We start from the raw sequence: 57,671 nt of genomic DNA, 5'->3' as shown, positions 1-57,671 counted from the left end.
ATTCTGCAGATCTGAAATAAGGAGGACAACAGATGTATCGTTCACATGTATTGGTTTGCGGCGGAACAGGCTGTACCTCCTCCGGAAGCCAGCAGATTATGGAAACCTTAAAAGAAGAAATCAAAAAAGCCGGACTGGAATCGGAAGTCTCTGTAGTCCAGACCGGATGCCACGGTCTCTGCGCCCTGGGCCCGATCATGATCGTGTACCCGGACGCAAGCTTCTACTCCATGGTCAAGATAGAAGACATTCCTGAGATTGTTCAGGAGCATTTATTAAAAGGACGTGTCGTTACCAGACTCCTCTATCAGGAGACGGTTACCCCGGCTGGCGTAAAAGCCCTAATCGACACCAACTTCTATAAAAAGCAGCACCGCATTGCCCTGCGCAACTGTGGTATCATCAACCCGGAAGTCATTGAAGAGTACATCGGAACCGGCGGCTACCAGGCTCTGGGCAAGGTTCTCACCGAGATGACCCCAGACGACGTCATCCAGTGCCTGATGGATTCCGGCCTGCGCGGACGCGGCGGCGGCGGATTCCCCACCGGTCTCAAATGGAAGCTGGCCAAGCAGAACGACGCGGACCAGAAATACGTCTGCTGTAACGCCGACGAGGGTGATCCGGGCGCATTCATGGACCGCTCCGTCTTGGAGGGCGATCCCCACGCAGTCCTGGAGGCTATGGCCATTGCCGGTTACGCCATCGGCGCAAACCAGGGCTACATCTATGTGCGCGCGGAGTATCCGATTGCGGTAGAGCGTCTGAAAATTGCCATTAACCAGGCCCGCGAGATGGAGCTTTTAGGAAAAGACATCTTCGGCAGCGGCTTTGATTTCGATATCGACCTGCGTCTGGGCGCAGGAGCCTTCGTCTGCGGCGAGGAAACCGCCCTCATGACCTCCATCGAGGGCAACCGCGGTGAGCCAAGACCGCGTCCTCCGTTCCCGGCACAGAAAGGCTTATTTGGCAAACCGACCATTTTAAATAACGTAGAGACCTACGCGAACATCCCGCAGATCATCTTAAACGGTCCGGAGTGGTTCGCATCCATGGGTACCGAGAAATCCAAAGGCACCAAGGTATTCGCACTGGGCGGCAAGATCCATAACACCGGCCTGGTGGAGATTCCGATGGGTACCACCCTCCGCGAAGTCATTGAGGAGATCGGCGGCGGCATCCCGAACGGCAAGAAGTTTAAGGCAGCCCAGACCGGCGGCCCGTCCGGCGGATGTATCCCGGCAGAGCATTTCGATATCCCGATCGACTACGACAACCTCATCTCCATCGGTTCCATGATGGGCTCCGGCGGCCTCATTGTTATGGATGAGACCGACTGTATGGTAGACATTGCGAAATTCTTCCTGGAATTCACCGTGGAAGAATCCTGCGGTAAGTGTACCCCGTGCCGCATCGGCACCAAGCGCATGTTGGAGATCCTTACCAAGATCACCAAGGGCACCGCTACCATGGAAGACCTCGATAAGCTGGAAGAGCTCTGCTACTACGTGAAAGAGAACTCTGCCTGCGGCCTTGGCCAGACGGCTCCGAACCCGGTTCTCTCCACCCTCCGCTACTTCCGCGATGAGTACGAGGCCCACATCAAAGAGAAACGCTGCCCGGCAGGTGTCTGCAAGGCACTGCTCTCCTACCACATCGATGCAGACAAGTGTAAGGGCTGTACCCTGTGCGCAAGAAACTGCCCGGTTGGCGCCATCATCGGCTCCGTCAAGAATCCACACATCATCGACACCGACAAGTGTGTTAAGTGCGGCGCCTGCATGGAGAAATGTAAATTCGGCGCGATCTACAAACAGTAATGGAGGAGAATGGCTATGGAGAATATCACAATTAAAATCAACGGCATGGAAGTCAGTGCCCCGAAAGGCTCCACCATTCTGGAGGCAGCCCGCCTGGCACACATTGAAATCCCGACCCTCTGCTTCTTAAAAGACATCAACGAGATCGGCGCCTGCCGCATCTGTGTTGTGGAAGTAAAAGGCGCAAGAAGCCTGGTGGTTTCCTGCGTATACCCGATCAACGATGGCATGGAAGTCTGGACCAACACCCCGAAGGTGCTGGAATCCCGCAGAAAAACCCTGCAGCTTCTGCTTTCCAACCATGACCGCAAGTGCTTATCCTGCGTCCGCAGCGGAAACTGCGAACTGCAGCAGCTCTGTAAAGAACTCGGTGTTACCGATGAAGGCTATTACGATGGTGAGCGCACTCCGTCCATCATCGACGACAGCGCCGTTCACATGATCCGCGACAACAGCAAGTGTATCCTGTGCCGCCGCTGCTCCGCAGTCTGCGAGAAGGTACAGGGCATCGGCGTCATCGGCGCCAACATGCGCGGCTTTGCCACCTTTATCGGCTCCGCCTTCGATATGGGCCTGGGCGAGACCTCCTGTGTCTCCTGCGGCCAGTGTATCGCAGTCTGCCCGACCGGCGCCCTGCAGGAGAAATCCCAGGTGGACGAGGTTCTGGCAGCCATTGCAGATCCGGACAAACACGTTATCGTGCAGACCGCTCCGGCTGTCCGCGCCGCCTTGGGTGAGGAATTCGGCTACCCGATCGGCACCAACGTACAGGGCAAGATGGCGGCAGCCCTGCGCCGCATCGGCTTTGACAAAGTATTCGACACCAACTTCAGTGCCGACTTAACCATCATGGAAGAGGCTCATGAATTCTTAGACCGCGTGCAGAACGGCGGCGTGCTTCCGCTCATCACCTCCTGCTCCCCGGGCTGGATCAAATACTGTGAGCACTACTTCCCGGATATGACCGAGAACTTATCCAGCTGCAAATCCCCGCAGCAGATGTTCGGCGCCATCGCAAAGTCCTACTACGCAGAGAAGATGCACCTGGATCCGAAGGATATCGTTTCCGTTTCCATCATGCCGTGTACCGCAAAGAAATTTGAGATCCAGAGACCGGATGAAGCTGCAAACGGTGTCCCGGATGTAGACTACTCCTTAACCACCAGGGAACTGGCCCGCATGATCCGCAAGGTCGGCCTGAAATTCAACACCTTACCGGATGAAGAGTATGACGCACCTCTGGGCCTTGGAACCGGCGCAGCCGTGATCTTCGGCGCCACCGGCGGCGTTATGGAGGCAGCACTCCGCACCGCAGTAGAAACCCTGACCGGCGAGGAATTACAGAATCTGGACTTCACCGATGTCCGCGGCATGGAAGGCATCAAGGAAGCTACCTACCTGGTGGCAGGCCTGGAAGTCAAGGTTGCCATCGCCTCCGGCCTTGGAAACGCAAAGAAGCTGCTTGAGAAGGTCAAATCCGGTGAAGCAGACTATCACTTCATCGAGATCATGGGCTGCCCGGGCGGCTGCATCAACGGCGGCGGCCAGCCGCAGCAGCCTGGCTACGTGCGCAACACCGTAGATATCCGCGGCCTGCGCGCCAAAGTCCTCTACGACTCCGACAAGAACAACCCGATCCGCAAATCCCATGAGAATCCGGCCATCAAGGAGCTGTACGCAACCTTCCTCGGAGAACCAGGAAGCCAGAAAGCACATCATCTGTTACATACCACTTATGTGAAGAGAAAAGTGAACGAGATTTAATCTTTCCTATAGCAGGGCGTTTTTTTATCATAATAAAATGCAGCTTCCGGTACCAAACATACTCCGGAAGCTGCATTTTTCAACTCAATTTCTATCTTACTTCGGCCAGCACTTCGGCAATCTCGGATTCTCCACGCGCACCGGTTCCGGGTAACTCTCCCCGAACAGTTCCAGCTCCACATGATCCAGGATCTCCGGCTCTACCGGGCGGTTTACTTCTACGTCAGGAATCGGGAAATCGACCGGAACGGTTGGAACCTTTGCGATCCGCAGAATTTCTTCCATGCCGGAAATAACTTTTCCGAACACTGGATAAATGCCTTTGTGGTCCGGGCAGTCACGCAGCGGGAAGAAGAACTCGCAGCTTGCCAGTCCCGCGTCGCCGTAACCGCCCATGCAGACGCAACCCGGATGGGAATCGAGCGGTGTCACGTCCGGGTTTAAGGCAAACTCGTTCGGGATCAGGTACTGCATTTCCTTATGGCCAAACGCCGTGTAACTCATATCGACCCAGTTGCCCGGCACAATGCGCTCAATGGCATGATGGTCCAGATAGCCGTGGGATGCCGCATAGAGAAAGCTGTTCACGGTATTTGGCGCGGACTCCGGCAGCAGCTCGATCACGATGTCGGCTCCATTTGCCATATGCAGGGTTGCGATTGGATGTTTCATGCTCAAAAGCCCTCCTTACTCAATGATCTGCAGGGTCTTCGGATAGTGGTTCAGCACTTCCACGCCATCCTCAGTTACCAGTACCAGATCCTCCACGCGCACGCCGGTGTCTCCGATTAAGTAAATGCCAGGCTCAATGGAGAAGATCATGCCAGGCTTGGTCTCCCAGGTGTTTGCGGAAGAAACATCGCCAAACTCATGGCAGGACATGCCGATAAAGTGTCCCAGACGGTGGGTAAAGTTTGGGCCCCAGCCTGCATCGGTGATGAGGTCGCGCGCTGCCTTGTCCAGATTGCGGATCTCCACGCCCGGATGAATCTTGCTGATGGCAGTCTCGTTTGCTGCCTTTGCGGTCTCGTAAACCTTGCGGTGCTCGTCGCTGACCGTCTTAAAGTAGAAGGTACGGGTCATATCGGAGCAGTAGCCGTCCTTGATGCAGCCTACATCGAACAGCACGCAGTCACCCGGTTTTACTACGGTGTTATCCGGGGAATGATGCGGGTCTGCCGCATTTGCGCCGAACGCAACCAGCGGTGGGAAGGAATAGCCCTCAGCGCCCAGGCTCAGGTAGATGTCTAACATCTGGTCTGCTACTTCCTGCTCGGTCACGCCCTCATGGATCAGTGCCTTGAACTGTGCCATGGCCTTATCGTTGATGTCGGATGCCACACGCATCTTCTCCTGCTCTTCTGCGTCTTTCACGCCGCGGGTCACATCCACAGCCGGGGAACCATTCACAAAACCTGCAGCCGCCTTCATCTCCATGAGCGGCAGCAAAAAGCGTGCCTTTAAGTCTTTGTCCACGCCGAGAACTGCGTCCTTGTCCAGGTATTTTGCCACGATCTCAGCAACCGGATCGGTGTCGGAGTACCACACCTTCTCCACGCCAACCTCCTGCGGCACATGGAACAGATGATTTAAAAAGTAGACATGATGGCCGTCTGCTTTCAATAATAATGCGTAAAAACGCTCGATCGGCATCATGGAAACACCAGTCAGATAACAGATGGACATTGGGTCCGTGATCAGCATCTGGCTGACTCCCTGCTTCTGCAATTCATCCAGAATGCGTTTTGCTCTTGCTTCGTTCATAGTAAAAACCTCCTCATGTATTATTTACTTTTTCTCAATAAACCGCTACTTGCCAAAAGGGGCGCCTCAGACCGGACAGGTCCTCGACGCCACTTCCATCATACTGTTTCTTTTTGTTTCTGTAAACCAAATTTTAGAACTGGGTGCGTAGCTTCGGATCCAGCAGGTCGCGCAGGCCATCGCCGATGAAGTTCGCGCCCACCGCCATGGTAAAGATCGCAAGGCCCGGGAAACCGGATACCCAGAATTTGTTAAAGTAATCCACACCGTCGGACACCATCATGCCCCACTCCGGAGTAGGCGGCGCGGAACCAAGCCCTAAGAAGCTTAAGGTGGAGAACATCAGGATCTTGTTTCCGATGTCCGTTGTCGCCATAATCAGCACGGAGCTGACGCTGTTTGGGATGATCTCTTTCATCAGAATGCGCATGCGGGACGCTCCAAGCGCCTCTGCCGCATTGACGTACTCATTCTCCTTAACGCTTAAGACCACGCTTCGCATAAGTCTTGCATAAGTCGGCCAGGATACAATGACCAGCGCGAACATGGTATTGAACAGGTTGGAACCCATCACAGCGTTGATGATCATCGCCAGGATCAGGGACGGGAACGACAGGATCATCTCGGAAAAACGCATCATAACGTTGTCGAGCCAGCCGCCAACATAACCTGCCAGCGCGCCGTAAAACGTGCCGATGACACCGGCAATCGTCACGGAGAGGCATCCGGCAAGCAGGGAATACCGTCCGCCGTAGATGACGCGGCTGAAAATGTCGCGTCCAAAGTTATCGGTTCCAAACAGATGCTGGGCCGACGGCGCGTTTAAACGCAGAGTCAGGTCCTGCGCGATCGGATCATACGGCGCAATAACCGGAGCAAAGACAGCCGCAAGGATCCATCCCAGGCAGATCACAATTCCCAGCGTAAACAGGTAATTAGATTTCAGTAATTTTTTCAGGGAATATATCATTAGCTGCACCTCACTCTTGGGTCGATGATTCCGTACAGAATATCTACCACCGTATTAATGATCATGTAATTCAGCGCGATCAGAAGCGCCACGCCGATGATTGCCGGATAATCCGCCGCCATGACGGACTCGTAAGCAAACTGGCCAACACCAGGCCACTTAAAGATCGTCTCAACCAGAACCATGCCGCCGAGCAGGTTTCCAAGACCCAGGCCGATGACGGTCATAACCGGGATCAGCGCATTGCCAAGCGCGTGTCCAATGATGAGCCCCAAGCTGCTCAGGCCCTTCGCTTTTGCAGTACGGATGTAATCAGTTGAGAGCGCATCGAGCAGGTTGGAACGTGTCGTACGGGTAATAAGGCCCATGGTGAATGCCGCCAGCACGATGCTCGGCAGAATCAGATGCCGCACTGCGTCCATCGCCTTTGCGGTGTTGCCCTCTAACAGGCTGTCCAGCACATACATGCCGGTCACGGTCTGGGGCGCGGAAAAGCTGTTGCTTAAGCGTCCCGGTCCCGGGAAAATCTTCAGTTTATAGTAGAAGAAATACAGCATTAACAGGGCAAACCAGAATGCCGGGATGCTAACACCGGTTACGGAGATAGCACGCACAAACTGGTCGATCACGCTGTTTCGGCGAATGGCAGAAATAATACCAAACAGGATGCCGAACAGGGACGCGATTACGATGGAGAACAGAGCAAGCTCCAGCGTTGCCGGATAGCACCGCGCCAGGTCGTCGAGGACCGGCCGGTTCGTGCGGATGGATGTTCCCAGATCAAAATGCAGCAGATCCCGGATATAATAGAAATACTGCACGATCAGGGGCTTATCCAGTCCGTGTCTTGCCCGGTAGGCCGCTACGATCTCCGGGTCATTTAAGGCTCTCTGGCTTAAGTTCGCCACCACCGGGTCGCCCGGGATCATCTTGGTTAAGATGAACACCAGCGTAGCGACACCAAGCAGCATGACGATCAGATAAACCACGCGTTTTCCAATAAATTTCAACTCTCCCATTTGGTATCTTTCCTTTGTTATTTTACATTGATTTCAGTCAGGTCGATGGTGTAGGCATCGAAGATGTCCACGCCTGCCAGACGACTGCTGTGCGCGATGTGCGCCGGAGCCTGTGCAATGACGATGAACGGGCCATCCTCATACATCTCGTCCTGGATCTTTCCAAGTACGTCTGCACGCTCGGTATCGTCGGTTGCTGCCATTGCGTCCTCATAGAGGGCTGCCAGATCCTGATTCATGTCTGCGGTCCAGCCTGCGCGCTTTCCGACTACGCCGCCCGGTAAGAACTCAAGCTGTACGTTCGGATCGCTGTAGTCTACGCCCCAGTACATCACAGTGAAGCCCAGGGTGCCGTTGCGGTACTCATCGCCGTAGCCTGCTGCCCATGCCTCGGTCTTAATGTTCACGTTGATGCCGATCTGGGATAAGTCATCTTTTACTTTCTGAGCCAGGTCAGTTAAGAGGATACCCTCCATATCCAGGTCAGAAACGGTCATATCCACGTCAAATCCATCCGGGTAGCCTGCATCTGCCAGAAGCTGTTTTGCCTCGTCTAAGTTGGTGTAGTCGTCCGGGCGCTCGCCCTTGCTTCCCATAAAGCCATCCTGAATGATGGAGTAAGGAGTCAGGGTTCCCTCTCCGCAGATCATGCGGATGCCGGAGTAATCCAGTGCCTTGCGGATTGCTTTCTGTACATCCGGGTTGGAAACCGGGCCGCCGTACTGCTCATCCATGTTCATCATCACGAAACCGATCATCTTGGTGGTTCCGCCCACGATCTCCACGTTGTCTGCGGATTTCAGCTCATCCATGGTGTCATCGGTCAGGTTCAGTGCCACATCAATATCGCCGGTGGACAGGGTCATCATTTGGGTGTTCGCATCCGGCTGGATCTTTAAGATGTATTTGTCTACGTTGGTTGCCTCACCCCAGTAGTTCGGGTTCTTCTCCAGAACCACTTCCTCATCCGGAGTGTAGCTGGTCAGCACATACATGCCGCTTCCTGCGCTTGCGCTGTCGAGGAAGCTCTGAGCGGCATCGGTGGAAGAAGCATCCTCCGCGTCGGTTCCGCCGTTCTCTTTTACGACTGCGCTGTCAAGAACAGCCATGGAGCTGTAGGTCAGCTTGGAAAGAATTGCGCTGTCCGGCTGATTTAAGTGGAATACCACGGTCTTGTCATCCGGAGTCTCAATGCTCTCGATGGTATCGCAGATAAAGGACGGGTTGCCCTTTAAGTTCTTGGTACGGTTGATGCTGAATGCCACATCCGCGGAAGTAATATCATTGCCGCTGGCAAATTTCAGGCCATCTTTTAAGGTAACGGTTAAGGTCAGGCCATCCTCGGAAAACTCATAGGAGTCAGCAAGGCACGGCTGCGGGGTTCCGTTGTTCTCATAAAATTTAAAGAGGTTCTCATAGCAGGCATTGACAATGAGCTGCGGGTACTTCTCGTACACATAACCCGGATCCAGGGTGGAGAATCCAGAACCCATGGCAATGATGACGGTGCTTCCATTTCCATCGGTGCTGCTTCCGGTCTCAGCGCTTCCGCTGGTTCCTGCTGCTGTGGTGCCATCTGCACTCTGTCCGCCGCCGCATGCCATAAGACCTGCTGCTACAGCCATGGAGAGGGCGAGGACTGCGATTTTTTTCTTTTTCATAATGTTTTCCTCCTCTTTAATGCATTTCTATCTGAACGGTCCTTCCAGAAAAGACCAGCTCATTCATTATTCATATTCAGTCATATAACAGGCAGGCCACATAATGTCCCGGCTCTACCTCTTTTAACTCCGGCACTTCCTTTGCGCACCGGTCGCACGCTTTCGGGCAGCGGATGTGGAACCGGCAGCCGGAAGGCGGATTGGACGGGCTTGGAACCTCGCCGGTCAGGTGAATGCGCTCCTGGCGGTCCACCGCGTCAACCTGCGGGATTGCGGAGAGCAGTGCCTCCGTGTACGGATGGTACCGCTTCGCGTACAGCTGGTCGTAGGCGGCGATCTCAACCATCTTGCCAAGATACATCACGCCAACGCGGTCGCTGACCTGATACACAACATTTAAGTTGTGCGAGATAAAGAAATACGTCAGTCCAAGACGCTCCTTTAACTCCTGCAGCAGGTTTAACACCTGCGCCTGCACCGATACATCCAGCGCGGAAACCGCCTCATCGCAGATGATGAGTTCCGGTTCCAGTGCCAGCGCGCGGGCAATGCCGATACGCTGTTTCTGTCCGCCGGAAAGCTCATGCGGATAACGGCTCAGATGGTAGGTGTCCAGTCCGACCAGATGCAAAAGCTCCTCAATGCGGGCATCCACATCCATCTTCCCGGTCATATGATGAATCTCGAACGGCTCCATCATGATCTGGCGCACCGTGCGCCTCGGGTTTAAGCAGGCGGACGGATCCTGGAAAATAATCTGGGCTTTCTTTCGCATCTGCTTTAAGGCGCTGGCCTTTAAACCGGAAATATCTTCCCCGTCCAGGTAAATATGGCCATCCGTTGCCGGGATCAGTTTGATGAGAGTGCGGCCCAGCGTGCTCTTTCCGCAGCCAGACTCACCAACCACGCCAAATGTCTCGCCCTTCATAATGTCGAAAGACACATCATCGACCGCCCGGACTGCTCCGGATTTTTTATCTTTTCCTTTAAAATATACCTTTACATGATCGGCATGGACCAGCACGTTCTTGTTAGTTTCCATTGCCGTCACCTCCTGTTGTCTCATTTGGATCGCAGAGCCAGCAGCGTACCTGCCGTGAGTCGCTCACCTCAAATACCGGCGGCTCCTGCTTTTTGCACTGCTCAGTTGCCTTCGGGCATCTCGGCCAGAAACGGCAGCCCTCAATGCGCTCCGTCGGGTTCGGTACCATGCCCTCAATCGTGGAGAGCGGCGCGCGCTCTTTGGTAATGCGCGGGATCGCATTTAAAAGTCCCTGCGTATACGGATGAAGCGGAGATTCAAAAATCTCCTGTGCCGGTGCTTTCTCCACCATACGGCCGTTGTACATAACCATAACGGTGTCGCACAGCTCGCTCACCACACCAAGATCATGGGTGATAAAAACGACCGATGTGTTCATGGTCTGGTTTAAGTCACGAATCAGGTCCAGGATCTGTGCCTGGATCGTCACATCCAGCGCCGTGGTCGGCTCATCCGCAATGAGGATCTGCGGCTGGCAGGCAAGCGCCATCGCAATCATGACACGCTGGCGCATACCGCCCGACATCTGGTGCGGATACTCGTAAGCACGCATGGACGGATTTGCAATGCCGACCGCCTCCATCATGCGGATGGCTTCCTCCATGGCCTCTTTCTTCTTCATGCCGCGGTGCAGCTTCAGCGATTCCGCGATCTGCTTGCCGCAGCGGATAATCGGGTTCAAGGAAGTCATTGGTTCCTGGAAGATCATGGAAATCTCGTTGCCGCGGATTTTCTGCATCTCGCGCTCTGAAAGCTGTGCCAGGTCTTTTCCGTTATAAAGGATCTGACCCCCAGTCACTTTTCCCGGAGGATTCGGAATGAGCTGCATCATAGCCAGGGAAGAAACGCTCTTTCCGCTTCCGCTCTCGCCCACAATGCCAAGCTTTTCCCCTTTGCGGAGGCTGTAGCTTAAATGATCCACCGCCCGCACGGTTCCCGCCATGGTCTTAAATTCCACACAAAGATCTTTGATTTCCAGTAATTTTTCCGCTTGATTCATATATACTCTCTCGTTTCTGTCGGTTTAAAGCGTCAAAGCGCCAATGCAAAAAAAATAAGGCGCGACGTACTGTTACAATATGAAAGTGAGAATACCATATTTTAGGGAAAAATTCAAGTATTACGGCGGGATCTTTTGCGGAACTAAACACCAAAAACGGAGTTGGCCTACTCTACCAGCTCCGCAATCACTAACCACCAGCCCTGCTGGTGGTTTGATGTTGGCTCTACGGAGCCAATGTTGCTTTTCCGCCTAAAGGCGGCCTAGCAAACCATTAATATGTTACTGGTGGCCGCTTGAAAGCGTGATTATGGCTACATATCTTTTACGTTTTTGGCAAGCCAATACATGCCAGCAGCTATTGCTTTTTTTGCAGCGGAGTCAATAAAGCAGGGCGTGCGGAAAATTGAATTCTGGAATTTTCCACACGCCCGGACTCTTGATTAGTTTTGCTTCAATATTGCTTTTTAGTGTCTGTGCATTGCCACCTGATCTACGCCCAGGTTCTTTAAGTTTGCATGCACTTCGCGGTCATCTGCCTGGCCGATCAGCAGATCTCTTGCCTTCTTGGCCTCCAGCTCGGTCTTGTGCTTGCTCGGGCCGCCTACACAGCCGCCTGCGCAGACCATACCCTCTACAAAGTCTGCCGGAAGCTTGCCAACCTTCATGAGCAGCAGTGCTTTCTTACACTCAGCAGCGCCGTTGCACTTCATGACATTCGGAGCGATATCCTCGTTCATCTCCTTGAAGCACTCTACCACGGCTGCGGTTACACCACCGGAGTTACCGAAGCGCTTACCAAATACGGAACCTTCCTGATAGGTGTTCTCCTCCGGCTCCAGCTCTACATCCTTCGCACGCATCATGGCACGGATCTCACCGAAGGTCATCGCATAGTCGGCGTTGTCCTTGATATTTAAGTCCAGAGTCTCACTCTTTTTTGCGATACACGGTCCGATAAATACAGTAATGGTCTCCGGGTCTTTTTCTTTGAGCATTCTGGAGACTGCGCACATCGGGGAAACGGTGGTGGACATGTTATCCAGAAGCTGCGGGAAGTGCTGCTTGATCATGTTTACGAATGCCGGACAGCAGGAGGTGGTCATCTTCTTGCCCTCTTTGTAAGCCTCTGCCCACTCAGCAGCCTCTGCTGCTGCAGTCATATCTCCGCCTAACGCAACCTCTACCATGTCTGCGAAGCCAACCTTCTTTAACGCCGTCTTCCAGCTTGCCATGGTGATATCCGGTCCGAACTGGCCCTCGGTTGCCGGCGCCACCATTGCTACGACCTTCTTGCCTGCGTTGATCATGTTGATGACATCTACCATGAAGGTCTTGGAGCCGACTGCTCCGAACGGACAGCTGTGGATGCAGGCGCCGCACTGGATGCACTTGTTCTCATCGATCTCGCATACGCCGTACTCATCATATGTAATAGCGTCTACCGGACATGCCTTCTTACACGGACGCTCCAGATGCGCGATGGCGTTGTACGGGCAGGCATTTGCGCACTTGCCGCACTCTTTACACTTGTTCGGATCAATGTGGGCACGGGTGTCTCCCATGCTGATAGCACCGAAATTACAGGAGTTCTGGCAGGCTTTACCCATACATTTTCTGCAGTTATCGGTTACGGTGTAGGATGCGATCGGACACTCCTCGCAGGCTGCGCCGATGACCTGAACCACGTTTCTTGAATCCTTGCCGCTGGTCGGGCATTTGCCCTCTGCCAGGCGGACACGCTGACGGATGATCTCGCGCTCTTTATAGATACAGCAGCGGAACTGCGCCTGCGGTCCCGGGATGATGGTGTACGGAACCTGGTTCTTATGCTCCTCATCCAGCTCACCAGCCCATGCCAGCTTTGCTACCTCGTACAGTACGTCGTGTTTGATGCGTAAGATTGTTGCGTCATTTGTTACCATGATTTTCCTCCTCATTTCCGGAGACCCACTCCGCAAAGATTCCTGATGGAAGCCGCGCATTGCGCAGACCGCATCAGAACGGATCTCCTGCTCAACTCTTATTTTCTTTGTATTTGTATAAAAAAACTAATAATAGGTTACGGTTACCTGTTTTCCCATCTCTTCCACCACAGTCTTTAACTGCTCCACCAGATTCTGGCGGATGCCAAGATCAAAGGGCAGGCCCGGGTTCTGATAAGCACTGTTGATGGCTTTTCCTACATATAAGTGCAGCTCGGTGCAATCCTCGATCAGCATCTTGGCTACCATGGAAGCGCCGTTTGGCTTATCCAGTTCCAGGAAGAAATTCTCCGAAACGGTCTCATTCTTCATATAGCGCCGCAGAAGCTGTACCACACGGTTTAAGGTCAGCACACCTTCTGTTACAAGCTCAATGCCATCCATATAGGCAATGGGCGGGATATCCGGATCCACATAATTCATGGACACGTCCAGCTTCTTCTTTAGGACTCTGGACACGATGGTGGCGCTGGTTCCGCCGCAGACGATCCGCTTAGTGGAATCGTCCCCCGACATAAAGCTTCGTACCATCTCCTCATCCATGGAAGGATCCTGGGCCGGGCCGGTCATCAGGTGTACCGGCTTCGCGTTGATGATGCGCATGCAGGCCACCGTGGTATCATCCCCGGGGCGGTACTGGTAAAGCTCGTCACAGGCCTGGCAGATGGATGCCGCAAGGCGCATGGCCGATATAGTCAGGGCATACTGCTTCACTGCATATTTGGCGATGTCTTCCCAGAGCCAGCCGAAATTCAGAAGCTGCCCTACGCCAGCATGGACGGTTCCATCGCTCATCAGGATCAGCGCATCACCCCGCTGGACCTTAAAACGGTACTCATTGATCTTTTTCCCCTGCACTTCCCGGATGTTCTGGGGGATCGGCACAAGCTGGCCGTTCCGGATAAAAATGCAGCTGGGATTGTCAAATTCCACCAGATAGGCATCTCCGCTGTGAAACACCTGAAGGATACTGAAGGTGGAGTAGGCTACCTGCCGCACCTTGCAGATGGGCAGCGTCTCCACAATGGTCTCCACACATTCTTCCAGCGTAGCGCCGTTTAAAAACATGGTTCCCAGGATCTTGGAGGTCAGGGTGGCAAGGATGTTGGCCTTTACGCCGCTTCCCATGCCATCTGCCAGGATCATGATGTTGGAATCTTCAGTTTTCAGCAGCTCCACCTTGTCTCCGCAGAGAACCTCGGTAAATTTATTCAGGCTCTTATAAGCAACATCTACGGTAATTGCCATACTACTTACCTCCGTTGTCGCTTCCGTCCTCCAGAAGGGATCTGCAAAGCTTCGTCAGCGTCGTCTTGGTCTCTGCCGTTGTCTCGCCGAGAAGGCCCGCGATCTCCTGGGCTACCATCATCTGCTTGTGGATGACCTTCTGCGCCAGGTCGATGGTGTCTAACTTGCGCTCATACTCCAGGCGTGCCTGCTCCTCTTCCTTTGTAATATCAATGAAGGTGGCCAGCACCACATTCTGCTCCGGTATGTATACAATATTCTGTAAGGTGTCCAGCTTGAACTCCGGATAATGGACCTTTTTGCCGTGAATGTTCTGGTGTGTATCAAATACCCACTGGAAATCCGCCGGATCAATGAATTCGTACAGATACATCTGCAGCGCCTCCGCCCGGGTCTTGCCGAAATACTTCTCACCCACCGCGGAATACTCCAGAAGCTTCATATCCTGATCCACGATCATGACCACATTCGGCGATGTCTCCATAACCAGGTTCGCGAAGGACTTGGATTTCTCGTACATGAACGGAATGCACATATCAAGCTCGGCCTTTTTCTGATACACCGCAATGGCTTTCTCGCGGCAGGTCGGATAACCGCAGGCGCCGCAGTTTAATTCATCGTCCGGGCGCATCTTTCCGGTCTTTGCAAGAATCTGGCGGATCTCCTCCTCAGAGGGAACCGGATCATGCGGGGTACGGTCGAAAAATACCTTATTCAGCGATACCGCCTCAAGCACCGGAGCTGTCTCTTCCTCCGGCACCGGATCGTGGCTGATCCGTTCTTCCATATCCAGCTTCACCTTAAACCGGGAAATGGAACGGTCATTAACAGTTGGCCCCTTAATGCAGCCGCCGGAGCACATGTTCATCTCAATGAAGCAGCCCGTGATCTCGCCGCGTACCATGCTCTGGCACAGATCAATGCAGTTGCTCTCACCATGTACATAAAACTTCCGGTAATTATCCTGTCCGGACTGTGTAGCCACCACCGAATTGATCACGCCGCTGGTCACCGGATAGAGGCGGTTTACCCGCGGGTTCATCCGCTCAAACGGGGTATCCTCGCAATCCTCGATGACGATATCCTCTTCATTCAGCCAGCGGTTGATGTCATTGAAGTTTAACACCGCGTCGATGCAGTCCGCATGGCGCGGATCCAGTGCCTCCTGCTTTTTCGCAATGCAGGGGCCAAGGAAAACGACTTTGGTGTCCGCTCCCATCTGCTGTTTGATCATCCGTCCGTGGGCGATCATCGGAGAAACCACCGGAGCCAGATACGGAATCAGCTGCGGGTAATATTTCTCAATCAGCGCGTTCACACTGGGACAGCAGGTGCTGATGATATTTTTCATGGCTCCTTCCGAAAGAAGCTTCGCGTACTCCGCAGTTACCAGAGCGGCTCCCTCCGCAGTTTCCCGTACATCGGCAAACCCTAAGCGCATCAGCGCACAGCGTACCTGCCCGATGGTGTGGTATTTTAAGAGTCCCATATAAGACGGCGCAATGGAAACCACAACCTTCTCTCCGGCCTCAACCATGCCTTTTACCAGGCTCAGGTCACTGACCAGCGTTTTGGCCGACTGGGGGCAGATCTGCAGGCAGCGCCCGCAGAGAATACAGTTCTCCGGCATGATCTCCGCACGCCCGTCTTTTACCATGATGGCCTTGACTTCGCAGTTACGCACACATTTGTAACAATGACGGCATTTCGTTGCTTTAAAGTCAATAATTGCCATACTTACAGTCTCCCTAAAATTTCCTTTGCAAAGAAGTCATCGGTAGTTTCCGGCTTCAAGGAGAACAGCTCTCCGTCTACCGTCACGCAGACACCGTTGACACAGTTTCCGGTACAGAACGCTCCGTTTAAATCTACCTTATCAGAAACTCCGTGTTCCTTTACCAGCTCCTGCAGGCGCTGGATGATTTCTCTTGATCCTTTTAAATGACATGCACTTCCGATACAGATCGTAACTCTCATAACCCAATCCTCCAAAATTTAACTGTTGTTGACAGATAATGACCCAAATGCGCACAGTGCGCATACTATAGATTCATTTTCTCATATTGACACATTTTTATCAATAAGCAAATTGCATAAAACGGCGCAAAACCTTGTTTTTTCTTGTATACACGGCATTCTTCCACCGGTTCTCCATCGCAGAATCCGACCGCAAAAAACTTTTTTCAATTTTTTCAAAAAAGTGCTTGCATTATTTCCCGAATGATGCTATATTATTGGAGTCGCTTCGAGGCGTGGCTCAGTTTGGTAGAGCGCTGCGTTCGGGACGCAGAGGTCGCAAGTTCGAATCTTGTCGCCTCGATTCTGGCCTCATGGTCAAGCGGTTAAGACGACGCCCTCTCACGGCGTAAACTCGGGTTCGATTCCCGATGAGGTCATAGAATCAAGAATCAAAGCGAAGAAACACCAGAGCGTTTGCTCTGGTGTTTTTTGTTATACAGACACAGATCTATTGAAAAAGAGCACGACATCCTTCATAACGAAAAATGTCCTGCTCTTTTTTTCAGCTGGGCCAGCGGGATTCGAACCCTCGAGTGCAGCAGTCAAAGTGCTGTGCCTTACCGCTTGGCGATGGCCCAATGGTTTATAGAAATATAAACGCCTGTCTATTATATCTGATTCCCGCCAAAAAAGCAATAGCTTTGCTTTCCAAATCAGCAAAATCCCCAGCCCGAAACCTTCGATTTGGTTGACGCGTCCCATCGAAGATATTATAATAGAAGAATCAGCGGCAGCGCCGCACAAAGAACAAAGGAGTCCTATCATATATGAAACAGATTATTCTGACCGGCGACCGTCCTACCGGCCGTCTTCATGTTGGCCACTATGTTGGCTCATTAAAAGAGCGTGTCAGACTGCAGAATTCCGGCAAATACGATGAGATCTACATCATGATCGCCGATGCGCAGGCTTTAACTGACAACGCAGAACACCCGGAAAAGGTACGCGACAACATCATCCAGGTTGCTCTGGATTACCTTTCCTGCGGCCTCGACCCGGAGAAGTCCACTATCTTCATCCAGTCCATGGTTCCGGAGCTGACTGAGCTCAGCTTCTACTATATGAATCTGGTTACCGTTTCCCGCCTTCAGAGAAACCCAACCGTAAAATCTGAGATCCAGATGCGCAACTTTGAGGCAAGCATTCCTGTTGGCTTCTTCTGCTACCCGATCAGCCAGGCAGCCGACATCACTGCATTCAAGGCTACCACCGTTCCGGTTGGTGAGGACCAGATGCCGATGATCGAGCAGTGCCGCGAGATCGTACACAAATTCAATTCCGTATACGGTGAGACCCTGGTTGAGCCGCAGATCCTCCTCCCGCAGAACCAGGCATGCTTAAGACTGCCGGGTATCGACGGCAAGGCAAAAATGAGTAAATCTCTGGGGAACTGCATCTACTTATCCGATGAGCCAGAGGATATCCGCAAGAAGATCATGTCCATGTTCACCGATCCGAACCACCTTCGTGTGGAAGATCCGGGTAAGGTTGAGGGCAACCCGGTATTTATCTACCTCGATGCTTTCAGCCGTCCGGAGCACTTCGCAGAGTTCCTGCCGGATTACAACAACCTGGACGAGTTAAAAGACCACTACCGCCGCGGCGGCCTGGGCGATGTCAAAGTCAAGAAGTTCTTAAACAACGTCATCCAGTCCGAGCTGGCACCAATCCGCGAGCGCAGAAAAGAATGGGAACAGCGTCTTCCGGATGTTTACGATATCCTTGAAGAGGGCAGCAAGCGTGCAAAGGAAACTGCAGCAAAGACCCTGGCAGATGTACGTCATTCCATGAAGATCGACTACTTCGACAATGGTACCTTAACCAAATAAAAACGGCATTCATACAATGGCCGTCAGCACAAAAAACCCCGGTGAAACCAATCACCGGGGTTTTTCAGTGCGGGCAACAGGACTTGAACCTGCACATCAGAGATACCAGAACCTAAATCTGGCGCGTCTGCCAATTCCGCCATGCCCGCGGATACGAATTTTTCATTCAGCGTCAGCTGACGCCGTATGTGAATATACAGATTGTAAAAAATCCCTACGCATATCTGCATAAGGATCCAACAATCAGGGTGGATAGAGGGATTCGAACCCTCGGCCTCCAGAGCCACAATCTGGCGCGCTAACCAGCTGCGCTATACCCACCATTATGAAATTTCTCTTTCACTTTTGTGAAAGAAACGAGCCTGAAGGGATTCGAACCCCCGACCCACGGCTTAGAAGGCCGTTGCTCTATCCAGCTGAGCTACAGACTCACTTTTGAAAAGATGAACTTTTCAAGAGCGGGTGATGGGAATCGAACCCACGTATCCAGCTTGGAAGGCTGGTGTTCTACCATTGAACTACACCCGCATATTCAATTAAATCGGGGTGACAGGATTCGAACCTGCGACCCCCTGGTCCCAAACCAGGTGCTCTAGCCAAGCTGAGCCACACCCCGGATCACTGAAAACCTGTATGTTCATCAGCTCTCACAGAGCATTACTGAACAACGCGAGAGTAATTATATAATACAGGTCTTCATTTGTCAACAGTTTTTGCAAACTTTTTTTGCAACTTTTTCATACTGTTTTTCGGACCGGTTCCGGCGGCGCAGAGCGCCTCTTTTCAGACCGGCTTAATCGCCTAAAAACATCATGTGATATTTCGTGGTTCCATCCTCCTCCAGATCCATGATCATGTAGGATGGCATTCTGCCCTCCTGGCGCGGATAAGAAAGACTGCCCGGATTTAAGAGGGTAATGCCCTCCCGCTCCTCCAGATATGGACGGTGGGTGTGGCCAAACATGGCAATATCGCATCCGCGGTCCTTTGCTTCCTCCCACAGGCGGTCCACATCCAGAGATACGTTATAGTAATGGCCGTGAGTCAGAAAAGCGCGGTGAGGCCCCAGATCCAGCTCGATTTCCCGGTCCAGGGAGGAAAAGAAATCATTGTTGCCCTGGACCATGACCAGCTCGCAGTCTTCGTTGATCCAGTCCGCAATCACGTTTTCGCTTCCTTCTGCGTCTCCCAGGTGGATCAGCATATCAAGCGGCTTCTCCTTCTCAATCACATCGTACAGGTTTCCGTCTTTTCTGTGGGTATCACTCACGATCAGTATCTTCATCGGGATTCCTCCTCAAAGTAATGCTCTAATTCCTTCTTCATGGCCTCCAGCGCCTTTCCGCGGTGGCTGATCGCATTCTTCTGCTCCATGGTAATTTCCGCGGAAGTCATGCCAAACTCCGGGAGATACAGGATCGGGTCGTAGCCAAAACCGCCGCATCCAGCCGGTTCCATGGCAATCTGCCCCTCCATGGCTGCCTCCGTGTGAAGCACACGTCCATCCGGAAGCACTGCCGCAATGTTGCAGACAAAGCGGGCACTGCGCTCCTCTCCTTTTGCGTCTGCCAGACGGTCAATGATATTCCGGTTCTTGATCTCGTAGGATGTATCCTCCCCCATGTAACGGGCCGAATAAATGCCCGGCTCACCGCCGATGTAATCCACCACCAGGCCGGAATCATCGGCCAGCACGATATCACCAGTGCAGTTCCAGACTGCCCGGGCCTTGATCTCCGCGTTCTCCGCAAAGGAAGTGCCGTTTTCCACGATTTCCGGGTCTGCTCCGGCTTCCTTCATGGATACCACCTCACAGCCCAGATCTGCCATGATCAGGCGGATCTCCTTCATTTTTCCGGCATTGCCGGTTGCAAATACGATTCTGTGTTTTTTCATATTCTCTCCTCCGGCATGCCTGGATGCCGTCCTTTGTTTTCCTGCATATAGGAAAGGCCCATGCCTTCCCCTCCTCTTTTTACCTCATAACCGTGTACGCCTTCAGGCAGAGGTTGCACTCCTGCTCTGTCTCTGCCCGCTCCCAGACATCCCCGTCCGCGCTTAAATAGCCTTCGCCGTCCGTGATATCCACCAGGCAGCGTCCGTCCCCGGAATCGTACTCAATCGCCATAGGATGAACCGCCCCCGGCGTGCGAAGCTCCAAAATTATGGCAAAGCGCTCCCCCGCCTGTACGGTTACCGGTTCCGGAAAGGGGATCGTGTAATATCCCGCATACGAAAGCTTCCCGGATACCATTTGGGACTTCCTGCGCTTTAAGCGGAGCCAGTCTGCATCCGTCGGATTCTGAGGCACGTCCGTGACCACGCTGATCTCATATTCTGTATCTGCGTCCACTGCGTAGAATCCAGCCGCCTGAATCTGCTGTGCGCCCTCAGAAGCCGTATAAACATTGGCCCCCCATACATTCTCACTGCCGTAACCGATCTGTCCCAGCCAGCCACACAGGTCGCTCTGGTAGATCTGCTCGTAATTGTCCGCCGGCTCCACACCGGAATAAACCAGATTGGTACTGCCAAGATTGGTATCGTAATAGGAAACATAGAAAAATCCGGCCTTTCCGAACTCCGTTCCCCAGCTGTTCTCACAAAGAAAAGCCCCGTTATCCGGTGGAAGTTCTGAAAAGTTTTCCGCCGGATAATCATCATCCCAGCCCACAATAACCACATCGTGGTTGGGCGGGAGCGTCCCGGAATAGTAATAGGCACCGTTTTCTTCCTTATAGTAGCGGCTGTCCTGCTGCCCCTGCAGGGTCGTATAAAGCGCGCTCTGCACCCCGCCCGTGCGGTAAACTGCTGTTTTGATGGCATCCCGGTCATACTCCGGTAAAATCTGGATTTCCTGCACATGTTTTACCGCGGTCAGTCCCTCCGGTGAGATCCCATCCCCATAAGGATCCTCCTCTTCCAGAACCGGTCCCCGCCAGGAAAGCAGATACGCCATGGACATGATGTAGTCACCGCCGCTCTTCTGATCCAACAGAAAATTCGGGTCATGGGACATGTGGTCCTCGGAAAAATCATAAGATTCCTCCGGAAGAAGACTGCTTTCCAGCGCCAGAAGCGAAGCAAAGGCCCAGCAGGTGCCAAGATCCCCCTGATTCTTTACCGGTGCCGTACGACCATCCGTCCGGGCGTCATAACGGGAGGGAAGCTCTGATCCGCCCGCCGGAATTTCCACAGCAGACGGCTCCGTTTCCTTAGCAGAAACCGTGCTTTCCGTTTCCCGGGAGATTTCCGGCTCCAGACGTGACGTTTCCTTTTCCCGGGACTGTTTTGACTCCAGATGTCCTTCCGGCCCCGGAGCAGCCACCGCCGAACATCCGCCTGTAAAGAGTACCGACACCACCAGGGCAAGCAGCATGCCTCTCCATGAAAACTTCCTGTTCAATTCAGACTCTCCCTGCCAGTTCGTTTTGTTCCATGAGGATTTACTGCTCACGATCCTGATTTTTCGGCGCGGCCTCCGGTTTTCTTCTCGGCGGCTTCGGCCCCAGGAACTGATAGAAATAGGTCTTCATCATTCCGTTGTAGATTTTACGGTTTTTGTCCGCCTTGCGGCCCATATACTTCTCGACATCTTCATAGGAAGTAATGATGAACGCGGACCAGCTGTCCAGCGCCTTAAAGCGGTCACCGATCTGGGTGTACAGTGCCGGAAGATTCTTTTTATCCTCAATACGCTCGCCGTATGGCGGGTTGGTGATCAGGAAACCATATTTTTTCGGATGGCTCAGCTCCGCCACCGGCCGCTGCTGGAAATGGATCATATGGGCCACACCGGCCAGCTCTGCATTGGCTCTGGCTGCCTTGATGACCTCCGGATCCAGATCGTAGCCCTGAATGTCCACGCTGACGGTATCATCCACCATCTCGTGGGCCTCATCCATGGCCTCATACCAGCACTTGCGCGGAATGATCTGTTTCCAGTTTTCTGACAGGAAGGAGCGGTTCATGCCCGGCGCCATATTGGCTGCCATCATAGCTGCCTCAATCGGGAAGGTTCCGCTTCCGCAGAACGGATCCACCAGAATGCGGTCCTTGTTCCACGGAGTCAGCATGATGAGGGCTGCCGCCAGAGTCTCCTCAATGGGTGCCTTGCTGGTCATCTTGCGGTAGCCGCGCTTGTGAAGGGACTCACCGGTGGTATCCAGCGCAACGGTAACGATATCCTTATACAGCGATACGCGCACCGGGTAGTCCGCACCGGTCTCCGGGATCACAGACACCCCATAGCCCTGCTTCATGCGGTCTACCATAGCCTTTTTCATGATGGACTGGATATCGGACGGACTGAAGAGCTTACTCTTGATGGAATTGGCCTTCTTGACCCAGAAACGGCCGTCCTGCGGGATGTACTCCTCCCACGGCAGTGACTTGGTTCCCTGAAACAGCTCCTCGAAGGTTGTTGCCTTAAAGCTTCCTACCTTTAACAGAATGCGCTCTGTCGTTCTCAGAAAAATATTCGCGCGGCAGATGGCCTCCGCGTCCCCAAGAAAGGTTACTTTTCCATCTTCCACCTGGGAAATCTCGTATCCAAGATCCAGAATTTCTTTTTTCAGGACTGCCTCCAGGCCAAAATGACAGGGTGCAATCAGTTCATATACTTTTGTCGCCATACCGTTCCTTTCCTTAACCTAATTTCGCCTCTTTGACCACATTGCCGTCGAAGTCGAAGATCTTAAAATCCTGCTCGTCCAGGATTGCGTACGTTGCCGGATTGCCGCCCTTCGGAATGGAGGTGGAACCCGGATTTAAGATGTAATGTCCGTTCACTTTTTCTGCCTTCAGCAGATGTGTGTGGCCATGCACCAGAATATCTCCTGCCTTTAACGGCGGCATCTGGTCCTGATTGAACAGATGGCCATGGGTTGCGAAGAAGGTCAGGCCGTTCAGCACCAGAATGGCATAATCCGCCATAACCGGGAACTCCAGAACCATCTGGTCTACCTCAGCCTCGCAGTTTCCGCGCACGGCAATGATCTCGTTTTTGTACTCATTTAACATGGCAATGACCTGCTTCGGCGCATACTCCTGCGGAAGGTCATTGCGCGGTCCGTGATACAAAAGATCACCAAGCAAAATCAGGCGTTCAGCGCCGGACTGGCGGTAAGCCTCCAGCATTTTCCGGCAGTAGTGGGCGGAACCGTGAATATCTGATGCAAACATGTATTTCATAGTGTTTTTTCCTCATCTTTCCTTGACATTAATATCATTATTTTATTACCCGCCCATAAAGTTGTCAACGGATTCATACCACTCCAGATACTTTCCGCGGTAATTCTGGATTCCGCCGTACACATCTGCCGTTTCATATCCCAGGGATGCCAGCCACCGCGCCGCCCGCATGCTGTTGGGGCCATGGTAACAGTACAACACGATCAGGCGGTCCCGGGGCAGCTCTCCGATCCGACTTCGCAGTTCCCCCGTCGGAATGTTCACGGCTCCCCGGATATGCGCCCTGCGGTAGGAGCGGGCATCCCGCATATCCACCAGAAACAAATCTGTCTCCTGATCCAGATATTCATCCAGCTGTGCCCCACTGATCAGATCCCACATAAGCATCCGCCTGTCCATCTTTCCTTACTATATCTTATGCAGACAGACACCAAATGGACAATCCGCGGTAACTGTTCAGTAGGTCTACGCATTCACTGCGCTGACCGTATGAAAACCTGGGCTTGCAGGCAAAAATCCCATTGCCGAAGGCAATTTTCAATGGATTTTTGCCCGTAACTGTGAGGGTACTGAACAGTTACAATCCGCGAAAAAAGCAGGGGGAAGCCCCCAAAAAACAGGACTTCCCTCTGCTTTTATAAATTTTACTGAAAGGACTTCAGCGCATAACCGATCAGACGATCCAGTCTTTCTGCCAGCGGAAACACGGTTTCCGGCGCACACAGACACCACTCATACAGGACACCGCGAAACACCACAAACAGATAATCATTGATTTCTTTTACCGAAACATCACCACGGAATTCCCCCGCATCCACTGCCTTTCGAATCAGTCCCTGCATGCCAGCATACAGACTGTCCTTATCACTGCTGTGCTTACGCATCTGAAACACCCGGTAACAGGTAAATTCCCGGCCATCTTCCAGAATCGATCCGGCCAGATTCTCCGCAAAAAACTTCTGAATCCTGTCGCAGTAACCGCCCGGCTCCTGCGCCCACTCATGCAAAAGTTTTCCCATGTCTTCATCATGATTGCGGTAGACTTTATCCAGAATATCATCCTTACCCGTGAAATAATGATAAAAGGTTCCCGTGGTGACTCCGGCTTCCGCCGCGATTTCCCGAACGCCAACATCTGCAATTGCCTTTTCAGCAAACAGTGATTCCGCTGCTGCCAGAAGCGCCTCTCTGGAACGCCAGGCTTTTTCCTGCTGCCTGATTCTGCTCATATCTGTCTCTCCCTGCCGTACAAAATAACTACAATCATTATAGCTTATTTTCCGCGTTTTGGGAAGAAACTCATCACGCGATGATGGTAAAGCCGGATAAGGTTACCATACCGGCAAACAATGCTCATGTGCGGTAAAGTAATAAAAAGATTTAGGTAGCCGCCTTAACTATTCCTAAATAAGATAATATGCACAGTATTTTCTCGTAAATAGAAAATAAATTATTGCATTTTACCAATTATTATGTTAAAATGACAATGTAACAAAGAGCTATGTATTTTTAAGGAAAGGGAGGAACTTATGAATTTAAGAAAATCTATTTTAGCACTTTCAGTAGTAGCTGGAATTGTAGCTGCTCCAATGACTGTATTTGCCGCTCATACTCATAGTTGGGGTTCTCCCCAGTACTATGGAAATGCCTGGTATATATGATGACTGGGATAAATGTGCGACACGTCATGTATATAATTACAAACAATGTTTAATTTGTGGAGAAGTAAGCATTTATGAAGTTGAGACGATTGAAATGTCTCACAAATGGGTGAATGGTGCATGTGTATATTGCAACAAAGGTTACGCGAAAGAGATAAATTAACATAGTATCATTACCGGCAAGTTTATAATCAAAAAATAGAAAGCATTGAGAATATTTCATAATTTCTTGAAAGTACTCTCAGTGCTTTCTTTGATAATATGAAAGGAGAAATAAATGCAAAAAAAACAACTTTCTGTATTAGTACTAATTATTTTATGCTTTTTATTAGGATGTAACAGAGAAACACCAAAAGATGAATCTCAACAAAATTATGAAGATGAATCTAATATTTCTAAAACAAATGGAGAAGAACTTGTAAATATAAACAGTGAATTGTTAGGTTCGACTCCTTTTGATATCCAAATCGATAAAACAGCATTGCAGACTAGAAAAGAAACAGAAACAGAAGTTACAATAAAGACAAATTTAACAGACTGGGGTTATACTGTTTCTTCTGAAAAAGGGAAAATATCTGATATAAATAAAAATTCATTCATATATATAGCACCTAAAGATGAGAGGGATGATACTATAAAAATACAATTATCGGACTATGAAAATGGCATATCATATGAATATACAATTCCACTTATTTTTGCGGGAAACAATGAACATTCTTTAGATAAATTCAAGGAAAATCTTTCAAGATTACCTAATAGTTAGTAAAGAGTCGATAGACTAAAGTACCACCATCCTCTTTTATTTCAACTGAATATCCATCCCGCCGCACCGCAGCGGCACATGAAGCAGTAAATCCGAAAAAGATTTGCTGCTTTTTTTGCGTCCATTTTTGGCAAATTTCCAAAAGTTCCGTATTAGACAGTGAAACCAAAAAAGGCTGCCATTTTTTTCAGACAGCGGGCAAAACGCAGCTTCCGAAACGCCTTATTGTCGGGAAAGACCGAGCCGCCGGAAAAGTTCTTGCCGGAAAGTCCGTCCATTCTGCTCTTTTGTGGTTTGTAGGGAGTAAGGGAAAAACGCCAGCCCGCAGCCTTTTATAAAAAAAGCTGGTTATAGATTTTCTGAAAAAGTGGCAGTAGCAAGTGAACGGCAGGCCGGCAGTTTCTTAGAGCAAGATTCTACCGAGGTGCCAAAATTCGCTTATCGCTCATTTTGCCCCTGCGGGAATCTTGTTGGGGAGTGCCTTCCCCAAACCCTGCTTATGCGGCTTGCGCCGCTGAAAAACCCCTCAAAATATTTTTCGGATTTTTCAAAAACAGTTCCGCTTCACACCCTGTTTTTCTCCTATTAGTGAGAGGACACCACGCACAGAAAGGAGGTCAACCACCTATGAAACGATACAACACGCCGCACCGCAGCCGGGTAGTCAAAACACGCATGACCGAGGAAGAATACGCCGAGTTTGCCCAGCGGCTTTCTGCTTACCACATGAGCCAAGCCGAGTTTATCCGGCAAGCCATAACCGGGGCAGCCATACGCCCCATCATAACCGTTTCCCCCATCAATGACGAGCTGCTTGCCGCTGTCGGGAAGCTGACCGCCGAATACGGGAGGATCGGCGGCAACTTAAACCAGATAGCCCGGACGCTGAACGAGTGGCACAGTCCCTATCCGCAGCTTGCCGGGGAGGTACGGGCGGCGGTTTCCGACCTTGCTGCCCTAAAGTTTGAAGTCTTGCAGAAAGTGGGTGACGCTGTTGGCAACATTCAAACATATCAGCTCTAAAAACGCCGACTATGGCGCAGCGGAAGCCTATCTCACATTTGAGCATGACGAGTTTACCATGAAAGCCACCCTTGATGAAAACGGGCGGCTGATACCGAGGGAGGATTACCGCATTTCTTCCCTCAACTGCGGGGGCGAGGATTTCGCTGTTGCCTGTATGCGAGCCAATCTCCGCTATGAGAAAAACCAAAAACGGGAAGATGTGAAAAGCCACCACTATATCATCAGCTTTGACCCACGGGACGGGACAGACAACGGCTTGACCGTAGACCGGGCGCAGGAGCTGGGCGAGCAGTTCTGCAAGGAGCATTTCCCCGGACACCAAGCCCTAATCTGCACCCACCCGGACGGGCATAACCACAGCGGGAATATCCATGTGCATATCGTCATCAACTCCCTGCGGATTTACGAAGTCCCGCTTCTGCCCTACATGGACAGACCAGCCGACACGCTGGAGGGCTGCAAGCACCGCTGCACCAACGCCGCTATGGAATATTTCAAGAGCGAAGTCATGGAAATGTGCCACCGGGAGGGGCTTTACCAAATCGACCTCTTGAACGGCAGCAAGGAACGGATAACCGAACGGGAATACTGGGCGGCAAAGAAAGGGCAGCTTGCCCTTGACAAAGAGAACGCCGCCAGAGAAGCCGCCGGACAGCCGACCAAGCCCACCAAGTTTGAAACGGACAAGGCGAAGCTGCGCCGGACGATACGGCAGGCACTTTCCCAAGCTGGCAGCTTTGACGAGTTTTCTTCCCTTTTGCTGCGGGAGGGTGTGACCGTCAAGGAGAGCCGGGGGCGGCTTTCCTACCTCACGCCGGACAGGACAAAGCCTATCACAGCCCGAAAGCTGGGGGACGATTTTGACAAGGCTGCTGTCCTTGCCCTGCTCACGCAGAACGCCCACAGAGCTGCCGAACAGACCAAAGCCATACCCGAATACCCTGCCGCAGTTAAAAAGCCGTTACAAGGGGAAAAAGCTGCAAAAACCACCCCGGCAGACAACACCTTGCAGCGCATGGTTGACCGGGAAGCCAAGCGAGCCGAGGGCAAGGGCGTGGGCTATGACCGCTGGGCGGCAAAGCACAACCTAAAGCAAATGGCAGCTACCGTTACCGCCTATCAGCAGTACGGCTTTTCCTCCCCGGAGGAACTGGACGAAGCCTGTTCTGCCGCCTATGCCGCCATGCAGGAAAGCCTTGCGTGGTTGAAGCAGGTGGAAAAGACGCTGAACGGGAAAAAGGAGCTGCAACGGCAGGTGCTTGCCTATTCCAAGACCCGCCCTGTCCGGGACGGGCTGAAACAGCAGAAAAACGCCAAAGCAAAAGCAGCCTACCGTCAGAAGCATGAAAGTGACTTTATCATAGCAGACGCAGCCGCCCGCTATTTCAGGGAGAACGGCATTTCCAAGCTGCCGAGCTATAAATCCCTGCAAGCAGAGATTGAAAGCCTTATCAAAGAGAAAAACAGCGGCTACAACGATTACCGGGCAAAACGGGAGGAGTACCGCCGCTTGCAGACTGTCAAGGGCAATATCGACCAGATTTTACGCCGGAGCGAGCCGCAGCGCAGAAAGGAGCAGAGCCATGAACGGTAATATCCCCCGCATGGACTACCGCCAGTACCGGGCAGCCCGCCGCCTTGTGCATGAGTGCTGCAACTATGACAGCGGGAACTGCCTGCTGTTGGAGGACGGCGAGCCTTGCGTGTGTGTACAGAGTATCAGCTATTCGCTGCTCTGCCGCTGGTTTACCGCCGCTGTCCTGCCCCTTGATGAAGCACTGGAAGCCGCCCTCTTGCGCCGGGGAAGCCGGAAACGCTGCGCTGTCTGCGGGGCGTTCTTCTTCCCAAAATCCAACCGGGGGAAATACTGCCCGGACTGCGCCGGACGCATGAAGCGGATAAACGCCGCCAAACGGAAGCGGAAACAAAGGGAGAAATGTCACGCTTTAGGGCATTTCAAACCCGCATAAATCAAGGCTTTTTTGGAGGGTGTCAAAGGGTGCGTGATACATTTATCCTTTTCCCTTAAAAACGCCCCCTAAAAGCGTAACAGAACCCACAGACAGACACCACAAGGAGGTGAACCCTATCGCTGATTATATGACCGCAGGAACGGAGCTGCCCGCTTACCTGCCTTACCCCCGTTTCCTGCTGGAAACAGACCTATCCCACACCGCAAGAGAGTTATATGCGCTGCTGTTAGACCGTTCCACCCTTTCGCAGAAGAACGGCTGGCAGGACAGCGAGGGACGGACATACATTGTCTACCCCATAGCAGAGATAGCGGAAATGCTGGATAAAGGCTGCACCACCATAAAGGGCGCACTGAACGAACTGGACGCTGCCGGGCTGCTGGAACGCAGACGGACGGGCTTTTCTGCCGCCAACCGTCTGTATGTGAAAGTGCCGCCTATCCCAGTGGTACAGTTTTCCGACCAACTGACGGACGGAAAACCGCCCCTCATAAGGGCGGGAAACCGACCAACTGACAGCCGGAAAACTGACCTTATGACGGTCGGAAAACCGTCCCCTAACCAAACTAATATAAACAACCTAATAGAGAGCCAAACAAAAGGAGCGAGTGAGGGGCAGCCCCCCGCCGCTTATGGCAGATATAAAAATGTATTTCTTTCTGACACAGAACTTTTGGAGCTGGAACAGGACTTCCCCGGCAAGTGGGAGTATTACCTTGACCGCCTTTCCTGCCACATCGCTTCCACCGGGAAGCAGTACCAGAGCCATGCAGCCACCATTTACAAGTGGGCGCAGGAGGACGCTGCCAAAGAGAAGCCAAAGAAAGGCATACCGGACTATTCATTCAAGGAGGGAGAAAGCCTATGACCGATACAATCCACAACACCATACTGCCTATGACCGACACCACAGCCGAGCCGGAGGATTACACCGGGGAGGACGGGCTTTTATACTGCGGCAAATGCCGGAAACCCAAAGAAGCCTATTTCCCGGAGGGCAAGACCTTTTTCGGGCGTGACCGCCACCCGTCAGAGTGCGACTGCCAGCGGGCAGCCCGTAAGGAACGGGAAGCCGCCGAGAAGCGGCGCAGCCACCTTGAAACGGTGGAACGGCTGAAACGGCAGGGCTTTACAGACAAGACCATGCAGGACTGGACATTTGCCAACGATAACGGCAGCTGCCCGCAGATGAAGAACGCCGCCGGATATGTGGCACGCTGGGAACAGATAAAGGACGGGAACTACGGGCTGCTCTTGTGGGGCAGGGTAGGCACTGGGAAAAGCTATTTTGCCGGGTGTATTGCAAACGCCCTCATGGAGCAGGAAGTCCCGGTGTGCATGACAAACTTTGCAGCAATATTAAACGACCTTGCCGCCAGCTTTGCGGGCAGGAACGAATATATTTCCCGCCTTTGCAGCTTCCCCCTGCTCATCATTGACGATTTTGGAATGGAGCGTGGCACAGAATACGGTCTGGAACAGGTCTACAATGTGATTGACAGCCGCTACCGGAGCAGGAAGCCGCTGATTGTGACGACCAACCTCACGCTGGAGGAATTGCAGCACCCGGAGGACACCGCCCACGCCCGGATTTATGACCGCCTGCTTGAAATGTGTTCCCCTCTCTGCTTTACCGGGGAGAATTTGAGGAAAGCCGCCGCACAGGGAAAAATGGAACAGCTGAAACGGCTGCTTGCCGGAAAGGAGATTTGCCTATGACCGACACCCAGAGAAACAAACGCCCTGCCCGCCGCCCGGACTGCGTGACCGAAACGAGGATAGGCAACACAATCCTTGTGGTGTCTGGCTTTTTCAAGGAGGGGGCGACCGACACCGCCGCTGACAAGATGATGAAAGTGCTGGAAGCAGAAGCCGCCGCCGGATATTTGATCTGTGATAAGCCTGATTGAAAAACCGTCATTTTTACCGACCGTAAAGAAGCAGATTTGACGCTTTTGCCGCTATACAGACAGCCGCCCCATGTGGTACAATCAAGGTACGGAATAGTGGGGCTGGCTGTCGGAAACGGAGGAATTTATGTTAAGACAGACCACCCAGCAACTCATTACCGCCCTTTACCCAAGACTGTCCCATGAGGACGAGCTGCAAGGCGAGAGCAATTCCATTTCCAACCAAAAGAGGATTTTGGAAACCTATGCCAAACAGAATGGATTTTCTAATCTGCGCTGGTACACCGACGACGGTTATTCCGGTGCGAACTTTCAAAGACCCGGATTTCAAGCCATGCTTGCAGACATTGAAGCAGGGAAAGTCGGGACAGTTATCGTCAAGGATATGTCGAGGTTAGGGCGAAACTACTTACAGGTGGGAATGTACACAGAAATGATTTTCCCACAGAAAGGTGTCCGCTTCATCGCTATCAATGACGGAGTGGACAGCGCACAGGGGGAAAATGATTTTGCCCCGCTGCGGAACATTTTTAACGAATGGCTGGTGAGAGATACGAGCAAGAAAATCAAGGCAGTAAAACGCTCTAAGGGCATGAGCGGAAAGCCCATCACAAGCAAGCCCGTCTATGGCTACCTCATGGACGAGGACGAAAACTTTATCATTGACGAGGAAGCCGCCCCGGTGGTACGGCAGATTTACAGCCTTTGCCTTGCCGGGAACGGTCCGACCAAGATAGCCCGTATGCTGACCGAGCAGCAAATCCCCACGCCGGGGACGCTGGAATACCGCAGGACGGGCAGCACCCGCCGCTACCACCCCGGCTATGAGTGCAAGTGGGCGACCAATACCGTGGTTCATCTGCTGGAAAACCGGGAATATACGGGCTGTCTGGTAAACTTTAAGACCGAGAAGCCGTCCTACAAGCTGAAACACAGCATAGAAAATCCCCCGGAAAAGCAGGCGGTTTTTGAGAACCACCATGAGCCTATCATTGACCGGGAAACGTGGGAACGGGTGCAGGAGTTACGCAAGCAGCGCAAACGCCCCAACCGTTATGACGAAGTGGGCTTGTTCTCCGGCATACTCTTTTGTGCCGACTGCGGCAGCGTCATGTACCAGCAGCGATACCAGACGGACAAGCGCAAGCAGGACTGTTATATCTGCGGAAGCTACAAGAAACGCACCGCCGACTGCACAGCGCACTTTATCCGCACTGACCTCTTGACCGCTGGCGTACTCTCCAATCTGCGGAAAGTTACCAGCTATGCGGCAAAGCATGAAGCCCGGTTTATGAAGCTTTTAATCGAGCAGAATGAGGACGGGGACAGACGCAGGAACGCCGCCAAGAAAAAGGAGCTGGAAGCCGCCGAGAAACGCATAGCCGAGTTATCTGCTATCTTCAAGCGGCTGTATGAGGACAGCGTAACCGGGCGCATATCGGACGAGCGTTTCACAGAGCTGTCGGCAGACTATGAAGCCGAGCAGAAAGAACTGAAAGAACGTGCCGCCAGACTGCGGGAAGAACTTTCCAAAGCGCAGGAAGCCACCGCAAACGCTGAAAAGTTTATGAATGTGGTACGCAGGCACACTACCATTGAAGAACTTACCCCTACTCTGCTGCGGGAGTTTGTGGAGAAAATCGTTGTCCATGAAAGCGTTGCCCTTGACGGGAAACGCCGGGGCAAGTTACGCAGACAGGAAATCGAAATCTATTATTCTTTTGTCGGCAAGGTAGAACTGCCCGACACCTAACCGCCCGACCTATCCGACATACCTCATGTGCCGGATAGGAACGGCAAAATTTTTTACACTTCTATTACTTCTTTATCACACATAAGCAAATGCCGCCGGGATCACACCTACCCAGATATTGCCAAACTTGCGATACAGATAGGTCACAACGCCGGTAGTACCGCCCATCATATAACAGTAACCAAAGGCAAAATCCAGTGCGCCGCAGCTGGTATTCTTGCCGGTTCCATATACATCAATCTGCGGAATCAGAGTCTGACCGGTGCCAAGCATCATGCTGCCACCGTACTGGATGAGTAGCAGCAAAAACAGCGCAAATGCTGTCATAATGGTGTTCACCGCTACTGCAACCCACATATCTTTCCGCGCATCACCCGTTGACGGCAGCACGCGCTGGTTCATATTGCCGATAAACATAACCGTAAAGATGATCAGTACATACGAAATTGCGCGGACAAGACGCATCGGGCTCATCTTCAAATAGGTAGAAAGGTTCCATACCTGATAGTTGATACCGAGAAATCCTTCCAGCAGGCCCAGCCATACAAAGACAAAGGTTACACAGATCAGGCCCATCAGGAGGCCTTTTGCAGGCTTACTCCAGTCGATCCGGCTTTCTGCGGCTCCGCCCAGGGCATACTCAGACAGATGCATCGGCTTTCCTTCTTTTTTCCGTTTGGATGCGGCAAGAATCATCCGCACAATGCCAATTGCGGCTACTACCAGCAGCCATCCCATGATTCCGTTTAAGTTTGCGGAGGTCAGGAATTTCGACCATGGAGTTCCAGCTCCGGTCCATACCATAACGTAAGCGGATACCGGTACAAACAGGATCATCGGGATCACAACTGCAAATAAAACATCCAGTACCCAGGCCTTTGCGCCTTTTCGCGGTGCTTTAACCGGAACAGGATTTGCCGCAGAGGCAAAGAACGGATTCTGCATCAGCAGATTTACCAGAGCTGCCAGTAAAAACATCATCGTCACACAGGCAATTCCGGAAAATACCTGCTGCGGGAACCATGCGGTATCATTTGCCGGACGGGCCACAGGCTCTTCATTTACCGCAGACTCAAAGGACAGGATGGCCTGAATCGTCTCACCACTGATGTTGCCCGTCTGATGCAGTGTTCCGCCAATCTCCGAATAGCGGAACAGCTTTCCATTCCGGTCATAATCCTGACCAGACACAATTTCCGGCAGGCCGGATGCTTTCGTCACATAATCGGTACATGCCTGTGGATCACCAATAAAGAAGTAGTCATACTGATCCGCGTCAGACTTGATCAGGCAGAAATTGGTGTCTACCTCATCAATGCCGCCCGCCATCTGGATCATGAATGGTCCAAAGACCTCACAGATACTCTTGATCTGATCCGGCATAGCCTTGTAGGTCTGAAGAACCGTCTGGGTTCCTGCGGAATAACCAATCAGATTGATGGCATCCTTTTCTACATAAGACAGACTGTTCGCGTACTCTGCAACAGTCTTTGCCTGAATGCTGCGATCCACTAACGGGTCGGATTCACCGCCGCCCTGCAGATCCGGTGAAAGTACCACATAACCTCTGCGTGCCAGCTCCATGCTCCAGGTGTCGTTGGAATGGGCATGGTTGGAACGGCCATGATAGATCACGGCTACCGGTGCCGGTGTTTCATCCGTTGCGTTTTGCGGTATGTAGATCAGGGAACTTACTGTTGTTCCATCCTGGCTGGTCAGATTCAGCCGCTTGATCGTTACGCTGCCCCATCCGGTCTGGAATCCCCAAATCATGACTGAGCACACGATCAGAATTGCCATACAGGCAGCAAAGAAAGAGACTGCCTTATTCTTTTTTCTTTCCATTATCCTTCTCCTTGTGTGTTTTATGAAACGGATTGCTGCGGACCTTTGTGTCCTCATAAAATATAACGCGTTATGTTTTTATAAAATATAACATGTTATATTTTTAACGTCAATTCCAGTTTTCCCTTTTTCCGGGTGTTTCTTTCACTTTCAGCACTCTTGACAATTTTTAGACAAAAAACTATGCACTTTTGCCATAGCATTTTGATGAAAAAGAAAATCAGCGGGCGCATTTGCAGTACGTCCGCTGATCCTGATTTTCGTGTTCGATTTTTCGTTTCGCTCTGCCGGTCCCGCAGCCTGTTAATTTCTGCTGCTGTTATCCATGTTGTTCCGGCTGGAGTTCTGGGTCTTATTCTGACTGGAATTGCGGCTGGAGTTCTGCGCTTTGTTCCGGCTGGAATTGCGGCTGCTGTTCTGGGTACTGTTCTGGCTGGAGTTACGGCTGGTATTCTGGGTGCTGTTCTTCTCAGAATCCATGGAATTGGATGTGTGGCAGTTTCTGCTGTTATCCATATCACTGTAATGATCTCTCATAATGATTCCCTCCTGTTTGGACTTGTAAATTTGTTACGGGATTAGTATGCGGATTTGAGAATCAAATATACCGGCGCGGTTCTGTCTGTTTTTTCCAGATTTTTTGCAGATTATGTGCCGGCCAGAAACGTGTACAGCCAGCGCGCACGTAAAAAGCCAGACAGGGGAGCTGTCTGGCTTTTCTTAGGGAGTATAAATAATTAATAAGGTTGAAGAATGTGACTTAAGGGGATCAGCATTCTTCCGCTTCATTATACTGGATATCTTTGGAAAAAGCAATGTGATTTAAAACATGCTTATAATCTTTACCGGATTTCGGTAGTTCCATTTGGAAATCTTGATGCCGGTCGCGTAAGTAGAAGCATGCACAATTTTACCATCTCCAATGTACATGGCCACATGGTTGATGCCGGAACCGCCGGAGTAAAACAGCAGGTCGCCAGGCTGCATCTGGCTGGAGCTGACTGCGTGGCCCTGGGTTGCCTGGGAACCAGAGGAACGGTTCATACTGATGCCTGCGCCATGCTGCATGACATAACGCACAAAACCGGAACAGTCAACGCCGGTACGCGGGTCATTGCCGCCTGCGCGGTACGGTCCGCCAACAAACTGAAGGGCATAGTTCACGAGATTCTGGCGGGCATTGGCTGCCTCCTCTGCTGCCTCGGCTGCCGCTGCCTCAGCTGCTGCCAGCTCTTCTTCCAGCTTCTTTGCCGCCTGGATTTCTGGAGCCGGTCCATTATCCTCGTCGGAATCTTCTTCCGCCGCAACTTCCAGTACAGTAGAAACCGGAGCTTCCTGGATAACCTCCGGCTCTGCGTGTGCAACCATAGGTTTCTGCCACATCAAACCGCCTGATACTGCCAGCACTGCTGCTATGTATAATACTGTTTTCTTCATGAACCGCTCTCCAATCGTGAATTATTTATTTCTAAATATTACATAATTGTTAACTATGTTACAAACCGATTATACACGTGTGACACTTCTTAGTCAAGCAATCTGGGCAGAATTTACTTTTTCTTAATAATTTTAAAGAACTTTCTGTGATATCTGCATAGATTTTCCCATAAAATGGTTAAAAAGTCAGGAGAACAGCCCCATGAAGTCTTCTCTCCTGTTTCAGTATGCCCTTTCCCGTTTTCTACGCTTCGTGGCTGCGGCCGAAATTCTGATTCTCGCGGCCCTTTGCCTTTCTATCTTTTCCCAGATGCCCGCCGCCAGCACCATCTTCTCCAGTACGAATCAGGCCACTCCATCCGACTCCACAAAATCCGCAGAAAAACGTTTTATCAAATGGGTCGATTTCACCGTTCCCAACGATGCGCTGCGCCAGGCTCTGCGGCTGGATGTGGACAGTTTTACCTCTGACTGCCACTTAAACTGGATCGAGCTTCTGGCTTATCTGGCTGCCCGCTATGGAGGTGATTTTTCCCGCTACCGCGCCGCGGACATGGACGCGCTGGCAGAGCGCATAAAAGGCGGAGCCTCCATGCAGTCCCTGACGGAAAACATGAAATACTACGCCTATTATCTGGAGGCCTATACCGCGGTTCTGGGCGGCATGGTAGGCACTTATGAGATTCAGGAACCGGCCGAAGACGGCAGCGTGTCCTGGGTTGCCAAATACGGCTTAAAGGCCTTTTCTCCCATTGCAAAAAACTTTCCCTACCAGGATTACGATGATTTCGGAGTTTCCCGCAGCTACGGCTATAAACGGCAGCACCTGGGACATGATATGATGGGACAGGTGGGTACCCCAGTCATTGCCGTAGAATCCGGTTATGTGGAAGCCATTGGATGGAACCAGTATGGCGGCTGGAGACTCGGCATCCGCAGCTTTGACAAAAAACGCTACTATTATTACGCGCATCTGCGGAAAAACTATCCCTACCATAAATCCTTAAAAGAGGGAAGTATCGTCCAGGCCGGCGATGTGATCGGCTATCTGGGCCGCACCGGCTACAGCCGCACGGAAAACACCAACAACATCGACGAGCCGCATCTGCATTTCGGGCTCCAGCTCATCTTCGACGAATCCCAGAAAGAGGGAAACAATGAAATCTGGATCGACTGCTACCAGCTTGTCCAGTTCCTGCAGCTGAACCGTTCCGAGACAAAAAAGAACCCGGAAACAAAAGAATATTCCCGGGTTCTTGAAATGCGTGATCCGGCAGTGCCCTGACAGGATCACGTTTCCATTTTCTGTTGTTTTAGCCGCGCGGACCGCGCACCAGCCACATGACCAGTGCCACAATGCCGATCACCGGCAGCAGCGGAATCAGCAAGGTTAAAATTCCGCCTATGATCGTAAGCACCAGTGTGAAAAATAAAATCACAACCACAACGGCCAGAAGCTTCCAGTACCACTTGTTTAAGTTATAGTAATGGATATTGCCAAATCCACCGTAATTTTCGGACTGGGTCTGCTGCGCGTTCTCCTGCTGGCTGCTTCTGCCGCTGTTTCCGGCAAAACTGCCAAAGGGATGGTACTCCTCGTACTCACCCTCTGCCGCTTCCGGCGTAGTATCCAGAATGGTGCGGGCAATCAGGCGCGGGTCGCCCAGCTCGTCCATAATATCAGTTTCAGACCGTCCCTTCTGACGCTCGGAACGGATATAATCATCGTAATAGCGGAGATTGTCACGCACAACTGCCGGCGGAACATTGCTGGAAAGCGCGTTCTCCAGTCCCCGCAGAAATTCTTCTCTATTCAAATCGGTATGCCTCCTCTCAGGTTGCTTTTTTCCTAGAAGTATAGTACCATAAATACCGTAAATTGCAAAGTTTTTACGTAATGATAAGGAGTATAAAATCCTATGGAAGAGCTTTATGTATTCGGCACCGGCAACGCCAATGCCACCCATTATTACAATACCTGTTTCGCCCTGCGCGACGGCGGCCAGTATTTCATGGTCGATGCCGGCGGCGGCAACGGAATCCTGCGGATCCTGGAAGATATGAAGATTGACTACCCGCAGATTCATCACCTGTTCGTGACCCATGAGCACACCGACCATATTCTCGGTGTCATCTGGCTGGTCCGTTTCATTGCCACCCGCATGAAAAATGGCAAATATGACGGAGATTTCCAGATTTACTGCCATGACGGCCTGGTCTCCACCATTGACACATTCTGCAAGCTGACCCTGCAGGACAAATTCTACCGTCTCATCGGTGACCGCATCCACCTGATTCCGGTACACGATGGCGAGACCCTGCATATTCTGGATTACGATGTCACCTTCTTCGACATCCACTCCACCAAAGCACGCCAGTTTGGCTTCACCACCGTTTTGAAAAATGGCAAAAAACTGACCTGCGCCGGTGATGAGCCCTACAATCCGGCCTGTGAACCTTATGTAAAGGGAAGTGACTGGCTACTCCACGAAGCCTTCTGCCTCTACGACGAGCGCGACCGCTTCAAGCCTTATGAGAAGCACCACAGCACCGTTAAAGACGCCGCTGAGCTGGCAGAGAGCCTCCACATTCCGAATCTGGTGCTCTGGCACACCGAAGACAAATCCGTTGGAAAGAGAAAAGAGCTTTATATGGCAGAAGGGAAAGCTTACTACCATGGAAATCTCTATGTTCCGGAAGACCGGGATATCTTAGCACTTTCCTGATTCAAAACCGATAAAAATGGACAGAGCATCTGCTCCTCAGATATTTGCCTGCAAAAACAGCCCAGTTACTCTAAACCGGGCTGTTTTTATTTCTGATCCTCTATTTTGTTTTAACTCTTATCGCGATCAGTTTCTCTTAATTCTTCCATCATAATCCAGAATGTATCCATCCGGAGTCGTAGTATTTTTCAGCATGGCGCCGGAATTGTCACAGTAATATGCCTCTCCGTTCCAGTCAACCCAGCCGGTTCTCATGTAACCGTTCTCATCGAAGATATACCACTTGCCGTCAATCTCTTCCCAGGCATTCTTCGTGTAGGTTCCGTCACTGTGCTGATACCACCAGCCGGTTGTATCGCTCTTCCACTCTCCGGAAACCGGCAGACCGCCTGCTTCTCCGGCACGGATTGCCTTTACCTGATCCGCGCTATAGGAAACTACATTGGACTCTACCCACTTGCCCTTATTGGAGGTGTTCTCTCCATTGACCGGACGTACCTTTACCTGATAGCTTGCCGCCCTGGTCACTTCATTCTTTATGTTGTAATTCGGCTCCGTGGTTGTACGTGCCGTAACACCTACAGCATTGCCATCGCGGTATACCATGACTTCATAGCTTCCAGCTCCGGCAATCGGGCTCCAGACCGCAAAACCATTATTCGTCAGCTCCACCGTTTCTTCTTCATTGAAATCTGCCACATACTCAGACAGGGACGGCAGTTTTACCACCAGCTTCAGAGTCTCGGAAGAATCCTGCTTGGAAGCCTTCACCAGAGTCGCGCCGTCTATTTTTACGTCGCTCAGCTTGGTAAGGGTAAAGTAATATCCGTCCTCCGCGCGCAGATAGATGGCAAGCTCCGGTACGTCATCCGCCGACCAGCCACGCCCTGTATTGTTCACTTCATAGGTGTCATAATAGTACTTGCTGGAATCTTTTACCTCCACGTCCACATCTTCAGAACCCATACGGGTATCCGGCGTAATGGTTGCCTCAACCTTGATGTTCACGGATTTGATCTTCTTTTTGCTGGCTGCCATAACCGGCATAGCCATAAGTCCTGCCATGAGCGCCGCAATTGTAAACATGCCAATGATTTTCTTTTTACTCATCATCTTCCCCACTCTCTTTTCTATAATTTGCTGCTGTCTTCCCAGCCTTTCGCAACTGTTTTATATTTTTCCAGTCACGCTTTTTCTATCGGATTGGATTATTACAGTTTCACTCTATTACATCTTTTTCCCAATGTCAAGACAACGCTCCGATTCGTAAGTTTTCTCATAAAAATGTAAGAAAAAAGACCGATGCTTTTTCAAACATCAGTCTTTTTTGTTTCTTATTTTGCGTAATCGGTTACGCGGGACTCGCGGATTACGTTGACCTTGATCTGGCCCGGATACTCCAGCTCATTCTCAATGCGCTTGGAAATCTCGCGTGCCATCAGAACCATGTCGTCGTCACTTACCTGCTCCGGGATAACCATGATACGAACCTCACGGCCAGCCTGAATTGCGAAGGACTTGTCAACTCCCTTGAAGGAATTGGTGATCTCTTCAAGCTGTTTTAATCGGTTGGTGTATGTCTCCACAGTTTCTCTTCTTGCGCCAGGTCTTGCTGCGGAAATGGTATCTGCAGCCTGTACCAGGCAAGGGATCAGGCCCTGCGGTTCAACATCGCCATGATGGGACTCTACTGCATTGATAACAGTAGGAGACTCTTTGTACTTTCTGCAAAGGTCTGCACCAAGCTGTACATGAGAGCCCTCCATCTCGTGGTCGATGGATTTTCCAATGTCATGCAGTAAACCAGCACGCTTTGCCAGACGCACATCTGCTCCGACCTCTGCGGCCAGCAGACCTGCAAGCTGTGCAACCTCGATAGAATGCTTTAACGCATTCTGACCGTAACTGGTTCTGAATTTCATCTTACCAAGCAGTTTGATCAGTTCCGGATGGATACCGTGGATGCCAACCTCAAGGGCTGCAGCCTCACCATCCTCACGCATATTTGCTTCAACCTCACGCTGTGCTTTTTCTACCATCTCTTCGATTCTCGCCGGATGGATACGTCCATCCACGATCAGGCGCTCCAGGGCAATTCTTGCCACCTCACGCCGTACCGGATCAAAACCGGATAATACGACTGCCTCAGGCGTATCGTCGATGATGAGCTCCACACCGGTCATAGTCTCAAGGGTACGGATGTTACGTCCCTCACGGCCAATGATACGGCCCTTCATTTCATCGTTCGGAAGCTGTACTACGGATACGGTAGTTTCAGCCACATGGTCTGCAGCACATCTCTGAATTGCAGTAACCACATACTCCTTTGCCTTTTTGTCAGCCTCTTCTTTTGCCTTGTTCTCCAGATCCTTGATCATCTTGGCAGTGTCATGCTTGACATCTGCCTCAACAGATCTGAGCAGATACTCTTTTGCCTGTTCGGAGGTTAAACCGGAAATACGCTCCAGTTCCTGTATCCCTTTTTCGTAAAGGGCCTCAACCTCACTGTTACGCTTGTTTAAGGCTTCCTCACGGGATGCAAGTCCGGCTTCCCGCCGTTCCATGTTCTCTGCTTTTTTGTCTAAGTTCTCTTCTTTGCTCAGCACACGTCGTTCATAGCGCTGAAGTTCAGCTCTTCTTTCCTTTGTCTCTTTATCCAGCTCATTCTTAGTCTTTAAAGACTCTTCCTTCGCCTCCAGGAGAGCTTCTCGCTTCTTTGTCTCTGCCGTCTTTAACGCTTCATCTATTATTTCCCTGGCTTTTTCTTCCGCGGTTCCGATCTTGCTTTCGTAAGCATTCTTCCGGTGCGCGGTAGCAACAGCCCAGCTAATAGGCGCCACAACACACAGTGTAATTACAACTGCTATTATCGTTGACACAGGAGCACCTCCTTATTTAGTTTTCATTGTACACCAATACAACACTACAATTTTAAACTGTTTTGTGCACTATGTCAATAAGATACCTTTCATGGGTAAGAATTTTCTGAACTGAAAATTCCGTATGATTCAGTGGTGGCTGCAGATTTTGCCGATTTGGAATGCGAAGCATCGGCAAAATCGCGTTGCTGTTTACACAACGTGTACGCAGCAACGTCAATAACTCTGTAGAAGTTCATTGCGCATCCCACGTCACGAATCAGAAAAATTCTTCCTGTTCTTCCCGCATGCTTTCCATGACTCTGCGGATGGCTTCCCCGGAAAATCCGCGCCGGCCCAGAATCCCCATAATGCGCCGGTACTCTGTTGCTTCCAAACGCTTTCCGGGCTCATATCCCTTCTTCTGGAGGAGCTTTTTAATCTGGCTGTCCTCGTCCACCTCTTCCTCCTGAAGCTGCAGGTCAATGACTTCCCGGGAGACCCCTTTGCGCTCCAGATCCGCCCGGATCTGGCGGCGGCTTTTTCTTGCGGCGCAGGAGCGGATGTAACGCCCCGCATAGGCCTCATCGTCTAAATAACGGTACTCCTTTAAAAAGAGTACCGTCTCCTCAATCTCCTCGGCGCTGTATTCGCGTTCTTTTAACTTCTGGCGCAGTTCCCGCTCTGTGCGGTCACGAAACTCCAGGAGTGCGAGGGCGCACTCCCGGACTGTTCTGTAATCTTTCATGGCTTACTCTGCATCTTCCAGCTCAGCCGCAGCGAATGCTGCGTCCTGGGCCTCTTCCTCGGCTGCATTTGCAGCAAGGGCTGCTACGGTTTCATCTGCCGGGAGCCCGTGCTTCTCACGGACTTTTGTCTCAACCTCAGCGCAGACTGCCGGATGCTCTCTTAAGTAAGATTTGGCATTCTCACGGCCCTGGCCGATCTTGGCGCCGCCGTAGGCATACCAGGCACCACTCTTCTCCACGATGTCGTCCTTGACTGCCAGATCCAGGATATCTCCCTCTTTGGAAATGCCCTGACCAAACATGATGTCAAACTCTGCCTCCTTGAATGGCGGAGCAATCTTGTTCTTTACAACTTTCACGCGGACATGGTTACCAATGACCTCGCCGCCCTGCTTGATGGATTCGACACGGCGCACATCCATGCGGACGGAAGAGTAGAACTTCAGCGCGCGGCCGCCGGTGGTGGTTTCCGGGTTGCCGAACATAACGCCGACCTTCTCACGCAGCTGGTTGATGAAGATGACACAGCAGTTGGACTTGCTGATGATACCGGTCAGCTTACGCAATGCCTGGGACATAAGACGTGCCTGCAGGCCCACGTGGGAATCACCCATCTCGCCGTCAATCTCAGCCTTCGGAACCAGGGCTGCAACAGAGTCCACAATGACAATGTCTACCGCGCCGGAGCGCACCATGGTCTCGGTGATCTCCAGTGCCTGCTCACCGTTGTCCGGCTGGGAAATGTAAAGGTTGTCAATATCTACGCCAATGTTCTTTGCGTATACCGGGTCAAGGGCGTGCTCCGCGTCGATGAAACCGGCAATACCGCCACGCTTCTGCACCTCAGCTACCATGTGGAGCGCTACGGTGGTCTTACCACTGGACTCCGGTCCGTAGATCTCAATGACACGGCCCTTCGGCACACCGCCAAGGCCCAGCGCGATATCCAGGCTGATGGAACCAGTCGGTACAGTTTCAATATTCATGTTGGCGCCGGAATCACCGAGTTTCATGATGGAACCTTTTCCATAGGACTTCTCAATCTGTGTGATGGCAGCGTCAAGGGCTTTTAATTTATCGTCTTTATTCATATTTTCCTCCAAATGCAGAACCAGCGTAGCTACAATCGCTTTTGCAGCTGCGAACAAATGTTCTTTCCGATGTTCTAATCATAGTATAAACTGATTCAAATGTCAATAAATTACCTTAATTTCTTCCGGGATTCTGGCGAGATGCCGGATAATTCTTTTGAAAATAGACGGAACAGAAGCACCGTCCGGACTGCACTTTCACTATAGCATGCCGCAGGGCACCATGTCAAACCAAAAAACAAAAAGAAACCTGTGCCGTGATGGTTGCACAGGTTTCTTTTTTTACATATTCGTTTCAAAAAAGTTTTAAGGAGTTCAGATGTTTATCTTTTTTCTGACTTTAGTATAACATATGCCTTACGAAAATGTTTGTATAATGTTTAAATAGATTATGAAGATATTCTTAAATATGGAAAGCTCACCACGCGCGCTTCCCTTGAATATCATAACACTAAAACAGCTTCCGAGGCTTCCCATGGGCCAGACTCCCTCTGCACATTTTCCCGGTTCTGGATCCGGCTCTGCCCGCCCTTCCGGGCGCGGCATCGGCGTGGCTGTGCTGGATACCGGCTGCTTTCCTCACGAAGATTACAAAGGCCGGATCGCGGCCTTTTTCGATATGGTAAGGCGGCGCAGGATTCCCTATGACGACAACGGCCACGGCACCCATGTCTGTGGCATCATCGGCGGAGACGGCAGTGCCAGCGGCGGCCGCTTCTGCGGTGTTGCGCCCGGCTGCCACCTGATTCCGGTCAAGGTTCTGGACAAACGGGGCGGCGGCTATGTCTCGGATGTGCTTTCCGGACTTCACACCGTCCTGCAGCAGCGGGACCACTACAATATCCGCATCGTCAACGTCTCCGTCGGTTCCTTCTCCGGCCGGAACATGAGCGAGAATTCCGCTCTGGTACGGGGTGTGGAGGAGATCTGGGACGCCGGCTTTGTGGTCGTGGTCGCCGCCGGAAATATGGGACCCGGAAGCGGGACCATCACCACCCCCGGCATCAGCCGCAAGGTCATTACCGTAGGCTGCTCCGATGACGATAAGGAAGTAAATGTCATGGGGAACCGCATGTCCGACTACTCCGGCCGCGGCCCCACACGCTCCTGCATCTGCAAGCCGGATATTGTCGCTCCGGGAGCCGCCATCACAAGCTGCAGCAACCAGCCCGGCGGCTACGCTGTAAAAAGCGGCACTAGCATGGCTACTCCTTACGTGTCCGGCGCCATTGCCCTGCTTTTAGAGCAGCATCCGGAAATGTCCAACCGGGATGTGAAGCTTTTTCTGCGGGAGCGTGCCGTGGATCTTGGCCTCCCCAGAAACCAGCAAGGCTGGGGACTTCTTGATATCCCCAGCCTTCTGAAATAGTATGTTGCTGCAGCGGCCACAAAACCGCCGCCATATTTTTGAAAATTGGTAACTGTTCAGTACCCTCACAGTTACGAAAATTGCAAAATCAGATGAGTCTGACTCTTAACACGCCCTCAATGGCATTTAACTTCTGCACCATGATGTCATCCGGCGTATGCTCCAGGTCCATCAGGGTGTACGCGAATTTATCGCGGCTCTTGTTGGTCATGTCAGAAATGTTGATCTTTCCGGCTGCCAGCACTCCGGTAATCTGGCCGATCATGTTCGGAATGTTCATATGTAATACCGCTACGCGGCAAGCCGTCTTCTTCACGCCCATATCGCAGGCCGGATAGTTCACGGAATTGCGGATGTTGCCGTTTTCCAGATAATCCATGATCTCCTGAACTGCCATCTTCGCGCAGTTATCCTCGGACTCCTCGGTGGAAGCGCCCAGGTGCGGGATCACGATGGTATGTTCCATGGTCACGGATTTCGGATTTGCAAAGTCTGTCACATATTGCTTCACCTTGCCGGACTTTAAGGCCTCAGCCAGGTCATCCTCATTGACCAGAACATCACGGGCAAAGTTTAAGATTACCACGCCGTCCTTCATCTGGTCGAGCGCTGCCTTGTTGATCATGCCCTTTGTGGAATCCACTGCCGGAACATGCAGGGTGATGTAATCACACTCCTGGCAGATGGTATCCAGGCTGGTGGTATGCTTCACATCGCGGGACAGTCTCCATGCCGCGTTGACGGAAATGTACGGGTCATAGCCGTATACTTCCATGCCAAGGGCAATGGCTGCGTTTGCAACCTCGGCACCGATGGCGCCCAGGCCTACCACGCCAAGCTTCTTGCCTTTGATCTCACATCCGGCAAAGGCTTTCTTGGCCTTCTCCGCGGTTTTTCCGATGTTTGCGTCGTCTTTGTTCTCTTTGCACCATTCGATACCGCCCACGATATCACGGGATGCCAGGAACAGTCCGGCCAGCACCAGCTCTTTTACGCCATTTGCGTTGGCGCCCGGAGTGTTAAACACCACAATACCTTCCTGGGCGCAGGCATCTAACGGAATGTTGTTGACACCGGCTCCGGCACGGGCAATGGCCAGCAGGGAATTGGAAAACTGCATTTCATGAAGGGATGCGCTGCGGACCAGAATACCCTCTGCCTCATTCACCTCATCGGTAAGCTCATAGTCCTCTGTAAACTGGTCTGTACCATATTTGGAAATGGCGTTAATGCAATGGATCTTTCTCATGCCTGATGCGCCTCCTCGAATTTCTTCATGAACTCAACCAGCTTCTCCACGCCTTCCATCGGCATGGCATTGTAAATGCTGGCACGCATGCCGCCTACGGTGCGGTGTCCCTTTAAGTTAACAAATCCTGCAGCGGTTGCCTCTTTGACAAACTCTGCGTCCAGATCCTTGTCTCCGGTCACGAACGGAACGTTCATTAAAGAGCGGTCCTCTTTAGCCACGGTTCCCTTAAACAACTTGCTCTGGTCCAGGAAATCGTAGAGGATCTTCGCCTTCTTTTCGTTGTACTCCTTCATGGCTTCCAGGCCGCCGCGCTTCTTTAACCATTTGAATACCTTGCCGCAGATGTAGATACCATAGCATGGCGGGGTATTGTAAAGAGACTTGGCGTCTGCCTGTACCTTATACTGGCAGATGGTTGGGGTTCCCGGAAGTACATCCTCAGTAATCAGGTCCTCGCGGATGATCACAATGACCACGCCTGCCGGTCCTACATTCTTCTGGGCACCGCCATAAAGCAGGCCATACTTTGTTACATCCACCGGCTCAGAAAGGAAGCAGGAAGAGATGTCAGCCACCAGCGTTTTCCCCTTGGTATTTGGCAGGGTTTTGTATTTGGTGCCGTAGATCGTGTTGTTCTCGCAGATGTATACATAATCCGCGTCGTCGTCGATCGGCAGGTCAGAGCAGTCCGGAATGTAGCTGAAGGTCTTGTCTTCACTTGATGCAACAGCTACTGCCTTTCCGTATTTCTGCGCTTCCTTGAATGCCTTCTTCGCCCACTGACCCGTGATGATGTAATCGGCTACGCCGTTTTTCATCAGATTCTGCGGAATGGCGGAGAACTGCAGATGGGCGCCTCCCTGCAAAAACAGCACTTTGTAATTATCCGGAATGTTCATCAGATCCCGAAGGTCCTGCTCCGCTTCTTCGATGATGGTCTCAAAGGCTTTAGATCGATGGCTCATCTCCATAACTGACATGCCGGTGCCTCTGTAATCAAGCATTTCTTCTGCGGCTTCCTTCAGGACTTCCTCCGGTAATACGGCTGGTCCTGCTGAGAAATTGTAGACTCTTCCCATTGTTTCTTCCTCCTTCTTCATGAATTAGATTTTTCATAATTATATAATAACAATCCGAGACAGAGTACACAAAAACACCTGTCCCGGATCGTTACGGACAAAATTGATCAGATAACCTTTTCTCTGCTCTCTAAGTCATCCTGCTATTTAATTTTCAGATCGGTGTCATCAAAGGCATCCTGGATCGGGGCACCCGGTGATACCATCGGGTATACCTTGTCATCGCAGTTGATCTGGCACTCAATGAGTACCGGCGCCTGTAATGCGATGGCTTCCTCCAGAACCGGCTTTAAGTCTTCCTGTCTGGTCACGCGGTAAGCTTTCGCGCCCATGGCCTCAGCCAGCTTCACGAAATCCACTGCGTCATTTAATACGGTATGTGAATACCGCTTTCCGTAGAACAGGTTCTGCCACTGGCGCACCATGCCGAGCACATGGTTGTTCACTACCACCTGAATGATCGGGATGTTGTAGCGGGTCGCGGTGGCGATTTCATTCATGTTCATACGGAAGCAGCCGTCTCCGGCAATGTTGAACACCGGAGTATCCGGATGTCCCATATCGCCGCAGGCCATCTTGGCTCCGATGGAAGCGCCCAGGCCGTAGCCCATGGTGCCAAGTCCGCCGGAGGTAAGAAGAGTTCTCGGCTTTCTGTATTTGTAGTACTGGGCAGCCCACATCTGATGCTGGCCAACCTCGGTACAGATGACAGCGTCGCCTTTGGTCAGCTCATCAATGGTTTCCATGATGAACGGGCCGGTAAGCTGGGTCTTGTCGTAGCGCAGCGGGTACATGTCCTTCATCCGCTCTACGTGCTGGAGCCACTCCTCATGATTCATCGGATCCAGACGGGCGTTGAGCTTACGCAGAACTACCTTTAAGTCACCGATGATGCTTGCGTGGGTGTGGATGTTCTTGTTGATCTCCGCCGGATCTACATCGATCTGGAGAATCTTCGCGTTCTTCGCGAACTTGGATGCGTTGCCGGTCACACGGTCACTGAAGCGGGCACCTGCCACGATCAGGAGATCACACTCGCTGATGCCGAAGTTGGAAGTTTTGGTTCCATGCATGCCCACCATGCCGGTGTAAAGTTCGTCGGTTCCATCAAACGCGCCCTTGCCCATCAGGGAATCGGCCACCGGTGCCTGAATCTTGTGAGCCAGCACCTTCAGCTCCTCGGATGCGCCGGAAAGTACGGCGCCGCCGCCTACAAAAATGAACGGTTTCTGACTCTTGCGGATCATCTCCAGCGCAGTCTCAATGTCCTCCTCGCGGATGGTATCAGTCTGGCGCTCAATCGGAGCCGGTTCCTGCGGAGTATATTCATACTCAGCCGCAGTCACATCCTTGGTGATATCGATGAGGACCGGGCCCGGTCTGCCGCTCTGGGCAATGGTGAACGCGCGGCGCACGGTATCTGCCAGCTTTTTGATATCTTTTACGATGAAGTTATATTTGGTGATCGGCATGGTCACGCCGGTGATGTCGATCTCCTGGAAGCTGTCACGGCCAAGAAGGCTCACGCCAACGTTGCAGGTGATGGCTACCATCGGGATGGAATCCATGAACGCGGTAGCGATACCGGTTACCAGATTGGTAGCGCCAGGGCCGGATGTAGCCAGGCATACGCCGACTTTTCCGGTGGTTCTCGCGTAACCGTCTGCCGCATGGGACGCGCCCTGCTCGTGGGAGGTCAGGATGTGGGTAATCTCATCCTGATGCTTGTAAAGCGCATCATAGATATTTAAGATGGCTCCTCCCGGATAACCGAACACGGTCTTTACACCCTGTTCTTTTAAACACTCGATCAGGATTTCTGATCCATTCAATACTCTGGTTTCCGCCATGTTAAAACACTCCTTATCTGTCTCTGGTACGGTTTACACTTAGTTTCCTTTTAAGATTGCGCCCTTGTCCGCGCTGGTTACCAGTGCAGCGTAGCGCTTTAAGTATCCGCTGACCTCTTTGGTCTTCGGGGTCCAGTTCGCGCGGCGTCTTGCCAGTTCTTCATCGGATACCTTCATGTTGATGGTATTGGCATTGATATCGATGGCAATGATATCGCCCTCTTCCACCAGGCCGATCGGGCCGCCTGCTGCTGCCTCCGGGCTCACATGGCCAATGGAAGCGCCGCGGGATGCGCCGCTGAAACGACCGTCGGTGATCAGGGCTACGGTAGAGCCAAGGCCCATACCGACGATGGCAGAGGTCGGGTTTAACATCTCTCTCATGCCCGGGCCGCCCTTCGGTCCCTCATAACGGATAACGACCACATCACCTGCTACGATCTTGCCGCCCTTGATGGCTGCGATGGCATCGTCCTCGCTGTCGAAGACGCGGGCCGGTCCTTCGTGTACCAGCATCTCCGGAGCAACTGCGGAACGTTTTACCACACAGGAATCCGGTGCCAGGTTGCCGCGCAGAACTGCGATGCCGCCGGTCTTTGAGTACGGATTGTCGATCGGACGGATAATCTCCGGGTTCTTGTTGACGCAGTCCTTAATGTTCTCGCCAACGGTCCTGCCTGTTACAGTCATGCAGTCCAGATTTAAGAGGCCAAGCTTGCTGATCTCGTTCATGACTGCGTAGATGCCACCTGCCTCGTTTAAGTCTTCCATATAAGTATGTCCGGCCGGTGCCAGGTGGCACAGGTTCGGGGTCTTTGCGCTGATCTCGTTTGCGATATCCACATTCAGCTCCACGCCTGCCTCATGGGCAATAGCCGGAAGATGCAGCATGCTGTTGGTGCTGCAGCCAAGAGCCATATCCATGGTCAGAGCGTTGCGGAATGCTGCCTCGGTCATGATGTCTCTCGGGCGGATGTTCTTCTTTAACATATCCATAACAGCCATACCTGCATGCTTTGCCAGAACCAGACGCTCGGAGTAAACGGCCGGGATGGTACCGTTGCCCCTTAAGCCCATGCCGAGGACCTCGGTCAGGCAGTTCATGCTGTTTGCGGTGTACATACCGGAGCAGGAACCACAGGTCGGGCAGACCTTGCACTCAAACTCTTTAACATCTTCCTCAGACATAAGGCCTGCCGCATAAGAGCCAACTGCCTCAAACATGCTGGAAAGGCTGCGTTTCTCACCTTTTACGTGGCCGGCTAACATCGGGCCGCCGCTGACGAACACGGTAGGGATGTTTAAGCGGGCTGCTGCCATTAAAAGTCCCGGAACGTTTTTGTCACAGTTCGGAACCATAACCAGAGCGTCAAACTGATGTGCCATAGCCATACACTCGGTGGAGTCAGCAATCAGGTCACGGGTTACCAGGGAGTATTTCATTCCCACATGTCCCATGGCAATACCGTCACATACTGCAATGGCCGGGAATACGATCGGGGTACCGCCTGCCATGGCAACACCCTGTTTTACCGCGTCCACGATCTTGTCCAGGTTCATGTGTCCCGGAACAATCTCATTGTAGGAGCTTACAATGCCGACTAACGGGCGCTCCATCTCTTCATCGGTTAATCCTAACGCACGGAACAGGGAACGGGCCGGTGCCTGCTGCATGCCTGCTTTTGCATTATCACTTCTCATATCTGACTCCTCCTCATGTGAATGCCGATGCCCGTAAAAACGGGCACCAGCCTGTAAATTCTATACGTTTTTTAGCGGATGCGTGCTGCGATCAGGTCGCCCATCTCGATAGTTCCGACCTTCTTGCATCCCTCAGAATAAATATCTCCGGTGCGGTAACCGTCGGTCAGTACCTGCTGTACAGCTGCCTCAATGGCATCTGCTTCTTTATCCATATCGAAGGAATAACGAAGCATCATGGCTGCGGAGAGAACGGTTGCGATCGGGTTTGCCAGGTCTTTGCCTGCAATATCCGGCGCGGAACCGTGACTCGGCTCGTACATGCCGAACTTGGTCTCGTTTAAGCTTGCGGAAGACAGCATGCCGATGGAACCGGTGATCATGCTGGCCTCATCAGAAAGGATATCACCAAACATGTTCTCGGTCAGGACGACATCGAACTGACCCGGATTCATGACAAGCTGCATAGCGCAGTTATCAACCAGCATATGCTCCAGTTTTACTTCCGGATAATCCTTTGCCACTTCCTCAACGACCTTTCTCCAGAGTCTGGAGGAATCCAGCACGTTGGCCTTGTCCACGCTGATGACGTGTTTTCTTCTCTTCATGGCAATGTCGAATGCCTTGATGGCAATGCGACGGATCTCGTTCTCGTTATAGGTCAGGGTGTCAGTTGCCTGCAGCACGCCGTCTGCCTCTTCGGTATGACGCTCGCCAAAGTACAGGCCGCCGGTCAGCTCGCGCACGATGATCATGTCGAAGCCGTCACCGATATTTTCTTTCTTTAACGGGCAGGCATCTGCCAGTTCATTGTAAAGGTAAGCCGGGCGAAGGTTCGCAAATAAATTAAGGCCTTTGCGGATTGCCAGCAGCCCCGCCTCAGGTCTTAAGTTCGGTGCCACGTCGTACCATTTTGAATTTCCTACATTACCGCCAACTGCGCCAAGTAAAACCGCGTCACTCTTCTTTGCGGTTTCCAGTGCCTCATCGGTTAACGGAACTCCGTATTCGTCGATGGAGCAGCCGCCCATCAGAATTTTTGTGTACTGAAAGGTATGTCCGTATACCTCTCCTACTTTATCAAGGACCTTGCACGCTTCACGTACAATTTCCGGTCCGATTCCATCTCCGGGGATTGTTACGATATTACAATTCATGGTGTCTTACCTCTTTCTGATCCATCCCGCTCTGACCGAAGGGGATTTTGGTATCTGTCTGTTTGCGCTATGTATGAACAATAACACGTTTCTTCCCATATTAACGCATTTATTTCCATTTTTCAACCAATCGGCCGGAATTTATTCAGAAACATCTATACGAGATTGGAATTAGCTCTATAATTTACAGTTATAAAATGACAAAAAAATATCGCCGCAAGGTATATCCTCACGGCGGTTTTTGATTTTACATTATCGTTTTTATGTCCTGGCGCTGTGTTTTCAGTCCTATTTGCGGCTGTCCCAGGCCCCATCCTTGCCTACATAATAGCTTCCGATCGTTTCTTCCGTAGCCATAGCATGATCTTCCTTGAAATAGTACCACTTCCCGTCTATTTCTTTCCAGCCGGTCACAGCTGCTCCGCTGGCATCCAGATAGTACCAGGTATGGTCCTGTTCGTGCCATTTGGATGTGGCCATAGCACCGTCCTCCTCGATCCAGAACAGCACATCTCCATTCTTGATCCAGGTATTTTTGGCCATCTTGCCATTGGAATAGTAATAATTCCACACACTTCCGCTGCGCTTCCAGCCGTTCTCCGCATAGCTTAAGAATGCAGAAGACAATGTAAGCAGCACCGCCATGCACAACACAGCCGCCCGTTTCATAACTCCCGTCATCTTCATCATAAAACAGCGCAGGATATCCAGACCTCTTAGGTCGTGGGAGGAATGCGCCCGTCGTTAGACGGCTCTCCTTTCTGTTAAATAATACGTTCTCGTTGCAATGAACTTTAATTTTTTACAACTCAAACTACCTTTGTTTACTTTCTCTCCAGATAATGTCCGTATATCAAAAAATCCGCTTTGCCGTCGTCCGAAAACGAAATATCCTTTTCCCTGATATGAGACTTTATCGAATAACCGATAACCTTTTACCAGATATGTGGCTTGATTCTGTTTCCGTATTCCACCCTTCAAAACTGTTAGTTTGTGAATCTGACGGTTATGACAACGGACCTTCTTTTGATAGTAATACTCACCGTTTGAAGATGCCTCCGGATTACCACTGATACATCTTGCGTCAACATAGTGCTCTTTAGGCAAGTTATACGCAATACGAGTATGTTTCGTGATATATCCGTATGTGTTATGCACTGGGGTAGCAACAGGTTCGTACTGTTGCTTTAGTGCTTCGTAGAAAGCCCATCGCATAATTCCCATAAATGCAGCATTCTTAAATCGCATGCCGCGTTTAATGGCCTTTGGCAATTGTACGGTACCTTTGTGGTAACCGGTATGGCAGGTCTCACATAGTGTAATCAGATTGTTCGGGGCATTGCCCCCAGTCTTACGACTCTCAATATGGTGCACATTCAGAATTTTGTCCTTGGACTTACCCTTACAGCACTGACAGGTATGGCCATCACGGAATAAAACATATTCCCTGACGTTCCAGAATTCTAGCTGATCACCTTGCTGATATTCCGCGCCCTGGATAGCCGGGTTCTTGATCTTCTGGATATCAAAGGAAGCTGTCTCAACCATTATCCGGCTTATCGGAAGGATCTTACAAATATTTTCTACAACGGTAAGATGTGTCCCGATCTTTTGTCGGATTGAAGGTGCTAACCAGCCATTTCCACGTCTCCGGTTATTAAATTTTGCCTGACGATACCTGGTTTTCCTGTTACGTCTCCCACGGCGAAGTTCCCGTCTGGACGATAATAAATCTACGATATCGTTTCTCAGTTCTACATCTGCCTCATATAACACTTTGATTTTTGTGGTTGCCGATACTCCGATATGTTTGCTTCCGGCATCAATTCCAAGAGAAATTTCCTGTGTTTGATGTCCGGAATCATAATTCAGTTGTATTGTAAACGGACATCTTTTGATTACTTTGGCCTGACCTGACTGTAACATCAGTCGGACCTTACGATGCCTGTCGGTAGGCATCAGTGGTTGTCCGTTTTTATCTAATACGTATACCATAACAGGCACTCCTTTCTTAAATTGGTGTGTCAATGCTTTAAGCCGGCCACACCTGCCGTAATGATACCTTCGCCAATGTTAATGAGAGGTTTTGCTGCATGCGGCACTGTCTCGTCCCATCAAGACTGTTTAACCACATACCGTAGAGCTGCAAGCTAGGTAAAACACCTGCAGGTACCTATTTACGTAATCTAATGATTACACATTCTCTCCTAACGTAGTGCTCGAAACACTTAAGCTAGTCAATCAGGCTTTTACAAGCCCCCACTTCAAGCCGTTAGGCTAAGTGGTGGGTAATTGACGCATCTGTCCTTTCTTTAGCGGTCACGCTTTCCGTCTGCTCCGACATGTCCGCCGCCCGGAATATTTACATCCGTTGCCATAGTGCCGCTCTTTAAGAAGTAATACTCTGCGTCATCAATGGTCTTCCAGCCGTTTTTAACTGCCTTGCCATTCTCGGCAAAGTAATACCACTTGCCTTCCTCATTCTGGTACCAGTCATTGGTCACCATCTTGCCATCTTTTCCAAGATAGTACATATCTTTGTTCTCGGTGTAAACCTGATCCTTCATGATGAGGCCCTTGCCATCTACACGGTACCAGGCATCTCCGTCTGCTACCCAGCAGCTGGTTGCCATAACACCATTGCCCTGTACCCAGTAGGAAGCCGCAATGGATTTGCCCTCTTCGGTCACAAAGTCTTTGCTGCCGACCTGATAGCTGAGCTCACCGGACTCATCATTGCTGACCAGCGTATTGATCCAGGTGTTTCTTGCAACATTGCCATCCTCCTGATAGTAATACCATTCACTGCCAACCTTGCCCCAGCCTGCCGCAAATGCAGCTGTAGTAGATAACGTAGCCATGGCCAGGCTCAGCGCCATAACCTTAAACATATTTTTTCTCATAACGATCATTCTCCTTTTTCAGTCAGAACACTCTTACTGCTATAGCTTATGATACCTTTTTCCAAGGGCATTTGTCAACGAATTTGCCGGGCGATTATCTGACGATTTTCTTTCGATTCTATATAAATAGCAATATGATAAAGTAACGAAAATGCCGGGTGTATCTGCAGCTATAAAATGGACAAAGAATTAACTGCCGCAACTACAGCCGCATAATCCCCGATCCGCTCTCCTAAAGCCGCCGGTACGATCTCACAGGCCGCCCGGTTCATGGGGAGCGCTTCTTTTTCCAGTTCTTCATACATGGTCTTATCTAAAAGATGGTGACTCCTGGCATAAACAGAACCTACCACGATCTTTTCCGGATTTAAAAGGTCTATAAGGATAGCCAGACCTCTTCCAAAAACAGCTCCGCATCTGGCATACACTGCTAAAGCCCTCTCATCCCCGGCCTCAGCCCGTTCTGCCAGCTCCTTTGCACTCCCTTCTGTGCCAAAATATCCGGCAAGCCTGCTGATACCTCCTCCAGAGCAGAAACCTTCCAGGCTTCCTGCTTTTCCATATCCTTCCGGTCCCTCAGGTTCCATACGTATGTGACCTGCTTCCCCAGCCATGCCGGTACTTCCCCGGTATAACTGTCCATTAAGGATAAGACCGGAACCAAGACCTGTGCCAAAAGTAAGAAAGATCATATTCTGACAGCCTTTTCCGGCCCCGAACTTCCATTCTGCCAAAGCTCCTGCATCTGCATCATTTTCCATTTTCACAGGGATCCCCAGCTTCTCCTCAAGATATTCCACTACAGGCACCTGATCCCAGCCCTGAAGGTTCGGCGGCGATAATATCCACTTCCTGTCCGGACTTAAAGGACCGCCACAGGAAATCCCCCCACAGATAATACAATTCTCACCCTCAGTCCCTGTTGTCAGACCATATTTCTTTGCTATCATCAAAGTATTTTCAGTTAATTCATCAAGGACTTTTTTCCAGTCTCCCAGTGTTTTCATCTCATACCGCTCCAGAAAATCTACCTGGTCTCCTTCCACCTTCGCCAGGATCACTGCACATTTTGTGCCTCCAATATCAAATCCATACAGATACATACAGTCTCTCCCTTCTTCTCAATGAAAATAGCTCCGACAGGCTGACATACCTGCCGGAGCATATTTTTCCTCACTTTGTTTCTTTAAACAGCCTGATTATTTAACTGCATCTAAATTTAAGATAGAAACGCCAGTATCAATATATTCAGGAGCTACTTTTCCATCATTAATAGCGGTGATTGCTGCATACATGCCTTCATAACCCATAACATCAGGATTCTGAGCCATTGTACAGATCAGGGCACCATCTTTGATCAGCTGGATAACCGCATCAGACTTATCCATACCTGCTGCTACGATGTTATTTCCATCTTCTGCAACTGCATTACCAACACCAACGCAGGAGCCTTCATTTGCACCAAACAGTGCTACACAACCCTGGGAAATAAAGTTAGCTGCTGCATCTTTGGATTTTGCAGCATCGCCATCTGCATACTGTGTTTCAAGGATCTCAAAAGCGGTTCCTTCAAATGCGGAACGGAAGCCTTCGTCACGGTCTACAGTAGAAGTAGTTGCTGCGTTTACAGAAACGATACCGATTTTACCTTCTTTAACTCCCTTAGCTTCCAGAGCTGCCAGAACCTGCTCACCAGCAGTCTTTCCTGCTGCACGGTTGTCAGTTCCTAACTTCTGTACACAAGGATAATTTGCGAAAGAGTCAACCTGAACGATCTTAACACCAGCCTGATCTGCTTCTTCCAGAGCTGCTGTAATAGCGTCAGGACCATTTGCAGCTACCAGGATAGCGGTTGCGCCATCAGCTACTGCATTGTTTACGCACTCGATCTGCTTTGCGTCATCTTTTACATCAGGAGCGATCCACTTATAATCACAGCCAAGCTCTTCTGCTGCCTGCTTGCAGCCCTTGTCCATGTTTACCCAGTGCTGATCCATAGAGTCAATGGTAATAAGAACTACCTTCTGTCCTTTTCCATCTCCGGCCTTTGCAATGTCTCCTGTTTCCCCAGACAGCATATCATTGCCAGCAGTCTCTTCTTTCTTCTCTTCTGCTTTGGTTTCCTCAGCTTTACTTTCTTCCTTCTTCTCCTCTGCAGTTGTTTCAGCTGCTGTAGCTGCTGCAGTTGTTTCCTTTGGAGCAGATGAACAGCCTGCTAATAATACAGAACCAAGTGCTGCCGCCAGAATCATTGAAATCGCTTTTTTCCTCATAATACTATACCTTTCCTTTCTTTATTGTGAAAGCATTTTTATGCTTTACCTTCATTTTACTTATTTTTTTAGTTGTTTTTATGTTTTTTACTCTTGCCTCTGCCGCTTCTTACGATTACGTCCATAAGTACCGCAACAACTACGATAATACCGATCACGATATTCCTGATAGCAACCGGTGCTCCTGCAAATTGAAGACCATTCTGTAAAACTCCCCATATACCGGAACCGATCACAGTACCAAGTAAAATACCGGAACCACCTAATGTAGATACGCCGCCGATTACAGAAGCTGCTACTGCATACATTTCATAAGATGTACCCGCATCCATAGTACCTGTACCAGTTGAAGCACAGGTGATCAAACCTGTTATGCAGGCACAGAAAGCAGATACAATGTAAACACAGATAACTGTATTGTCTACATTAACACCGGAAAGTCTTGCTGCATCAATATTACTTCCTGTTGCGTAAATATGACGGCCGGTTCTGGTACAGCTCATTATGTAGTTAAAGATGAACCAGATCACCAGAGCGATCCAGAAAGCACTGAAGATACCTAATATCTTACCACTGTAGAAGAAGGTACGGAAGCCTTTTGCAGCTTCACCAATGGAGTCTGTATTGTAATTTCCATTGACGATCTGTGCAATACCTCTTGCCATTGTCATTGTACCTAATGTTGCGATGAAAGGCGGCAGCTTACATTTTGATACCAGAATGCCATTTACATAACCAACTAACAGGCACACAACCAAGGTGATGACCATTGCAACCCACGGATTCATTCCATGACACATCAGGGTTGCTGAGATCATACAACTCATACCCACTACAGAACCAATAGAAAGATCGATATTTCCTGTAAATAATACATAGGACTGTCCTACGCCGATTAGAAGGAGCCTATGAAACTTTTTCTGTAAAATAACCTAAGTAAGGTCCTTCTATGATACAATAAATATCATTAGGAGGGCC

At 51.1% G+C, this 57,671-nt stretch carries 53 protein-coding genes, 8 tRNA genes and 1 pseudogene (1 of these 62 running past the window's edge); 18 read left to right on the top strand and 44 right to left on the bottom strand.

Going from position 1 to position 57,671, the window contains the following annotated elements; translation table 11 throughout:
• The 3 genes in view from WMO41_RS04595 to WMO41_RS04585 are tightly spaced (at most 15 nt apart) and all read left to right on the top strand, a layout consistent with a single transcriptional unit that may run on beyond the window.
• Positions 1-20, top strand: partial view of a (2Fe-2S) ferredoxin domain-containing protein gene (locus WMO41_RS04595; RefSeq protein WP_349228748.1) — the 3' portion only. 358 nt of this gene lie to the left of the window's left edge; only the last 20 of its 378 coding nucleotides appear in the window; its start codon lies beyond the left edge, outside the window; the stop codon is at positions 18-20.
• Positions 21-32: 12 nt separating this feature from the next.
• Positions 33-1,820 (top strand): NADH-quinone oxidoreductase subunit NuoF, encoded by a 1,788-nt coding sequence (nuoF, locus tag WMO41_RS04590; RefSeq protein WP_349228747.1) that lies wholly within the window; start codon positions 33-35, stop codon positions 1,818-1,820.
• 15 nt (positions 1,821-1,835) lie between these two features.
• Positions 1,836-3,584 (top strand): NADH-dependent [FeFe] hydrogenase, group A6, encoded by a 1,749-nt coding sequence (locus WMO41_RS04585; protein WP_349228746.1) that lies wholly within the window; start codon positions 1,836-1,838, stop codon positions 3,582-3,584.
• 96 nt (positions 3,585-3,680) lie between these two features.
• On the opposite strand, the gene WMO41_RS04580 is transcribed toward WMO41_RS04585, so the two are convergent.
• The 11 genes from WMO41_RS04580 to WMO41_RS04530 all read right to left on the bottom strand — a co-directional run bounded on the left by WMO41_RS04580 (position 3,681) and on the right by WMO41_RS04530 (position 16,250).
• Positions 3,681-4,256 (bottom strand): peptidylprolyl isomerase, encoded by a 576-nt coding sequence (locus WMO41_RS04580; RefSeq protein ID WP_349228745.1) that lies wholly within the window; start codon positions 4,254-4,256, stop codon positions 3,681-3,683.
• 15 nt (positions 4,257-4,271) lie between these two features.
• Positions 4,272-5,348, bottom strand: a complete 1,077-nt coding sequence (locus tag WMO41_RS04575) for a M24 family metallopeptidase (RefSeq protein ID WP_349228744.1) — start codon at positions 5,346-5,348, stop codon at positions 4,272-4,274.
• A 133-nt stretch (positions 5,349-5,481) separates the two neighbouring features.
• Positions 5,482-6,318 carry an ABC transporter permease gene (locus WMO41_RS04570; protein WP_349228743.1) on the bottom strand — a complete coding sequence of 279 codons (837 nt, stop codon included), beginning with the start codon at positions 6,316-6,318 and terminating at the stop codon, positions 5,482-5,484.
• On the bottom strand, positions 6,318-7,337 hold the full coding sequence (locus tag WMO41_RS04565; RefSeq protein ID WP_349228742.1) for an ABC transporter permease: 1,020 nt from the start codon (positions 7,335-7,337) through the stop codon (positions 6,318-6,320). The genes WMO41_RS04570 and WMO41_RS04565 overlap by 1 nt, the downstream gene beginning before the upstream one ends.
• Positions 7,338-7,354: 17 nt before the next feature.
• Entirely contained in the window at positions 7,355-8,998 is a 1,644-nt protein-coding gene (locus tag WMO41_RS04560; protein WP_349228741.1) for an ABC transporter substrate-binding protein, read from the bottom strand.
• Between the two features lie 76 nt (positions 8,999-9,074).
• Positions 9,075-10,040, bottom strand: a complete 966-nt coding sequence (locus tag WMO41_RS04555) for an ABC transporter ATP-binding protein (RefSeq protein WP_349228740.1) — start codon at positions 10,038-10,040, stop codon at positions 9,075-9,077.
• Positions 10,030-11,040, bottom strand: coding sequence for an ABC transporter ATP-binding protein (locus WMO41_RS04550; RefSeq protein WP_349228739.1), 1,011 nt, complete (start codon positions 11,038-11,040; stop codon positions 10,030-10,032). The genes WMO41_RS04555 and WMO41_RS04550 overlap by 11 nt, the downstream gene beginning before the upstream one ends.
• 467 nt (positions 11,041-11,507) lie before the next feature.
• The gene (locus tag WMO41_RS04545) at positions 11,508-12,965 is read right to left on the bottom strand and encodes a 4Fe-4S dicluster domain-containing protein (protein WP_349228738.1); all 1,458 of its coding nucleotides are present in this window, start codon (positions 12,963-12,965) and stop codon (positions 11,508-11,510) included.
• Positions 12,966-13,091: 126 nt separating this feature from the next.
• The gene (locus tag WMO41_RS04540) at positions 13,092-14,273 is read right to left on the bottom strand and encodes a SpoIIE family protein phosphatase (RefSeq protein ID WP_349228737.1); all 1,182 of its coding nucleotides are present in this window, start codon (positions 14,271-14,273) and stop codon (positions 13,092-13,094) included.
• A 1-nt stretch (position 14,274) separates the two neighbouring features.
• Complete coding sequence (locus tag WMO41_RS04535) at positions 14,275-16,008, bottom strand: [Fe-Fe] hydrogenase large subunit C-terminal domain-containing protein (protein ID WP_349228736.1); 1,734 nt, start codon at positions 16,006-16,008, stop codon at positions 14,275-14,277.
• Between the two features lie 2 nt (positions 16,009-16,010).
• Positions 16,011-16,250: an NAD(P)H-dependent oxidoreductase subunit E gene (locus tag WMO41_RS04530; RefSeq protein WP_118533836.1), complete on the bottom strand. Its 240-nt coding sequence runs from the start codon at positions 16,248-16,250 to the stop codon at positions 16,011-16,013.
• A gap of 269 nt (positions 16,251-16,519) precedes the next feature.
• Between WMO41_RS04530 and WMO41_RS04525 the strand changes: the two genes are divergently transcribed.
• Positions 16,520-16,593, top strand: a tRNA-Pro gene (locus WMO41_RS04525).
• Between the two features lie 4 nt (positions 16,594-16,597).
• Positions 16,598-16,669: transfer RNA gene (locus WMO41_RS04520), tRNA-Glu, on the top strand.
• 129 nt (positions 16,670-16,798) lie between these two features.
• On the opposite strand, the gene WMO41_RS04515 is transcribed toward WMO41_RS04520, so the two are convergent.
• A tRNA-Gln gene (locus WMO41_RS04515) sits at positions 16,799-16,870 on the bottom strand.
• A 189-nt stretch (positions 16,871-17,059) separates the two neighbouring features.
• Here WMO41_RS04515 and trpS point away from each other — a divergent pair.
• A complete protein-coding gene (trpS, locus tag WMO41_RS04510; RefSeq protein ID WP_349228735.1) occupies positions 17,060-18,121 on the top strand; it encodes a tryptophan--tRNA ligase in 1,062 nt (353 codons plus the stop codon).
• Between the two features lie 68 nt (positions 18,122-18,189).
• Here the strand turns inward: trpS and WMO41_RS04505 are convergent.
• From WMO41_RS04505 to WMO41_RS04450, 12 genes are all read right to left on the bottom strand, one after another.
• Positions 18,190-18,270, bottom strand: a tRNA-Leu gene (locus WMO41_RS04505).
• A 98-nt stretch (positions 18,271-18,368) separates the two neighbouring features.
• Positions 18,369-18,442 (bottom strand) — tRNA-His (locus WMO41_RS04500).
• A gap of 36 nt (positions 18,443-18,478) precedes the next feature.
• Positions 18,479-18,552: transfer RNA gene (locus tag WMO41_RS04495), tRNA-Arg, on the bottom strand.
• 26 nt (positions 18,553-18,578) lie between these two features.
• Positions 18,579-18,649 (bottom strand) — tRNA-Gly (locus WMO41_RS04490).
• 13 nt (positions 18,650-18,662) lie between these two features.
• Positions 18,663-18,737, bottom strand: a tRNA-Pro gene (locus tag WMO41_RS04485).
• Positions 18,738-18,914: 177 nt separating this feature from the next.
• Positions 18,915-19,406, bottom strand: coding sequence for a metallophosphoesterase family protein (locus WMO41_RS04480; RefSeq protein ID WP_349228734.1), 492 nt, complete (start codon positions 19,404-19,406; stop codon positions 18,915-18,917).
• Positions 19,403-20,017 carry an RdgB/HAM1 family non-canonical purine NTP pyrophosphatase gene (gene rdgB, locus WMO41_RS04475; RefSeq protein WP_177292766.1) on the bottom strand — a complete coding sequence of 205 codons (615 nt, stop codon included), beginning with the start codon at positions 20,015-20,017 and terminating at the stop codon, positions 19,403-19,405. The genes WMO41_RS04480 and rdgB overlap by 4 nt, the downstream gene beginning before the upstream one ends.
• A gap of 79 nt (positions 20,018-20,096) precedes the next feature.
• Complete coding sequence (locus tag WMO41_RS04470; RefSeq protein WP_349228733.1) at positions 20,097-21,527, bottom strand: lectin like domain-containing protein; 1,431 nt, start codon at positions 21,525-21,527, stop codon at positions 20,097-20,099.
• A 40-nt stretch (positions 21,528-21,567) separates the two neighbouring features.
• The gene (locus WMO41_RS04465) at positions 21,568-22,755 is read right to left on the bottom strand and encodes a THUMP domain-containing class I SAM-dependent RNA methyltransferase (RefSeq protein ID WP_349228732.1); all 1,188 of its coding nucleotides are present in this window, start codon (positions 22,753-22,755) and stop codon (positions 21,568-21,570) included.
• Positions 22,756-22,768: 13 nt separating this feature from the next.
• The gene (yfcE, locus tag WMO41_RS04460; protein WP_349228731.1) at positions 22,769-23,314 is read right to left on the bottom strand and encodes a phosphodiesterase; all 546 of its coding nucleotides are present in this window, start codon (positions 23,312-23,314) and stop codon (positions 22,769-22,771) included.
• Between the two features lie 45 nt (positions 23,315-23,359).
• Positions 23,360-23,695: a rhodanese-like domain-containing protein gene (locus WMO41_RS04455; RefSeq protein WP_349228730.1), complete on the bottom strand. Its 336-nt coding sequence runs from the start codon at positions 23,693-23,695 to the stop codon at positions 23,360-23,362.
• A gap of 263 nt (positions 23,696-23,958) precedes the next feature.
• Positions 23,959-24,543: a TetR/AcrR family transcriptional regulator gene (locus tag WMO41_RS04450; protein ID WP_349228729.1), complete on the bottom strand. Its 585-nt coding sequence runs from the start codon at positions 24,541-24,543 to the stop codon at positions 23,959-23,961.
• A 300-nt stretch (positions 24,544-24,843) separates the two neighbouring features.
• On the opposite strand from WMO41_RS04450, the gene WMO41_RS04445 reads away from it, so the two are divergent.
• The gene (locus tag WMO41_RS04445; protein ID WP_349228728.1) at positions 24,844-24,975 is read left to right on the top strand and encodes a hypothetical protein; all 132 of its coding nucleotides are present in this window, start codon (positions 24,844-24,846) and stop codon (positions 24,973-24,975) included.
• A 277-nt stretch (positions 24,976-25,252) separates the two neighbouring features.
• On the top strand, positions 25,253-25,741 hold the full coding sequence (locus WMO41_RS04440; protein ID WP_002569239.1) for a hypothetical protein: 489 nt from the start codon (positions 25,253-25,255) through the stop codon (positions 25,739-25,741).
• A 152-nt stretch (positions 25,742-25,893) separates the two neighbouring features.
• Here the strand turns inward: WMO41_RS04440 and WMO41_RS04435 are convergent, their stop codons facing one another.
• Complete coding sequence (locus tag WMO41_RS04435) at positions 25,894-26,019, bottom strand: hypothetical protein (RefSeq protein ID WP_007037420.1); 126 nt, start codon at positions 26,017-26,019, stop codon at positions 25,894-25,896.
• Between the two features lie 349 nt (positions 26,020-26,368).
• Between WMO41_RS04435 and WMO41_RS04430 the strand changes: the two genes are divergently transcribed.
• The 7 genes from WMO41_RS04430 (at position 26,369) to WMO41_RS04400 (ending at position 32,403) form a co-directional block, all read left to right on the top strand.
• Entirely contained in the window at positions 26,369-26,764 is a 396-nt protein-coding gene (locus WMO41_RS04430; protein ID WP_002594236.1) for a plasmid mobilization protein, read from the top strand.
• Positions 26,736-28,361, top strand: a complete 1,626-nt coding sequence (locus WMO41_RS04425; RefSeq protein ID WP_002594235.1) for a relaxase/mobilization nuclease domain-containing protein — start codon at positions 26,736-26,738, stop codon at positions 28,359-28,361. The genes WMO41_RS04430 and WMO41_RS04425 overlap by 29 nt, the downstream gene beginning before the upstream one ends.
• The gene (locus tag WMO41_RS04420) at positions 28,351-28,737 is read left to right on the top strand and encodes a cysteine-rich VLP domain-containing protein (protein WP_002594234.1); all 387 of its coding nucleotides are present in this window, start codon (positions 28,351-28,353) and stop codon (positions 28,735-28,737) included. Before WMO41_RS04425 ends, WMO41_RS04420 begins: the two co-directional genes overlap by 11 nt.
• Before the next feature lie 130 nt (positions 28,738-28,867).
• A complete protein-coding gene (locus WMO41_RS04415) occupies positions 28,868-29,608 on the top strand; it encodes a replication initiator protein A (protein ID WP_002594233.1) in 741 nt (246 codons plus the stop codon).
• Entirely contained in the window at positions 29,605-30,459 is an 855-nt protein-coding gene (locus WMO41_RS04410) for an ATP-binding protein (RefSeq protein ID WP_002594232.1), read from the top strand. Before WMO41_RS04415 ends, WMO41_RS04410 begins: the two co-directional genes overlap by 4 nt.
• Positions 30,456-30,650 carry a transposon-encoded TnpW family protein gene (locus tag WMO41_RS04405; RefSeq protein WP_349228727.1) on the top strand — a complete coding sequence of 65 codons (195 nt, stop codon included), beginning with the start codon at positions 30,456-30,458 and terminating at the stop codon, positions 30,648-30,650. The genes WMO41_RS04410 and WMO41_RS04405 overlap by 4 nt, the downstream gene beginning before the upstream one ends.
• A 127-nt stretch (positions 30,651-30,777) precedes the next feature.
• Positions 30,778-32,403 (top strand): recombinase family protein, encoded by a 1,626-nt coding sequence (locus WMO41_RS04400; RefSeq protein WP_002594230.1) that lies wholly within the window; start codon positions 30,778-30,780, stop codon positions 32,401-32,403.
• 75 nt (positions 32,404-32,478) lie between these two features.
• On the opposite strand, the gene WMO41_RS04395 is transcribed toward WMO41_RS04400, so the two are convergent.
• The 3 genes from WMO41_RS04395 to WMO41_RS04385 all read right to left on the bottom strand — a co-directional run bounded on the left by WMO41_RS04395 (position 32,479) and on the right by WMO41_RS04385 (position 35,685).
• Entirely contained in the window at positions 32,479-34,248 is a 1,770-nt protein-coding gene (locus tag WMO41_RS04395; protein WP_349228726.1) for an alpha/beta hydrolase family protein, read from the bottom strand.
• Between the two features lie 303 nt (positions 34,249-34,551).
• Entirely contained in the window at positions 34,552-34,785 is a 234-nt protein-coding gene (locus WMO41_RS04390; RefSeq protein WP_349228725.1) for a hypothetical protein, read from the bottom strand.
• 285 nt (positions 34,786-35,070) lie between these two features.
• Positions 35,071-35,685 carry a C40 family peptidase gene (locus tag WMO41_RS04385; protein WP_349228724.1) on the bottom strand — a complete coding sequence of 205 codons (615 nt, stop codon included), beginning with the start codon at positions 35,683-35,685 and terminating at the stop codon, positions 35,071-35,073.
• A 202-nt stretch (positions 35,686-35,887) separates the two neighbouring features.
• Between WMO41_RS04385 and WMO41_RS04380 the strand changes: the two genes are divergently transcribed.
• Entirely contained in the window at positions 35,888-36,970 is a 1,083-nt protein-coding gene (locus tag WMO41_RS04380) for a M23 family metallopeptidase (protein WP_349228723.1), read from the top strand.
• Positions 36,971-36,998: 28 nt separating this feature from the next.
• Here WMO41_RS04380 and WMO41_RS04375 read toward each other — a convergent pair whose 3' ends face one another.
• Positions 36,999-37,502, bottom strand: coding sequence for a DUF1700 domain-containing protein (locus WMO41_RS04375; protein ID WP_349228722.1), 504 nt, complete (start codon positions 37,500-37,502; stop codon positions 36,999-37,001).
• 102 nt (positions 37,503-37,604) lie between these two features.
• Between WMO41_RS04375 and WMO41_RS04370 the strand changes: the two genes are divergently transcribed.
• The gene (locus tag WMO41_RS04370) at positions 37,605-38,411 is read left to right on the top strand and encodes an MBL fold metallo-hydrolase (RefSeq protein ID WP_349228721.1); all 807 of its coding nucleotides are present in this window, start codon (positions 37,605-37,607) and stop codon (positions 38,409-38,411) included.
• Between the two features lie 126 nt (positions 38,412-38,537).
• Here WMO41_RS04370 and WMO41_RS04365 read toward each other — a convergent pair whose 3' ends face one another.
• The 4 genes from WMO41_RS04365 to recA form a co-directional block, all read right to left on the bottom strand.
• Positions 38,538-39,524: a cell wall-binding protein gene (locus WMO41_RS04365; protein WP_349228720.1), complete on the bottom strand. Its 987-nt coding sequence runs from the start codon at positions 39,522-39,524 to the stop codon at positions 38,538-38,540.
• 221 nt (positions 39,525-39,745) lie between these two features.
• A complete protein-coding gene (rny, locus tag WMO41_RS04360; protein ID WP_349228719.1) occupies positions 39,746-41,290 on the bottom strand; it encodes a ribonuclease Y in 1,545 nt (514 codons plus the stop codon).
• Positions 41,291-41,549: 259 nt separating this feature from the next.
• The gene (locus tag WMO41_RS04355; protein ID WP_349228718.1) at positions 41,550-42,017 is read right to left on the bottom strand and encodes a regulatory protein RecX; all 468 of its coding nucleotides are present in this window, start codon (positions 42,015-42,017) and stop codon (positions 41,550-41,552) included.
• 3 nt (positions 42,018-42,020) lie between these two features.
• The gene (gene recA / locus WMO41_RS04350; protein ID WP_349228717.1) at positions 42,021-43,109 is read right to left on the bottom strand and encodes a recombinase RecA; all 1,089 of its coding nucleotides are present in this window, start codon (positions 43,107-43,109) and stop codon (positions 42,021-42,023) included.
• A gap of 475 nt (positions 43,110-43,584) precedes the next feature.
• On the opposite strand from recA, the gene WMO41_RS04345 reads away from it, so the two are divergent.
• On the top strand, positions 43,585-44,478 hold the full coding sequence (locus WMO41_RS04345) for a S8 family serine peptidase (RefSeq protein ID WP_349228797.1): 894 nt from the start codon (positions 43,585-43,587) through the stop codon (positions 44,476-44,478).
• An 88-nt stretch (positions 44,479-44,566) separates the two neighbouring features.
• Here the strand turns inward: WMO41_RS04345 and WMO41_RS04340 are convergent, their stop codons facing one another.
• The 11 genes and pseudogenes from WMO41_RS04340 to WMO41_RS04290 all read right to left on the bottom strand — a co-directional run.
• A complete protein-coding gene (locus WMO41_RS04340; protein WP_349228716.1) occupies positions 44,567-45,727 on the bottom strand; it encodes a phosphoglycerate dehydrogenase in 1,161 nt (386 codons plus the stop codon).
• A complete protein-coding gene (gene serC, locus WMO41_RS04335; RefSeq protein WP_118533810.1) occupies positions 45,724-46,809 on the bottom strand; it encodes a 3-phosphoserine/phosphohydroxythreonine transaminase in 1,086 nt (361 codons plus the stop codon). The genes WMO41_RS04340 and serC overlap by 4 nt, the downstream gene beginning before the upstream one ends.
• Positions 46,810-46,952: 143 nt before the next feature.
• On the bottom strand, positions 46,953-48,659 hold the full coding sequence (ilvB, locus tag WMO41_RS04330) for a biosynthetic-type acetolactate synthase large subunit (RefSeq protein ID WP_349228715.1): 1,707 nt from the start codon (positions 48,657-48,659) through the stop codon (positions 46,953-46,955).
• 39 nt (positions 48,660-48,698) lie between these two features.
• On the bottom strand, positions 48,699-50,360 hold the full coding sequence (gene ilvD, locus WMO41_RS04325) for a dihydroxy-acid dehydratase (RefSeq protein ID WP_349228714.1): 1,662 nt from the start codon (positions 50,358-50,360) through the stop codon (positions 48,699-48,701).
• A gap of 71 nt (positions 50,361-50,431) precedes the next feature.
• Positions 50,432-51,517 (bottom strand): 3-isopropylmalate dehydrogenase, encoded by a 1,086-nt coding sequence (leuB, locus tag WMO41_RS04320; RefSeq protein WP_349228713.1) that lies wholly within the window; start codon positions 51,515-51,517, stop codon positions 50,432-50,434.
• Positions 51,518-51,805: 288 nt separating this feature from the next.
• Positions 51,806-52,207: a hypothetical protein gene (locus WMO41_RS04315; protein ID WP_349228712.1), complete on the bottom strand. Its 402-nt coding sequence runs from the start codon at positions 52,205-52,207 to the stop codon at positions 51,806-51,808.
• Positions 52,208-52,261: 54 nt separating this feature from the next.
• A complete protein-coding gene (gene iscB, locus WMO41_RS04310) occupies positions 52,262-53,512 on the bottom strand; it encodes an RNA-guided endonuclease IscB (RefSeq protein ID WP_349228711.1) in 1,251 nt (416 codons plus the stop codon).
• 317 nt (positions 53,513-53,829) lie between these two features.
• A complete protein-coding gene (locus WMO41_RS04305; RefSeq protein WP_349228710.1) occupies positions 53,830-54,420 on the bottom strand; it encodes a hypothetical protein in 591 nt (196 codons plus the stop codon).
• Positions 54,421-54,590: 170 nt separating this feature from the next.
• Positions 54,591-55,523: an ROK family protein gene (locus tag WMO41_RS04300; RefSeq protein WP_349228709.1), complete on the bottom strand. Its 933-nt coding sequence runs from the start codon at positions 55,521-55,523 to the stop codon at positions 54,591-54,593.
• A gap of 96 nt (positions 55,524-55,619) precedes the next feature.
• Complete coding sequence (locus WMO41_RS04295; protein WP_349228708.1) at positions 55,620-56,693, bottom strand: substrate-binding domain-containing protein; 1,074 nt, start codon at positions 56,691-56,693, stop codon at positions 55,620-55,622.
• Positions 56,694-56,761: 68 nt separating this feature from the next.
• Positions 56,762-57,619: pseudogene (locus WMO41_RS04290) on the bottom strand (ABC transporter permease); the annotation flags it as partial.
• Between the last annotated feature and the right edge of the window lie 52 nt (positions 57,620-57,671).

The organism is Ventrimonas faecis (assembly GCF_040096075.1).
In the GTDB taxonomy this organism is placed as follows: domain Bacteria; phylum Bacillota; class Clostridia; order Lachnospirales; family Lachnospiraceae; genus Brotaphodocola; species Brotaphodocola faecis.
Note: the sequence above shows the minus strand (reverse complement) of the source record. Positions and strands in the feature narration are given on the sequence as shown.

Coding starts and splice junctions, on each gene's coding strand:
- WMO41_RS04580 (WP_349228745.1), bottom strand. CDS start 4,256: ATGAAACATCCAATCGCAACCCTGCATATGGCAAATGGAGCCGACATC.
- WMO41_RS04410 (WP_002594232.1), top strand. CDS start 29,605: ATGACCGATACAATCCACAACACCATACTGCCTATGACCGACACCACA.
- WMO41_RS04455 (WP_349228730.1), bottom strand. CDS start 23,695: ATGTGGGATCTGATCAGTGGGGCACAGCTGGATGAATATCTGGATCAG.
- WMO41_RS04435 (WP_007037420.1), bottom strand. CDS start 26,019: ATGGACGGACTTTCCGGCAAGAACTTTTCCGGCGGCTCGGTCTTTCCC.
- leuB (WP_349228713.1), bottom strand. CDS start 51,517: ATGAATTGTAATATCGTAACAATCCCCGGAGATGGAATCGGACCGGAA.
- WMO41_RS04540 (WP_349228737.1), bottom strand. CDS start 14,273: ATGGCAATTACCGTAGATGTTGCTTATAAGAGCCTGAATAAATTTACC.
- WMO41_RS04430 (WP_002594236.1), top strand. CDS start 26,369: ATGAAACGATACAACACGCCGCACCGCAGCCGGGTAGTCAAAACACGC.
- WMO41_RS04465 (WP_349228732.1), bottom strand. CDS start 22,755: ATGGCGACAAAAGTATATGAACTGATTGCACCCTGTCATTTTGGCCTG.
- WMO41_RS04535 (WP_349228736.1), bottom strand. CDS start 16,008: ATGGCAATTATTGACTTTAAAGCAACGAAATGCCGTCATTGTTACAAA.
- iscB (WP_349228711.1), bottom strand. CDS start 53,512: ATGGTATACGTATTAGATAAAAACGGACAACCACTGATGCCTACCGAC.
- WMO41_RS04415 (WP_002594233.1), top strand. CDS start 28,868: ATGACCGCAGGAACGGAGCTGCCCGCTTACCTGCCTTACCCCCGTTTC.
- nuoF (WP_349228747.1), top strand. CDS start 33: ATGTATCGTTCACATGTATTGGTTTGCGGCGGAACAGGCTGTACCTCC.
- WMO41_RS04550 (WP_349228739.1), bottom strand. CDS start 11,040: ATGAATCAAGCGGAAAAATTACTGGAAATCAAAGATCTTTGTGTGGAA.
- WMO41_RS04445 (WP_349228728.1), top strand. CDS start 24,844: ATGAATTTAAGAAAATCTATTTTAGCACTTTCAGTAGTAGCTGGAATT.
- WMO41_RS04390 (WP_349228725.1), bottom strand. CDS start 34,785: ATGAGAGATCATTACAGTGATATGGATAACAGCAGAAACTGCCACACA.
- WMO41_RS04565 (WP_349228742.1), bottom strand. CDS start 7,337: ATGGGAGAGTTGAAATTTATTGGAAAACGCGTGGTTTATCTGATCGTC.
- WMO41_RS04555 (WP_349228740.1), bottom strand. CDS start 10,040: ATGGAAACTAACAAGAACGTGCTGGTCCATGCCGATCATGTAAAGGTA.
- WMO41_RS04385 (WP_349228724.1), bottom strand. CDS start 35,685: ATGAAGAAAACAGTATTATACATAGCAGCAGTGCTGGCAGTATCAGGC.
- WMO41_RS04345 (WP_349228797.1), top strand. CDS start 43,585: ATGGGCCAGACTCCCTCTGCACATTTTCCCGGTTCTGGATCCGGCTCT.
- WMO41_RS04400 (WP_002594230.1), top strand. CDS start 30,778: ATGTTAAGACAGACCACCCAGCAACTCATTACCGCCCTTTACCCAAGA.
- serC (WP_118533810.1), bottom strand. CDS start 46,809: ATGGGAAGAGTCTACAATTTCTCAGCAGGACCAGCCGTATTACCGGAG.
- WMO41_RS04560 (WP_349228741.1), bottom strand. CDS start 8,998: ATGAAAAAGAAAAAAATCGCAGTCCTCGCCCTCTCCATGGCTGTAGCA.
- WMO41_RS04420 (WP_002594234.1), top strand. CDS start 28,351: ATGAACGGTAATATCCCCCGCATGGACTACCGCCAGTACCGGGCAGCC.
- WMO41_RS04305 (WP_349228710.1), bottom strand. CDS start 54,420: ATGAGAAAAAATATGTTTAAGGTTATGGCGCTGAGCCTGGCCATGGCT.
- WMO41_RS04585 (WP_349228746.1), top strand. CDS start 1,836: ATGGAGAATATCACAATTAAAATCAACGGCATGGAAGTCAGTGCCCCG.
- WMO41_RS04440 (WP_002569239.1), top strand. CDS start 25,253: ATGCAAAAAAAACAACTTTCTGTATTAGTACTAATTATTTTATGCTTT.
- WMO41_RS04370 (WP_349228721.1), top strand. CDS start 37,605: ATGGAAGAGCTTTATGTATTCGGCACCGGCAACGCCAATGCCACCCAT.
- WMO41_RS04530 (WP_118533836.1), bottom strand. CDS start 16,250: ATGAGAGTTACGATCTGTATCGGAAGTGCATGTCATTTAAAAGGATCA.
- rdgB (WP_177292766.1), bottom strand. CDS start 20,017: ATGAAAAAACACAGAATCGTATTTGCAACCGGCAATGCCGGAAAAATG.
- recA (WP_349228717.1), bottom strand. CDS start 43,109: ATGAATAAAGACGATAAATTAAAAGCCCTTGACGCTGCCATCACACAG.
- yfcE (WP_349228731.1), bottom strand. CDS start 23,314: ATGAAATACATGTTTGCATCAGATATTCACGGTTCCGCCCACTACTGC.
- WMO41_RS04570 (WP_349228743.1), bottom strand. CDS start 6,318: ATGATATATTCCCTGAAAAAATTACTGAAATCTAATTACCTGTTTACG.
- WMO41_RS04355 (WP_349228718.1), bottom strand. CDS start 42,017: ATGAAAGATTACAGAACAGTCCGGGAGTGCGCCCTCGCACTCCTGGAG.
- WMO41_RS04300 (WP_349228709.1), bottom strand. CDS start 55,523: ATGTATCTGTATGGATTTGATATTGGAGGCACAAAATGTGCAGTGATC.
- WMO41_RS04365 (WP_349228720.1), bottom strand. CDS start 39,524: ATGATGAGTAAAAAGAAAATCATTGGCATGTTTACAATTGCGGCGCTC.
- ilvB (WP_349228715.1), bottom strand. CDS start 48,659: ATGGCGGAAACCAGAGTATTGAATGGATCAGAAATCCTGATCGAGTGT.
- trpS (WP_349228735.1), top strand. CDS start 17,060: ATGAAACAGATTATTCTGACCGGCGACCGTCCTACCGGCCGTCTTCAT.
- WMO41_RS04450 (WP_349228729.1), bottom strand. CDS start 24,543: ATGAGCAGAATCAGGCAGCAGGAAAAAGCCTGGCGTTCCAGAGAGGCG.
- WMO41_RS04340 (WP_349228716.1), bottom strand. CDS start 45,727: ATGAGAAAGATCCATTGCATTAACGCCATTTCCAAATATGGTACAGAC.
- WMO41_RS04405 (WP_349228727.1), top strand. CDS start 30,456: ATGACCGACACCCAGAGAAACAAACGCCCTGCCCGCCGCCCGGACTGC.
- ilvD (WP_349228714.1), bottom strand. CDS start 50,360: ATGAGAAGTGATAATGCAAAAGCAGGCATGCAGCAGGCACCGGCCCGT.
- WMO41_RS04315 (WP_349228712.1), bottom strand. CDS start 52,207: ATGATGAAGATGACGGGAGTTATGAAACGGGCGGCTGTGTTGTGCATG.
- WMO41_RS04480 (WP_349228734.1), bottom strand. CDS start 19,406: ATGAAGATACTGATCGTGAGTGATACCCACAGAAAAGACGGAAACCTG.
- WMO41_RS04545 (WP_349228738.1), bottom strand. CDS start 12,965: ATGGTAACAAATGACGCAACAATCTTACGCATCAAACACGACGTACTG.
- WMO41_RS04295 (WP_349228708.1), bottom strand. CDS start 56,693: ATGAGGAAAAAAGCGATTTCAATGATTCTGGCGGCAGCACTTGGTTCT.
- WMO41_RS04395 (WP_349228726.1), bottom strand. CDS start 34,248: ATGGAAAGAAAAAAGAATAAGGCAGTCTCTTTCTTTGCTGCCTGTATG.
- WMO41_RS04380 (WP_349228723.1), top strand. CDS start 35,888: ATGAAGTCTTCTCTCCTGTTTCAGTATGCCCTTTCCCGTTTTCTACGC.
- WMO41_RS04575 (WP_349228744.1), bottom strand. CDS start 5,348: ATGAACGAAGCAAGAGCAAAACGCATTCTGGATGAATTGCAGAAGCAG.